Below are 57,536 nucleotides of genomic sequence, written 5' to 3' on the forward strand. Positions count from 1 at the left end.
CATGATATATCTCACCTCGTTGATGATAGGTTCCTTGCTTCAAACGCATTCTATCTGCTTGTTTTATCAAGCACAACGAGGTTTCCTACTTTTTTTGACGGTGGATTAGGGTCTGGCAGCACTGGCCTGTTGCCGCTGTCCTCAATCGTCAGCCATAAGATTGGCGCCCTCACTGCTGCTCTTCGCACCTGCCACCTCGAGGGCTTCTCCCAGGGTCATTTTACCCGAGTAAAGAGCTCGGCCTATGATGACTCCAACAACGCCGTCTTTTTCTATCGTACGCAATTTGCGGATATCTTCTATGCTTCCCACACCGCCTGAAGCAATAACCGGGACGTTTATGGCTCGAGCCAGCTCTCTGGTAGCGTCGATATTCGGACCGCTCTCCATGCCATCCCTGAGTATATCAGTATAAACAATGGCAGCAAGCTCCAGAGACTCGAATCTCCGGGCCAAGCTGATAGGATCAATGGATGTGGTTTCGCTCCAACCCTCAACTGCAACGCGTCCCTGGCGGCTGTCAATACCAAGGACAATTCGTCCTGGGAAGTGTTGACAGGCCTTCTCCAGAAGCTTGGGATTCTTATGGGCCGCAGTAGCCAGGATTACCCTGGCAACACCGAGATCCATGTAAGCTGCCACCGTGTCGAGTGTTCTGATGCCCCCACCCACCTGCACTGGAATGTTAATCTGACGCACTATGGCACTTAATGCATCACGGTTTCTGGGGTTCTTCTCGAAAGCTCCGTCCAGATCCACCAGGTGGAGCAATTCTGCTCCCTGTTGTTGCCAGCGAACCGCTGTCCGCACCGGATCGTCGGAGTAAACAGTGGCAGTGGCCATATCTCCCTGGGCCAGACGTACGCATTGGCCGTTTTTGAGATCGATAGCAGGAATTATCTTCATTTCACACCAGCCGCCTGTCGCCTGCTGTCATCTTCTTCGAGGATGCTCAACAGCTCACGCAAAAATTCTGGGGGTCTATATACCTTGCCATCGTCGTCTGTGCAGACGTGTACCGTGTAGCCTTCTGCCAGAAGCTTATGGTCACTCTTGCGGTATATCCGATAGTCGAAGCGCAGCCTTGCCTTGCCCTGGAAGCTGAAGTCAGTTTCTATGCAGATAATATCATCGTAGCGTGCAGGCTGATGATAACGGCAGTAAGCCTCGTAAACCGGCAGAAAGCATCCCTGTTCTTCAAGCTGTCGATAGCTGCTGCCACAACGGCGGAAGAATTCTGTACGGCCGATTTCGAACCATTTTAAATAGTTGGCATAGTAGGCTATCCCCATGGCATCCGTATCGCCATAGAGCACCCGCTGTTCTGCTCGAAAATAGTCACTGGACGCCGCCGCTTCGGAGTGACCCACGAATAAACGCCTCCATTAGAGAAAAGCCGGGCTTGACTAGCATATTGCTGTGGCGGCCGCTGCGCTCACAAAAGCTCCTGCTACATTGCTGTTCTCCAAGAGGTAGATCAGCAATCACGAAAGGCACCAGACCCCTGGCATGAGTTCTGCTCCGAATCGGCGTAAGATGATCCGTGATCAGCAGCAGCCGCAGGGGCTGAATCTGGCCGCCCGCCTCAAGAAGTGGGCCTACTACCTGCTCATCGAAGGCTTCAATTGCCTGCAGCTTCAAATCGAGTCTGCCTTCGTGCGAGACCTCATCTGGCGCCTCCACATGCAAGAAAACCAGATCCTTTTCTGCCAGAGCCTTCTTGGCAGCATCAACCTTGCCCTGGTAGTTGGTATCCAGATAGCCAGTAGCGCCCTCCACCGCCACCTTTTGCAGACCGGCACAGGTTCCCAACCCCATAATTAGATCCACAGCAGATATGGCCACCCCGGTGATGCCATATAGTTCTTGCAGGGTGGGCATCTCAGGTCTGCGTCCCTGGCCCCACAACCAGATGGCATTGGCCGGAGCCAGACCCTGCGCCTGTCTCTGTCTGTTGATGGGATGCTGCGCAAGGATACCCATGGCTTCCTGCACCAGCGACTTCAACAGCGGCACTTCATCGTACACTCTCCAGTACTGCGCCACCGTCTCTCCAGTCACATCATGCGGTGGAGTGATTTTGACGTCACTCTCACCCCTGTGCCACACCATGAGGTGTCTATAACTCACACCAGCATAGAAGCAGACCTCCCTGTTGCCCAGATTTTCCTGAAGAGTCCGCACCAGTTGTCGACTCTCCTCAGAGGTAATATGGCCGGCTGAGTAGTCGGCCAGCACGTATTCCCCTGCAGTCTCTTCTCTGAGAGTCACCAGATTGCAACGGTAGGCAACGTCCTCAGGGCCGAGCTTTACATCCATGCTGGCCGCCTCCAGTGGAGCGCGACCCGTGTGGAACTTTTTCGGGTCGTAACCCAGGATAGTCATATTGGCCACATCACTGCCTGGTTCCTGGTCGGCAGCAATAGTCTCGGTCATACCCAGCAATCCACAGCTGGCCAGCCTGTCCATGTTGGGAGTATGGGCAGCTTCTAGAGGCGTTTTGCCATCCAGTACCTCCTGCGGCTCATCCCCCATACCATCTCCCACCAGTATGAGATATTTCTGCTTCGTCTCTGTCATTGCCGCCTCTCAGGCATGAGCCTAGAGGATAGATCTTTCTAGCCAGCAAAACCTTTACAAACGGCTTCAGCCAACACTATCCTCAATGAGATGGTGTTTCAAGCATGTTTTCCTCGGCAACCCCGCCATTTTCCACCCGAATGAGTCTGGTGGGAGCTGTCACTACCTTGAGTTTGTCGATTTCTGCCAGGGCGAGCCTGACATCCTTTTCTCGAGCCTCATGGGTCATCATCACCAGGGGTACGGAACCTTTTGCCCGGCGTCCCTTTTGAATAACTGAGGCAATACTGATGTCGTGTTTGCCAAGAATCCCGGCTATCTTGGACAGGACCCCCGGCCGATCGACTGCTGAGAAGCGAAAGTAATAATTGATGACAAGCTCCTCCATGGGCTTGAGGACTCGAGGCTGCGCCGTGTTGTTATCACAGCTCAGTGGAGGCAGCCGCACAGTGCCGCCAGCGAGTAAACTGCGGCTGACGTCCACAAGATCACTCACCACAGCACTGCCAGTGGGCATCATTCCTGCACCGAGGCCATAGAGCATTATGTCGCCTACCGCATCTCCTGATATGTGGACGGCATTATAAACTCCATCCACTTTGGCGAGCATGTGTTCACAGGGAAGCATGGTGGGATGAACCCGCACCTCCACCCTGCCGTCGTCACAGCGAGAAATGGCCAGGAGCTTGATCTGATAGCCAAAATCACCGGCAAACTGTATGTCGAGGGGTTCAATTTGACTGATGCCCTCGATGTACACTTCCCGGAAGTCCACTTCGCAACAGTAAGCGAGCGAGCTCAGAATTGCAATTTTGTGAGCCGCATCAATACCTTCGACGTCAAGGGTCGGGTCTGCCTCGGCAAAACCGTGTGCCTTGGCTTCATCGAGTGCTTCGCTGAATGTTGTGCCGGCTCGGCTCATGCGGGTGAGTATATAGTTGACCGTGCCATTGAGAATGCCGTAAATGCGGTTGATCCGATTGGCTACCAGGCCTTCCCGAACAGATCGTATGAGCGGAATGCCGCCCCCGACTGCTGCCTCAAAAGCCAGGGTTACCCCCTGTGCTCTCGCTACTGCGAACAGCTCGCTGCCATGAATAGCAAGTAGCGCCTTGTTCGCAGTAACCACATGCTTGCCCCGTTTCATGGCTTCAATGAGAAAGGTTCTCGCAGGCTCCATGCCGCCGATCAATTCCACCACTATCTGGATGCTGTCATCTGTGAAGATGTCTTCCACCCTGGTGGAGAGAACCTCAGCCGGCAGATTGACCGGGCGAGGCCGTTCTACGTCAATGTCAACCACTCTCTTGAGGTGCAGGAACGCTCCCACCCTCTCCGCCAGTACTTCCCTGTTTTCCTGAAGGATCTTGGCAAGACCACAGCCAACTGTTCCCCAGCCAATCAAACCTACCTGAATCTCCTTCATGGCAAGAACTCTCAGCAAAGTGTCAGCAATTCACACCGTCCACAATTCCTCGCCTCGAATTGCCTCTCTCAGCGACTCCCCCGGCAGTTCTGCAGCCATCTTCACTGCATCATCAGCAGGCATAATGTGGCAGAACAACACGCCAGCCTTGTCCAACCTCGTCTCACAACAAAAAGACACCAGATAGCGAGCCCTCCCACTGCCCTGGTGTCTGTCCAGTGACCGGTCAATATTTCTCAAGCACACAAAGCAAATATATGCAACACCATTTCGGCTGCTTGCCCAGAGAAATTTGTGGCAGATGCGTCCTCAGGTCCTCAGCATTCAAAACAAGGGCTGTCAACGCAGTACCCGCCTGATACCTCGAATTGCCTGCCGGGTACGCTCTTCATTCTCCACGAGAGCGAACCGCACATAATCGTCGCCATATTCACCGAAACCTCTCCCTGGCGATACGGCAACTTTAGCCTCCTTTATAAGGAACTTGGAAAATTCCAGGGACCCCATGTGTCTGTATTGTTCGGGGATGCGGCCCCAGACAAACATGGTGGCTTTTGGTTTATCAATGGCCCAGCCTATGCGGTTAAGGCCGTCCACCAGCACATCTCGCCTGGAGCGATATATATTGACTATTTCCCTTACACAACTCTGATCCGAGTTGAGGGCAATTATAGAGGCTATCTGGATGGGCTGGAAAATACCGTAGTCGAGATAACTCTTCAACCTCGTCAGTGCAGCAATAACTCCAGAATTGCCTACACAAAAACCCACGCGCCAGCCAGGCATGGAATAGCTTTTCGACATGGAAAAAAGCTCAACGCCAATCTCTTTGGCACCTTCCACCTGGAGAAAGCTGGGAGCCATCTCGGAGTCGAAGACCAGATCGGCATAGGCAAAATCATGGACTACAAGCATGCTATGTTCTCGGGCAAAATCACAAATTTTCTGGAAAAATTCCAGATCGACCACCTCAGTGGTGGGATTGTGTGGAAAAGAAATGATCAACATTTTCGGATGCGGCCACGTTTGCTTGGCAGCAATTTTGAGATCCTCGAAAAAGTCTCGATCTTTGCTGATTGGAATGCTGCGCAAGTCGCCACCGGCAATGATGACCGAGTAGGGATGAATGGGGTACGTCGGGTTTGGAGCAAACACCACATCACCCGGGCTTATCAGGGCCAGCACTAAATGCGACAATCCCTCTTTGGCGCCGATGGTTACCACCGCTTCTGTCTCCGGGTCGATGTCCACATCGTACCTTCTCTTGTACCAGCCCGAGATAGCCTCTCTGAGCTTGGTGATACCTCGCGAGGCGGAATAGCGGTGATTGTGGCTTTTCTGAGCAGCCTGCAGCAACTTGTCCACTATGTGCGCAGGAGTAGGTATGTCCGGATTGCCCATGCCCAGGTCAACAATGTCTTCTCCCGCCCGTCTGAGCTTCATCTTCAGTTCATTGACTTGGGCAAATACATAAGGAGGCAGTCGCCTCATTCTGCTGAATTGTACGAGTTCTTCTGTCATGATTCCCATCCTGATATGTATCGAGATTTTGCAAAGATACCTTAACCTTTTTCGCTTGTCAAAAATTTTCTCTGCGGTGAAAGCATTTGACAGCTGCAGCCACCACTTTTACAATGGCAAAGAGTATATTCACTTGTTAGCAGATCAAGCCGCTGCCTCGGTCATGTTGCTTCTGTATCCGCTGGATTCTCACGACTCCTCCGGGTGCCACGGCGCATTCGACGTCGCCAGGTCTCTGTGGCGAGTTGCGGTTGTGGGCATGGCAAGGTGTGTGGTACCCTCGCTAATGATGCACGCCGCCACCTTTAGCCTACGCGGTCAGGTGCCACATGCTCCACAGCTATTTCCAATGAGTACTCGTACTACCCAGCAAGATCGAATTTACTGGAGGATGCATGTCTACCGAGCATTATAAGGAGGCAGGTGTAAACCTCGACGCCGCCAACGAACTGGTATCGAGAATCAGTCCTTTGCTGAGAGCAACTTTTCACGCCAGTGTTATCACCAACATCGGCCAGTTTGGTGGGCTCTATTCTCTCGGCAGCATGGAGTACGAGCAGCCAGTGCTGGTAAGCTCCACTGACGGCGTAGGCACCAAGCTCAAGATAGCCTTTATGGCCAATCGCCACGATACTGTTGGCATTGACCTGGTGGCCATGAGTGTCAATGACATTCTTGTCCAGGGAGCTCGACCTCTCTTTTTTCTTGACTACTTTGCTGTGGGCCGTCTCGACCTCGACCTGGTGAGCACGGTAATTGCCGGCATTGCCGATGGATGTCGGCAGGCGAAGTGCTCGCTCATCGGCGGTGAGACCGCCGAGATGCCCGATTTTTACAGAGAAAATGAATACGACCTTGCTGGCTTTGCAGTAGGAATAGCTGAAAAGGAGCACATAGTTGACGGCTCCGATATCCGGGTGGGAAATCAGATTGTTGGACTCGCCTCCAGCGGACTCCACAGCAATGGCTACACTCTGGTGCGCAAGATTATTTTTGAAGAACTGGGTCTCGGTGTCAGTGATTTTCTTCCAGAATGCGGCTGTACCGTTGCTGAGGAGCTGCTCAGACCGACGCGCATCTACGCCGAAGCCGTGCAGGTTATATTGCGCGACTACCAGATCAGCGGCATGGCGCACATTACGGGGGGCGGTTTGCTGGACAACCTCGAACGCATTCTGCCGCGCGCCTGCCAGGCCCGCATCCGGGAAGGCAGTTGGCCGGTGCCTGCCATTTTCTCCATTCTCAAACAACACGGCAGATTGTCGGACAGTGAAATGCGCCGCGTCTTCAATAATGGCATAGGATATGTCCTGGTGGTGCGGACCGAAGAGCTCACAGACGTGCTAGAATTACTGCATGGTTTGGGTCAGCCCTCCTATCACATCGGTGAGATTCAGGCTCGCGAGGAGGGAGAACCTGCGGTGATCATCGTCTGATTGTCCATTTTCTCCCCAGTCTTTCATCCTGTCTGCGACTGCAGCTCATGGCAATAGGGCCTGGTTGGGTTGTCGGTGATCGGTAATTGGTTGGAGGGAAATGCCCTGTCAATATGAGGGAAGCTTCTGTTTGCGTATTTTCGCTTGCCAATGGCCTGACGATATGGTAGATGAAGCGCCTGCAGTCAGCGAGGTTCGTGGATAGCTCTCTCCCTGCCAGCTGAACAGCTGCAGCAGACAACAATCTCGTCACGGGTATGTGGAGGATAGTGGCAATGGCAAAAGTATGTGAAATTTGTGGGAAACGCCCACAGGTGGGCAACAACGTCAGTCACGCCAATAATAAGACGAAACGGCGCTGGTATCCGAACCTCCAGCGGGTAAGGGCTCAGCAGCAAGGTTCCATCCGCTATATCAGGGTCTGCACTAGATGTCTACGATCAGGTCGGGTACTGAAGCCGGCATAGTTCCAGGGGAAATTTCACAGCCCCCAGATGATATCCCCTGAAGCTGTGCGAAAGATTCTTTCTTGATGGCAGGTGAATTTTGAACGCCGGGCAGGCCGCATATTTCAACGAAAGCACTAATGGACTTCGAGAGTAGTGGATCTGTGAACTTCGACGACATTGTCAATTTTTCTTACTGCGGCCAGGGCGCGGCTCAGATGATCGATATCCCTGACCTCCAGAACAAATTTTATCTCTGCCAGATTATCGACCCGTGTGCGGACATTCGCTTCAACAATGTTAATGTCGAGGTTGCTCAGGGTGCCGCTGATTGCGGCCAGCATACCCTTGACGTTTGCACAGAGAATTACCAAACCCACCGGATGAACAGCATCCTCTGCCTGGTGCCATTCCACATCAATCCGCCGCTCGAAGCCGCTGCTTAGCAAATTGGGGCAGTCAGCTTTATGAACTGAGACGCCCCGTCCTCTCGTGATGAAGCCAACAATCTGATCCCCGGGCAAAGGATTGCAACACTTGGCAAATCTCACCAGGATGTCGTCCACACCCTTTACCAGCACTCCCCCGCGCTCAGGTGCCTGCGGTTTGCCTTCAATGCGCTCAACCGGAATCTCCTCCGGTCTTTCAGTGGCATCAATAATACTGGCAAGCTTCCCCACGGCCTGCAGCGCTGAAATCTTCCCGTAGCCGATGCTTGCCAGAAGATCTTCAACCTTTTGCAGGGAGAATACCCTGGCAACTTTCTCGAGCTCCTCCGAATTGAGATATTTCTGGAAATTAAGACCATGCTTGCGAAACTCGCGCTCGCAAATTTCTCGTCCCAGGACAATGCTCCGCTCCCTCTCCTCGGTCTTGATCCAGTGACGGATCCGAGTTCGAGCTCGAGACGTCTTGACAATCTTCAGCCAATCCTTGCTCGGCACGTGTTTGGGTGAAGTGATGATCTCTACAATGTCACCGTTGCGCAGCTGGTATTTCAGTGAAACTAATTTGCCGTTTACTTTTGCTCCCGTGCAGCGATGCCCCACCTCGCTGTGAATACTATAGGCGAAATCGATGGGAGTTGCGCCTCTGGGAAATGCTTTCACTTCCCCGCGGGGAGTAAAAACGTAGACTTCATCCGGAAAGAGATCCACCCGGACTGTTTCCAGAAACTCTCTGGGATCTTTGAGGTCCTGCTGCCACTCCAGAAGCTGCCGGAGCCAGGCGAAGCGTTTACTGTCACCTTCCGGCACACTCCTTCCCTCCTTGTACACCCAGTGGGCCGCAATACCTTCGTTGGCGATCTTGTGCATTTTTTCAGTGCGGATCTGCACCTCCATTCGCTCCCCATAAGGGCCCACCACCGTGGTGTGCAGGGACTGATACATATTTGCTTTCGGCATGCCGATGTAATCTTTGAAGCGGCCGGGAATAGGCTTCCATAAAGAGTGGATCATACCAAGAGTTTCATAACATTCACGAATGCTTCCCAGAATGATCCGAAAGGCAATAATGTCATAGATGTGTTCCAGGTCGAGATTCTGGGCAACCATCTTCTTGTAGATGCTGTAGATGTGTTTGGGGCGGCCGCTTACAGTGCCGGAAAGGTTGAACTCGGCAAGTTTTTCCTGGAGGACGGTTCTCACCTTTTCGATATAGCGCTGCCGTTCTTCTTCCGTGTTTTTCAGACCCGAAACAATCTCTTCATAGATTTCCGGGTGGAGAAATGAAAAGGCCAGATCTTCCAGCTCTTTCTTGATCCAGTCGATCCCCAACCTGCCGGCCAGGGGAGCATAAATATCCATAGTTTCCTGAGCAATGAGGCGCTGTTTGGCTGGGGCGTGATACATCAGGGTGCGCATGTTGTGCAGTCTATCAGCCAGTTTGATAAGAATGACCCGGATGTCATTGGCCATGGCCAAAATCATTTTACGGACGTTTTCAGCCTGCCGTTCTTCATAGCTGCTGAACTCAAAACGCCCTATTTTGGTCACACCATCTACCAGACGATAGACCTCATCGCCAAACAGGCGGCGCAGATCGTCTGCCGAAGTATTGGTATCTTCCAGGGTGTCGTGCAGGAGTCCGGAGGCCACCGTAAAGACATCCAGCTTCATTCTGACAAGAATGCCCGCAACTTCCAGAGGATGCATGAGGTAGGGTTCACCTGAAAGGCGCACTTGCCCTTCATGGGCCTTGCCGGAATAGACGTAGGCCTTTTCGATCAAGCGGATATCCGCATCCGGATGATAAGAGATAACGCCATCAATTATATCGTTTAGACGAATCATGGCACCAGTGAGAACCTGAGTACATGGTGGCGGTTCAGCAGCGCTGCAGTGTATGTTGCTCCCTGCAAAAACTGGACAATCTCAAAGCCAGCACAGCTTGCAGCTGCAGGCTGAAGGTCACTCAGACCGGTTCCCTGCTCCGCTCATGTTGCCATTACAAGAACAACAATCAATACGCCTTGGCAAAATAGACCCGTTGCTCAGCACTTTTGCCGCAAAACACACAGGGCCCTGGCTCCTGCTTTTTCTCGTCAATGGGAATACATCTTATGCTCGCCATAGTGTCTTCTTTGATTCTCGTCTCACATTCTACTGAACCGCACCAGTGGCTGACGAGAAAACCTCCCTGCTCTGCAACTATTTCTTTGAAACTATTATAATTATCCACCATATGGGTGTTTTGATCAAGAAAACCGAGAGCACGGGCGTACAGGGAATTCTGAATCTCTTCCAGCAGCACCGGCAATTGCTCAGCAAGCTCGCTGCCTGCAAGCGTCTTCTTTTCCCCTGTGTCTCTCCTGACCACAACTACCTGCTGCTGTTTGAGATCACGTGGGCCCACTTCAATCCGCACCGGGACCCCGGCCCGCTCCCACTCATTGAATTTCCATCCTGGAGTATATTCCTCCCTGGCATCAACCCGATGGGAGATGCTGTCTCCAATAGCCGCTGACAACCGATCAATATAAGTTAGAAGTTCACTGTGGCCTTCTTTGCCCTTGAAAATGGGTACAAAAACCGCTGCCAGGGGCGCCAGTCTGGGGGGCAGCACCAGGCCTCTATCGTCACCGTGGGTCATGATTAGAGCACCTATCATCCGGGTGCTCATTCCCCAGCTTGTAGCCCAGACAAGTTCCACTTTTCCTTCCTGATTTTGAAAGGTTACATCAAAAGCCTTGGCAAAATTTTGGCCCAGGTTGTGTGAAGTACCTGCCTGCAGAGCCTTGCCGTCCTGCATCAATGCCTCAATAGTGTAGGTATGGAGAGCACCGGCGAATTTTTCTTTTTCCGACTTCTTGCCGGCTATAACGGGCATGGCAACATAGTCTTCAGCAAAGGTCTTGTACACGCCAAGCATGCGCAAGGCCTCCTCCTCGGCTTCTTCGGCTGTGGCGTGCGCAGTATGGCCCTCCTGCCAGAGGAATTCAGTCGTCCGCAGAAACAATCTCGTGCGCAGCTCCCAGCGAAGCACATTGCACCACTGGTTTATAAGAAGAGGCAGGTCACGGTAGGACATGATCCATTTCTTGTACATACTCCATATGATGGTTTCCGATGTGGGCCTGATAACCAGCGGTTCCTCCAGCTCTTTTCCTCCTCCGTGCGTCACTACAGCGCATTCAGGAGCAAAACCTTCCACGTGCTCCGCCTCCTTGTGGAGAAAACTTTCCGGAATGAGCAGAGGGAAGTAAGCATTTTCATGTCCCGTCTCTTTGAACATTCTATCAAGGCTGGCTTGCATGCGCTCCCAGAGGGCGAAGCCATAAGGGCGAATTACCATGCAGCCCTTCACCGGAGCATAATCTGCCAACCTGGCCGAAAGGATTACATCAGTGTACCATCTGGAAAAATCTTCCTCGCGCGGAGTAATACCTCTCTTCATGTCGCAGCCTCACTCTATCTTCATGTATGAATGTCCAGGGATTAACCGATTGTCAGTGGAATACCATACGCCTCCTGTATGGCATGTGGTCATAGCTGCCATTCTTTCCGAGCCCTCTTGATTGCCACAATCAGTGTAGCTACACCTCTTCTCCAGTCATGGAATGGATCTCCTGCAGCAAGCGAGACATCAGGTGCTGTTCGGGAATTTTCTCCACTACCTTGCCCTTCTTGAAAAGAATGCCCTGGCCTCGGCCGGCAGCAATGCCCACATCGGCCTCTTTCGCCTCACCGGGGCCGTTTACCACGCAACCCATGATAGCAACCTTCAATGGAGTCTTGACTTGCAGTACTTTCTTCTCTACTGCCTCGGTGAGGTTTATGAGATCGATCTCGCACCGCCCGCAAGTTGGACAGGAAACAAGTTCTATGCCTCTCTGTCTGAGGCCCAGGCTCCGGAGAATCTCATAACCCAGTCGAACCTCATTCACCGGGTCGCTGGTCAGTGATACTCGAATGGTATCACCAATTCCCTCGGCCAGCAAAAAGCCGATCCCCAGAGTCGACTTCACTGCGCCGACAAGCAGCGGTCCTGCTTCTGTCACTCCCAGATGAAAGGGATAGTCCACCTTATCAGCAAGAAGGCGGTAGGCGGCGATCATGGTTGCCACATCCGAGGATTTGAGGGAGATCTTGATTTCATGAAAATGGAGAGACTCCAGGAGGTCTACCTGCCTCAGGCTGCTTTCCACCATTGCCTCAGGTGTAGGACCGCCAAATCGCTCCAGGAGATCTTTGTCCAGCGAACCAGCATTGACGCCAATGCGGATAGGTACGCGCCGTTCCTTGGCAGCGTGGACCACAGCAGTCACAGCCCGGGGGCCGCCAATGTTGCCGGGGTTTATCCGCAGGCCGTCAACTCCTGCAGCAAGAGCTCCAAGGGCCAGTCGATGATCAAAATGAATGTCAGCCACAATCGGCACAGAGGCTTCTTTCTTTATCTGGGACAGGGCCTGAACCGCCTCCTGATCGAGCACTGCAACCCGAACGATCTCGCAGCCAACCTCGGTGAGACTACGAATCTGCCTCAAGGTGGCTGCCACATCCCGGGTGTCAGTGTTGCACATGGACTGCACCACAACAGGGGCCTCACCCCCTATGGCTACACTGCCTACTGCTATCTGCCTGCTTTTTCGCCTTTGCCTGCCTGCAATAACCATTGTCCACCCGATAGCCAAAAGCGCGGGGGAGTAGGTAACACTCCATACCCGCGCCTTTTGCTTAGAGTCAATTTTGGCAATCAGGAACAGTACCTTTACAGGTCATCCACATCGATCCGCCGGATGAATGCCTTGACCGAATCCATCCACTGCTGCAGATTGCACTCCTTGCTGTCAGGATCACAAAACTTCACTGCCGTACCCTCGACACACTCCACCCGGACAACATTGCCAGCCTCATCCTGCACCTCTCGACTGAAGGGGCATTCATCAAGTTCTACCGTGCCTTCACCATGGAGAACACCGTCCTTTTCAACCACGTCATTGCTGTCGGCCCTGAACTTGATCTTTTTCTTGGTCCAGCTTCCCATATTTTCTCCTCGGTGTTGCCCGCAGTAAGATATTACCCAAGAGTGTCACAGGAACGCAAGAAATTTTTCCGCAATTTCCATCCCCTATCTCGAGCCAGCGAGTAACTCACTTTCGCCGCTAGACGCAGTTTTATTGTAGCAGACAATGAGCAGTAGGTGCTGTGCAGGAGGCAGTAAGCACTAGGAACGTAGTAATTGGACGGGGTTATGCAGTTCCTGAAAACCGATAACTGATAACTCTGACTGGCAAACGCAGGCTAAAGCCTGCGCCTACCGACTCATTGCCCTACAGCCTATACCCCGCGGCTCCCCGATAACCAATACCGGTTAACCGATCTCCCTCACCCCAACCAGGGAGGCTCCTCCCTCTTGATATCCACTTGCAGGCGCTCTGCTGGAATCCCCATTTCCAGGAAATCTACAACCCGCCGCAGATCCCTGGCCATTCGGACAAATCCCTCGTATGAGACTGTTACCGCTGCAGGCGCCTGGGCAGAATCAGAGTAGGTGGAACGAAAAAGGCGGCTGCCCTCCTCGAGCAGCTCGAGAGCAGCTTTGTACAATCCCATTCTCACCAGTACGCCGGCCTTATTGGCCAGAAGTCCCATGCGAACCACTGGTCCAGAGCCCTGTATGGCAAGACCTCGATCAAGGAGAGCAAGCGCTTTGTCGCCCGCCCCTTCCTGGGCATAGACATAGGCCAGGTCCCGGCAGACCAGGGCAACCTCTTGCTGCAATCGTTGTCTGCCGGCGTACTCCAGGGCGCGGTGAAAGTAATCAAGGGCCCTGGGAATTCGTCGTTTGGCATACGCCCCATATCCCTGCAGCAGGTAAAGTCTTACTTGCTGGTCTGCCTCCTCCAGGAACACTCGAGAATCTCCTGCTGGCAATATGGGGCGGTGTTTTGAGGACGATGAGGCATGTGAAAATGAATCGCTTTCCCAGACAGCGCGAACAGTGCCAGCTTCGCTCCAACCCCTCTAGTGAACCGTAACCGGTCCTTCAGGCTCGTTTGCCTGCTTTTCTTCTTCTTTCTCTCTCTGTTCCAGAGCCAGCAGGTAGCGATCAATCTCTTTCTCTGTGTGCTGAGCCAGCTCCTCCAGTTCCTCCAGATTTAACTTGAGGTGCAGCACCTTGCTGAGCACTTGCAGCACTGCCATGGAAGCTTTTGGATTCTCAATTTCTGTGGTGTAGAAAGGTATCTCCCCGAGAAAACAGGCCCCCCTCATACCCTGTTGTTTGGCCACTCCCAGCAGGAGGCCATTCATGCCTGACACATGGCCCTCGTTCAACACCCGGTGACAATAGGGCGACAGCTGATTCAACAAATCTGTTTCAGTGGCAGTGACCCACACTCTTGACTCCTGGTAATGGTTGATGGATGAAGGCATGGCAGCCGCAGTAAACACCTCCTCCACACCATAGCTGCGGGAAAATGCCAGTAAAGCCTTGGCAAGTTCATACTCCTTGCCAGGCACCGGCTGCTGGTCTCCGATAAATAGAAGGAGGTCTCCCGTGGGGGAAGGCCCCTTTCTCTTCCAGTAGTAAAAACCGCTGCGTGGTGGCAGGGTAGCTTGAATCACGCCATTCTGAATGGTCACCCCTGCCACCTGAAAGAATTCTGGCCGTTCCAGAACAGCCAGATCCTGGGCTCTCAGTGCTTCATGGAGAAACAAGAGGATCTTCAGAGCCACGTGCCCCATCCCAGGCCAGCCTGCCAGTAAAACGGGTTTATTGAGTTCTGTCTTGCCAACAACTTTGAGCAGCTTAGCCAAAAGCTTCTACCTCCGTAGTATTGACTTTTTCAAGTCTTAAAATAATTCAATCACCCCTACTATTCAAGTGCCGGGGCCTTTCAACGGTGCGACACTTGCAAGTTCTGCCCGCAGCAAACCTGCATTGCTGCCTCAACCGCAAAATCCACAATTCGTCTCAGCTCGCACTTGACAACAGAGATGCAGCAAGGCCACTGCAACGGCCTGCTTCTTCTGAGTGGCTGTACCCCACAAGGGCCAGCGGTGCATGGCTACAAGAGCCTGCCGAAGCCCATCTTCAAAAAGAGATGCCCTTTCAAATTCGCCATAGGCCCTGCCGCTAAGTGGGTCATGTGTGGGAAACCACACAGGCACCCAGCCTGCGATATTCTCGTCGAAGCTCTGCCAGGCATCGTGAAGCGTAACACCCGCAGGGACCGTTTCCCAACAGATGTCCGGCAGAGGCAGACTGTCATCCAGAAACTCCCCAAGCAATGGGCTGGCTGTTCTCTTCATGATGATCTTTCCATCCCTTCTGCAACTACTCCTGCCAGAACCTCTCACACAGCCGCCATTTTTCTCATTCCATGTTTCAGTCATCTGCAGGTAGAGGAACCCTGTAGACCCCCAAGTCTTCACCCACCTCAACAGTTGAAAATTCAGGGCTAACCGCAGCGGCAAGGAGTTCGTTCTCCTTCTTGCTATAACGAGGGCTGATGTGAACGAGGACAGTCCTGTGTACTCCCGCTCTCGAGGCCAGACGCACTGCTTCGCTTATAGTCAGATGGCCTTTTTTCTCTGCCTCCTCAGCGTGCTCTGGCAAAAACATGCCCTCTAAAAAAGCGATATCAGCATTGGCACAGAGTCGATATATTGACTGCACCGGTCGGGTATCGACCACATAAGCCACACTGCGACCTCGCCGTGGAGGTCCAAGTACCTGCGCTGGAGTGATGGTTCTGCCATCCGTCAAGGCAACTGGCTCTCCCTTCTGAAGTCTGCCCCAGAGCAATCCTCTTGGAACTCCCAGAGAGGCAGCGCGACCTGGATTGAATCTTCCGGGCCTTTCTTTTTCTTCCAACCGGTAGCCCAGACAGAGGGTGCTGTGTTTCAAGGGCCGCCAGAGGATTTTCACTTCACCGTCTTCGTATGCCAGCTCATGGGCTTGCTCCGACCATTCCACAAAACGAATGGGGTAGTTGAGATAAAAAGCAAGGCATTGGTGATTCAGCTCCACAAACTGTTGAATCCCTGGAGGTCCAAGCACAACTAGAGGATCAGGATTAGCCAGCTGGGCTCTCAACATCAGCAGCCCGGGAATGCCAAGACAGTGATCAGCATGAAGATGACTGACTGCCAGTACATCCAGGCCCCGGACTCCTATTTTAGTCTTTTTCAAGCCAAGCTGGGCGCCTTCTCCGGCATCGAACAGAAAAATCTTGCCGTTTATCCGAACTGCCAGTGAGGTGAGCAGACGGTCCGGCATGGGCATCATACCGCCGCTGCCAAGAAGTATACATTCCATCTGTAGTCAACTGTCCTCGTCTGCCTATATTGCTGCCGTGATCCAGCAAACCATCACACCGCTCGCTCAGCTGTCAGTCAGAGTCCTGTCGAGCAACAGCGAGCTCAGCTTTGGCCTCTTTCTGGCGCCAGCGGCCATGGGTGTAAAGGTGCACATCTCTTTGTGGGTAAGGAATCTCGATGCCAGCCTTATTGAGAGCCTTGTAGATCTCACAATTCAACTGGTGCATCACTTTGCCCTTTTCTCGGGGATCTTCCACCCAGCAGAGCAGTTCAAAATCGAGAGAGGAGTCGCCAAAGGTGCGAAACCTGACTCTCGGCTCTGGATGGCGCACCAGGAGGGAGTTCTGCCGAGCCACCCCGAGGAGCACCTCTTCCACTTCCTCCACATCAGATCCATAGGCTACGCCCACCTTGAGCCGCACCCTGAAGCGAGGCTGTGGGGCGCTTTCATTGACAACCTTGGTGTTGGCGATAATCGAGTTGGGAATGGATATCTGAACATCGTCTCTGGTAAGAATCCTGGTGCTTCGCAGCCCTATTTCCACAACTTCGCCCCGTTCACCTGAATCGAGAATAATGTAGTCGCCCATCCTGAAAGGCTGATCCAGAAAGACGCTGACGCCGCCGAAGAAATTGGCAAGCGTTTCCTTGGCAGCCAGAGCCACTGCCACGCCGGCGATTCCAGCGGATGCCAGCAGCGGGGTCACATTTATCTGCCATATGGAAAGCAGCCAGAAGGCTGCCCCGGCCAAGACCAGTACCTTGGCAAGGTTCTCACCCAGGCGGATAATCTCGATCCCCTGCCTGCCAGCCTGTTGCCAGTGGTGCACCCAATCAACACTTATGCGGTGGAACACCCTGTTGACGGCCAGCGCCCACATCAATACCATTATGCTTTTCAGCAGACCCACCAGAATAAATTCGAAAGGCGGCCGGGGGCCGAGCCAGCGCACAGAAGCAAGAGCACCAAGGAGGACGATAGTCAGCCAGGTAGGGCGATGTACTGCCTTCAAGATTGCATCATCAAGACGAATCTTTGACCTGCGCACCAGTGAAAACAGCACCCGCTGAGTGAACAAATCCACCAGCTTTGCAAGAAAAAGGGCTGCAGCCATTATGATCGCGGCACCTGTTACCTTAGACTTGCTTACTAAGGCCCAGACGTCAGGCAGCCACTTGTGCACACTATCCACAATTTTCTCAAACATAATACCCTCGAGCCTTGAAGAGAAACCTCCGCCTCAAAAAAACCAGTTCTAAGCCTGCTCCTGTAGACTGAGACTGGACCATCATACTCGAAAGCGAGAGACAAAGAAAGCTCCGGGAAAAAGCAAGGAGACTTGCGTCAAGTTGCTGTGCGGCGGCAATGCAGATTTGCGGTATCACTGAGCAAAAGAAAGTATTACAAAGACTCCCCATGCAAATCAGTAGCGGCCGGGGGGTGTTTCTGGTACAATTTTATTCAACATCGAAAAGCTGGTCCTCAGGACCAGTCCGAGAGCAGGCCAGGCCATTACTCCGCCACACCATCACTCCAGCAGATTGCCCCAGGGGGAAAAGACCACTGAAGCCCCCTCAGGGGGGGAGCCCAGAGCCGGGTTATCTGGACCGGGCGGGATTCTTTACAATCTCCAGATCTTTTCCACGTTGAGACTTATGGCTCCTTCTTCTTCTGTGACTCGCCCTTTAAGGAGATACGCCCTGTTCATGTCGATGATTTGACAGTAGCGTCGATAGGCTGCCGGGAAAAAAGTCGCCTCGAATATGCCTGTCTCATCCTCGAATGAGACGAACTCCATGGCCTCCCCCGCCCGTGTCAGTATCTCCTTGCCGGTTATGGACCAGGCAGCCACGGTCACCCGGCGGCCAACATGACGACTGAGCTGCTTGGCAGGAACAACTTGCCGGCCAGAGGCGGCAATCTTTTTTTTTGCATAGCATCTCAGAGGATGTACAGACAGGATAAACCCCATGGTTTCCTGCTGGTGTCGCAACTTGGTCAGGCAGTCATAATCTGCTATTGCTGGACAACCAGACGAGGGCGTCATTCTGGGAAACAGGAGAACAGAGCCGACCGCCAGCCGCGGCTGGCGGTGGCCATAAAACCACCAGAGCATCTGTGGTCGGTTGAGGTTGCCAGCTATAGAGTCCAGGGAGCCGCTTTGCACCAGAAGGCGGCAGGCAGCCGGCTCCGGATTCACTCTCTGGCGAAAATCCACCAGGGAACAAAAGGGACCGCCCTGCTGCCGTTTCTCTCTGATTTTTTCCTGCAGCTGCCGGGAAAGCCCCTGAAGCTGCTTCAACCCTACGCGCAGGGTTCGATTTTTGCCCACATAGTCAAGCTCGCTTTTGTTGATGTCCGGCCCACGCACCTCGAGTCCCAGGCGCCTTGCTTCAGAAATATAGGCAAAGGTTGAATAATAGCCTCCACCGTTGGATATTACTGCTGCCATGAACTCGGCCGGATAGTGCGCTTTGAGGTATGCCGACTTGAAGCTCACCAGGGCATAGCTGGCAGAGTGGGGTTTGCAGAAGCTGTAGCCTCCAAAAGACTCCATCATCTGCCATACTGCATCGATCACTCTCTGAGGAACACCACGGCGGCGGCATCCTCGATAAAATCGCTGGCGGTAATCCGGCAGCTGCTGCCGACTCTTTTTGGTCAGGGTCTTGCGCAAACAGTCAGCTTCGGCTGCATCGAAACCGGCCAACTCCATGGCCACCCTGGAGACGTCTTCCTGGTAAACCATGATGCCGTAAGTCTCCTCGAGAACCCTGTCGAGCAGCGGATGGATACTCTTGTAGGGAATCCCTTTGAGCCGACGTACGTACTCCAGGACGTACCGGTTGGCAGCGGGTCTGATAATGGAAGAGTGGATGACGAGATGCTGGTAGTCTCCCCGACCGGTCATCTGTTGCAGACGCCGCATGGCCGGCGATTCAACGTAAAAGACTCCCATGGTCTCTCCTCTAGCCAGCAGCCTCTGCGTTGCCGGGTCGTCCAGAGGGTTGAGTTCAGCATAAGAGATTCTTCGACCACTGTTGGCATGAATGGCGGCAAGGGTGTCCCTTATTACTGCGAGGGACCGATTTCCCAGCAGGTCGATTTTCACCAGGCCAGCAGCTTCTGTCTGTTCTTTTTCCCACTGAATCACCCGCACCCCCTTGGGCGCCAGCTGAACCGGCACATGGGAAGAGACCTTTTCCGGAACGATGACTGTGCCGCCACAGTGCACCGAGATATGCCGTGGAATGCCTTCCAGGCGGGCAGCCAGTCTGAAGATCTCGGGCCAGGGCGGCTCCAGCCGAACCCCCTGGAACTTAGGGTGGGAGGCCAGCCGCTGTGATATTTTGCCTGGCGCGCTGAAAGAGGAGAGACGCCGGGTTACCCGGGCGATCTCGGCTGCCGGGATGCCATACACCTTGGCCACCTCCCGCACCGCGGCTCTGGCTCGAAAACCCACATGATTGGCCACCATGGCGAGGCGCTCTCTGCCATAAGTCTTTTCCACGAAATCCAGGACTTCATCTCGTTCGTCCCAGGGGAAGTCCACATCGATGTCGGGAAGATCCCGGCGGTTCGGACTGAGAAAGCGGCCGAAGTAGAGCTGGTGTCGCACAGGATCAACGTGAGTGATGCCAAGCAGGTAGCTCACCAGGCTGGCAGCAGCACTGCCCCGGCCGCAGGTGATTGGGGCCCGGCGGACAATGTCGGCTACTATCAGGAAATAGTCAGTAAATCCTTTGTCCCTGATCAGAGCAAGCTCCTCCTGCAGGCGCTCCTTTACCGCAGGATTCATGGCGCCATACCGCTGTTCCACCCCCTGGAGACATTTACGCTGCAGCAATTCGAAGTGGTCATGTTGTTGATCCCGGTAATGGGGAAAGATTCGCTGGGCAAATTGCCAATCTGTGTGGCAGTGTTGCGCCAGCCGCGCTGCCCCTGCCATTGCCTCTGGACAATGGGGAAAGTGGCAGGCCATATCCTTCTCTCCCTTCAACCATTGCTCAGGGCTGGCAACTTCTCCCGGGGGCAAGTTGGCAAGCGTGGTATTGAGATCAATGGCGCGCAACAGGCAATGGAGCTCGTAGTCGTTTGCGTCAGCAAAATAGACCCGATTTGTGGCCACCAGCGGCAGGTCATGCTCCCGGGCAAAACGCAAAGGCATCTCCCCTTTCTGCCCCGGGCATATCTCCACATGGAGCTCGGCCTTGCCTTCCAGGACGGAAAGTAATTCCAGGTCTGCACTCAGCACGGCCACGCCCGGCAATCCAGTAGCCAGAGCAGCTCTGAGTGAGAAGGCATCCTCCAGGTGACAGCGGCTTACCAGCTCACTCAGGCAGGGATAACTCTCCGGGGTTTTCGCCAGCAGCAGGGCCTGTCCATCCCGGGCTGTCAGCTCTACTCCCACAACAGGGGCAATGCCTTCTCTCCTCGCTGCTTCGAGGAAAAAAGGCAAGCCGTAGAAACCATTGGTGTCGGTGAGGGCCAGATGGCTTATGCCCCGGTCACGGGCTGCTGCCACCAGGGCGTCCACGTGGCTCGCGCCATGCATAAAGGAATAACAGGAATGCACGTGTAGATGGCTGAACATGGCTGCAAAGAGGAATTATTAGCTACCTTTGAAGCGGCAAGCCGGCGCCGCCAACCTTGCCGTAATAGATTGCCCCGGCACCATAACGTTGGCGGATATGATCCAGGGCTCTGACAAGCTGCTCTTCTCTCCGACAACAATGGTCATCCCAGGAAAACAACGAAAGTTGACCAATGGGATGGTGCAGCTGAGTAGCAGTCAACACCAGCCCTCGGACACGCACACGACGTTGTCCAGCCCGGGCAAAAAGTCGAGAGGCAGTCTGGAAAAGGACGCTGTCCAGGAAAAACTCACTGCCGGCAGCTGCACATGTACTCCAGGCTCGAGTCTGCACCCCGTCGGCATAGATTACAGTGAGATCCAGGGCTCCCGGACATCGGTTGCCGGCTCGCAGCTGCCGGCCCAGCTCTTCCACCAGGCCGTAGAGGTGTCCGAGCAGTCTGGAGCGCCGATTTTCATCTTCTCTGAGCTGCATCCTCTTCCGAAGCAGAGGAGCCGCTTCCGGGACTGTTACCGGAGAAAAATCCTCTCCCAGAGCCATCCGCCGCAACCGCTGGCCTGTCCTGCCGAAAACCGTCTCGAGAAGCCCCGACGGTGCTGCTGCCAGATCCCCGATTACAGAGAGATTGAGATCCGCCAGCAGTCTTTTGGCTGTGACGTCTCCCACCCCGGGAAGCGCCTGCACTCCAAGAGGCGCTAAAAAAGCAGCTTCTCCTCCGGGAAACACATCATATAGCTCCTGCACCCGAATCACCCGGGCCGCTACTTTGCTCACCAGCTTATTGCTGGCCAGACCAACCGCGCTGTCCAGCTGCATCTTCTGCAACAGCAATTTCTGCATTCGGTCCGCCACCTCGAGAGTAGCTCCCCACAACCGGCGAGTCCCAGTGACATCCACAAAAAAGTGCCCCCAGCCAGCCGATTCCACCAGGGGTGAAAAAGTGGCAAGAGCCTGCCACACCTCCCTCTGGACCTGACGGTAAAAGGAAAAATCCGGCGGCAGGATGGTGAGCCGCCGACAATGCTGCCGCGCTCGGGACACTACCATGCCCGGCTTGATGCCTTCCTGCGCAGCTGCAGCGGAAGCTGCCAGAACTGGGGTTCGCCCCTGCCCAGGAGCGATGACCAGGGGCCGCTGCTTCAATTCCGGCCGCCGCTGCTGCTCCAGAGCAATACAAAAGTTGCGAATATCGAGATGAAGAATATTGCGTAACATTTCCGCATTCCGCATTATCTTTTATAGTGCCTCATCAAGCCAATCACCACCCCGATGATCTCCACCTGAGCAGCTGCCACTTTCAAGGACTGCATCTGCTCATTCGCTGGTCGGAGCTCCACCTGGTCTCCCTGCTGGTAAAACTTCTTTACCGTTGCTTCACCGTTGATCTGCGCCACTACAGTCTGCCCATTTTCCGCATGATTCTGTTTGCGGATTATGAGCACATCGCCATGGCGAATGCCTTCGTCCACCATGGAGTCTCCCTCTACCTGAAGGGCAAAATTATTGCCGCCGGCAAGCAAACTCTCGGGAACTTCGACGGTTTCGGGCACTTCAATCATCTCGAGGGGAACGCCGGCAGCCACCCGGCCAAGGAAGGGTACAGTCGCTGCAGTGGTGCGCAGGGGACGCAGCTGCAAGGCCCGTTTCTGATTATCCCAGGGGCTTTCGAGGTATCCTTTGCGTTCGAGCTGCTTGAGGTGCTTTACCACCGAATTGAGGGAGCGAAAACCAAAATGATCCCTGATCTCCGTATATGAGGGCGGACAACCCCTGCGGCGAATATATCCCTCCAGATAGCGGTAGACACTCTTCTGTTTTTCTGTCAATTGCAAGGCAATCCTCCCGGAATTCACTACAGACTAGTTGAATCAGCTTGCAGCCACGGTGTACGGACGAAGATGTCAGTCGTTTATTCATCGCAGCGAGACGCTGCGATAGGCAGGTATCAGCGGCCAGCACCGCCAAACCCGCAACAATGGATATACAAATTATAAGGTGAAAGAAAGGTGAAAGTCAAGAGAGAAAAATATCGAGGCCATCGAAAAAAGCACAAGGTATAAGATAATGGCAAAGCGAAATGGTAAAAAAGTGAAAAGCCGTAATTGGCAGCTACGGCCTGCGACCAGTTCAGTCGACACCCGCCCCACAGTGGAAGGCAACTCGCAACTCGCGGTCCCCGGTCTATTTTATTGGATCGCGGCTAGAGAACCGCTTCTACCAGGTCGTTCGCGACAAGCAATAACCGGCAAACCCGTTTTCAGTTAACCCCTACTGCTCCTCCTTCCTTTTCGAGCCCGAGCTCCTGCAGCTTTTCTCTAGTAGGAATACCCTGGCCGTTCCAGCCCCGGTGTTTGTAGTAGTCCTCACGCAATTGCTCCATAGCTGGCAGCCGCGTCTCCCAGCCTTCCGCCTGCTTCGGCAGCTCGAGAATCCGTCGAGATATGTTGTCTGCTGTGCTCGGCTCGAGGCCGCACCCCAGGTTGAAAAGCCGCTTGAGATTAAAAATCCTCTCTCCTGTCAGCATAAAGGTAGCCAATGTCATGGTCTCTCCAACGATCTTTTCATACCAGTCCAACATGTGGGTGAGGTTCAGGCCGCCGAAAAGCATGAATTTGCAGACTTTGAGTGAATCGAGCATCCCCATGACATTCTGACCGGTGGCAGCAAGTTTGCCCTTGTCTGTAGGATCGAGGCGGTCCGGAAGCTCGGCGAGGCCAATCTCCGGCAAAGTGAGGGCCCTCTCAAATGCATGCGACAGGCTGGCCAGATGGCAGGCGCCCCTTGCTGAGGTGGCATAGGACAGGGCCAGACTGCCATAAGCGCGAGGATCGTGCATGGGAAGCTCCAGGCCATTGCCGTGCACCGCAAATTCCTCAGCCTCGCCGCCGATGATTGCTGCAGCCTGCCGAACTCCTTTGGCGAGTATCTCGCCGAGGCCGCGATTCTCACAAATCATTTCGAGCACAGCCACCATGGCCCTGCCATTACCCCAGGTGAGCTCCAACCCGCCGGTGTCTTTCGAACTGATGAGTCCTCTTTCGAATGCTTCCATGGCAAAGGCCACCAGGGCACCTGCAGAAATTGTGTCAACACCATAGCGGTTGCAGAGATCGTTCCCAGCAATCACTGCCTCGAGGTCGCTCACCAGGCAAAGGGATCCCAGGGAAGCGAGGGTTTCGTATTCAGGGCCCGCTCCTTCGATGTCACCGTAGGTGCTGCTGTGGAGCCGAACCTCGCGGCCGCAGCGCACCACGCAGCCCTCACAGCCGTAGGTGCCCGTGCCAAAACGTTCGGCCATGGCAGCGCCGTTGATTTGCAAGGCCTCTTGTTCCCAGCGCTGCGATCCCTTCCAATTCTGCAAGGGCAGTGAGCCCAATCTTTCAAAAGAAGACACATTGCCTGCTGTGCCAAACTTCGTCATGCCGGCCAGATTCTTCTTGATGCCGGAAGCCAACTGCTGCAAAGAGCGAAGCAGTCCTTTCCTGTCAGCCAGCTCAGTTTCTTGCTTGCCATATACAGTAATTGCTTTGAGCTTTTTTGCTCCCATCACTGCCCCGAGGCCGCAGCGCCCCGCTGCTCGCGCCGCTCGGCCATCATTCAAGATTGCTGCCAGGCGCACCAGTTTTTCCCCGGCCGGTCCTATGCAGGCTGATACCGCTCTGTCAGTGGTCTCAGCTCGCAGAGCCTCATCAGTGGCAAAGGTGTCTTTGCCCCACACATGAGCCGCATCCCTGATTTCCACCCTGCCGTCATAAACCCAGAGATACACCGGCCTATCCGACTCCCCCACAATGACCATGCCGTCAAAGCCTGCCCGCTTCAGTGACGCCCCCCAGGTACCGCCGGCATCTGACTCGGCAAAAATGCCTGTAAGCGGCGAGCGGGCCACAACTGCATGTCTCCCAGAAGTCAAGGCAGGAGTGTTGGCGAAAGGTCCTGTCATAAAAATCAGGGGATTTCCACCAGCCAGTGGCTGCACCCTGTATGCCTTCTCATCCCACAGCATCTTTGCTGCCAGACCGCTGCCGCCAATAAATTCTCTGAGGGTCTCCTCTGCTGGCTGCACAACTTTCACAGAGGGAGCGCCAAGGTCGACATAGGCAATCTTGTGCATGTAGCCCTTCATGCAAAACCTCCTTTTCTTTGACCTCAAAAGGATGTGACAAGAAATGGCAGATGGCGTATCAGTGTTTGCCCTTGAAACGGAGAGACAGTTGATTGGGAGGAACGCTGCTCGACTCCAGTGGCGCAGCAGGCGCTGGTTTGAGGCCAGCATGCCTCAGGATGCGACTCACCATTCTGCCATCCACCTGGATCGGACAACGCTGCGAAACCCGGCGAGCAATTTCACTATCGCTGATGCCCGGTTCGTTCACATACTCTTTGATAACCTCCATTTTGCTCAAATGATCCACCTTCCAGGGCCCTTTGGGGCCGGGTTTGTCATCCATCACAGCGCGCAAGCCTCGTTCCTGACTGCGGATGAGATATCTCTCCAGGGTTTCGCGGTCAAGGCCAAAGCCAGCACAAAGTTCTCTGAAGCTGGCCACACCGATGCGAGCAAGTTGAATGACCACCGCTTTGCGAAACTCGCGATCATTTTCTGCATAGACCGCGTACAGGTCTCCATCCTTGTAAACTTTTACCTGGCCATCTTCCTTGCGGATTACCAGCCGGGAATTGATGCGGCGTTCATTGTTGTCCAGTTCCAGTTTGAAAAACCTGTACATTTCTTCACCTGTTTTCGAGGAGGCCACAACGACCATATAGCGAAACAAGTGTTATTCTCGTGGAAAAAGTGAAATAACCTTCCCCTTCTCTTTGGGCGCCTCTGGTTGTCCCTTTCTCTCGGCAGTTCCCTTTTCCCCCTCTTCAGGAACCATTACTTGCTGGTTGGGAGATACCACCTTCTCGAGCACCACCTTTTTGCCGCCCATGGTAAAGGCCGTGCCGTCAATATATTCCTGCCGCAGGATCCAGGTGATCTGTATGAGCGGCACCTGCAATACCAGCAGTCCAACCTGAAACCACTGTGGCTTCACGTCCGGCTCTATGCTTTCGATCCTGGCAAAGAACGTTGGTTTGTCCTCCACATGAACCAGGACCACATCTCCTTCTTGAGCCATGTATTGCTCCCTATGAAAGGATATTTTCAGGTCAACACCGGCAGCCCTGTGGGGGCAACCGTGGTAAGCAACTGCAACTCGAACTGAAAGGGACTTAGCCCGGGCACTTCATGAATCGCTCCAGGGGGTGATTGCAAAAGTGAATGTTCTATAAAAGGCAGTCCTTCTCATGCTCCTGCAGAGCCAATTCAACCGAGGCCTGAACTGGAAGAAGCAGGCGCCTCTTCAGGGCTCGGACAGGCGCGCGCTCCTGATCTCAAGTCTAGCTGCGAAACTTCTCTGGTAAGCAAGTGTTTATGTAAAGGTGGATTCAATATAACACGAAGGAAGATGGCCAAGCAAGCCCACCACCAGTTCAAGCAGACATGCTGGCACCCTGGCATGCGACAAAAAATTATCAAGGGAAAAGTTTTGCTTGACAAAACCACATTCCTTTCATTATCTAAAAATAGAAAAATATCGTGCAGATATCATATTGACTTCCCGAAACCTTCATGTCTGGAGATGTTCCTTGTCCAAAAACAACCATCTTTACCAGAAAGAGTTTTCCATAGCCGCCAAGTCCAAGGCCAAGATTGAGCTGCTAGAAAGAGACCAGGGCCTTTTTGTCCAAATGCAGACCCTCGAGAACAGGGAAGCAGGCGTTGAATCGAAAGTCATAATTCCAGCTGCGCTTCTTCCGGAGCTCAAAAGGGCCATAACTGAGATGGAAAAAGTTCTCTCCGACAAGGGTGAACTGGAAGACTACGACAATGCCAGATCCTATCAACAAAGCCGCAGGGTGATGTTCGCCAACGACAGCGAGTTGGAGTTCGCCCGTATTCTGGACTTTTACCAGATCCGCTGGGAATACGAACCCACCACTTTCCCCATCGCCTGGGACGAGGATGGCTATGTGCGGGAATCTTTCACCCCGGATTTTTATCTACCAGACTATGGCCTCTTCATAGAGCTAACCACAATGAAGCAGTCGCTGGTCACCAAGAAAAACAGAAAAGTGCGCCTGTTCAAGGAGCACTATCCAAACATTCCCATCAAGCTTTTTTATGGAAAGGATTACAAGGCCCTGCTTATCAAGTTTGGCATTCACCCCGAGCACAGGGAAGGCAACGAAGGCAAACATGAGAGCCACCGCCCTTCGGCAAACGGCGGGCAACGAGAACAGACTCCCACGAACCGCACGCATAACACCAGTTAAGGCTGAAACGTGCAATCTGAATTGTTAGGAAAAGTATATCTGAGTGCTGCTGAAATCCAGGGGCGAGTCAGGGAACTCGGCAAGCAGGTTTCTGACGATTATCGTGGCAAAGAGCTGGTGCTCGTTGGTATTCTACGGGCCTCTTTCGTATTTATGGCGGATCTGGTCAGAGCAATCGACATTCCCCTGTCGCTCGACTTCATGGCAATATCGAGTTACGAGGCTGAAGAGGGTTCCTCAGGGGCTGTGAAAATACTGAAAGATCTGGACGAACCCATTACAGATAAACACATTCTCATAGTTGAAGATATAATCGACACCGGTCTCACCCTCGGCTATCTCATTCGCCACCTGCAGGCAAGAAATCCGGCGAGCGTCAAGATATGCACCCTTCTCGACCGGACAATCCGCCGCATCGTGCCGCTGCCAATCACCTATAAAGGATTCGAAATTCCCGATATCTTCGTGGTTGGCTATGGCATGGATTATCAACAACTTTACCGCAACCTGCCCTCACTGCACCTCTGTGAGGTCAAGATATGAAGCCGCTCTCTGCAAGCAAAGCCAGGTTCTGCCCAGGACCATTTTGCGGCTTCAGCCCCTCCAGGTCTACTTTTCACGACAAGGAGATGCGGCCCCAGGGCTTCCCCAGCCCTCATCTTTGACTCTGTGACCAGCATAAACAAATGTCTCACTGCTGGCATCCGGGTAGTGATCCTCTCTGTACCTGATATTGTATACCCCGGTCCTCTGTGTTAAGTTAGTTGACTTCAAGATATTCTTATAGAAAGCAGGAGAGAGGAACTTCTCATGAGTGGGCCTTCTTCTTCCAAGCTATTGCACATCCCCCTGTATCGCTGCCTGTTTGTCGCCTGGACCCTGGTGTTGCTGGGAAGCATGGCTGTTTTGGCTCAACAAAGACCACCAGCTGCTCCTGTCAAGGTGGCTCGGGTGACGTCCGTCAAGATGAGACCGCAGGTGACTCTCATCGGCAATGCAGAACCCAGCGTCACCAGTGTTGTAGCAGCAGAGGTCGAAGGCCTGGTAAAGCAGTTCAGCGCCGAAGAAGGTACTTTTTTACAAAAGGGAGACGTCATTGCCAGGCTGGAAGCTACCCTTCTACTCAAGGATCTCCAGGCAGCAAGGGCGAACAGGACTGAAGTAGAAGCCCGACTCAACAATGCCCGGGCCGAGCTTCGGCGTTCGGCTAAACTCCTTGCTACCAAAGCAATAGCCGACAAAAAGTATACCGACGATCTCGCAGAAGTGGAAACTCTAGAAGCACGGATGATGAGAATGCAGGCCGAAATAGGACGTCTCCAGGATGAGATCGCCAAGAAGACCATAGAGGCGCCGTTCAGCGGCTTTGTTGTCGAAGAGCACGCCCAGGTGGGAGAATGGCTGAGCAAAGGTGGGCCTGTTATAACTCTTGCCGATTTGAAAAACATCGAGGTGCTGGTGGATGTACCTGAGCGCTACATCTCGCGAGTCCGGGTGGGAGATCCCGTCAGGGTGACAGTGGATGCTCTGAATCCTGGAACCTTTCAGGGAAAAGTCATCGCTGTGATTCCTGTAGGAGACACTGCCGCTCGGACTTTTCCAGTCAAGGTCGCCGTGCACAATCCCGATGCCCGCATCATGGGTGCCATGCTCTGCAGGGTCAGTCTGCCATTGGGCGAGGAACAAGCCGTCCTTGCTGTTCCCAAGGACGCAGTGGTGAACAGGGGTGCTCGTTACCTGCTGTTTACTGTAGAAAATGGCAAAGCCCGCCCGATTCCTGTAGGTCTGGGAAGGGCAGCCAACAGCATGATCGAGGTAAAAGGCCCTGTCAAGGAGGGAATGGTGGTGGTGGTGCGCGGCAATGAAAGGCTCAGGCCTGGACAACCGGTGCAGGTCATACCCTAGAGGATCTCAGTCTCAAAGACATTGCACGGGGACTCCTAGAGTCCTTCCTATATGCAAGAATCTGTTGGAGTAATGGAGCAGTGGAGGATTGGAGTGATGCTGAGGACTAACCGATTCGAGATTGGGGCCTGACTTTTTCCAACACTCCAGTATTCCAAAACCCCAGTACTCCAAGACAGTTTGGACAACTCATATCGGCAAGACCACGCTAATTTGATCTGGCCCAAAATATCAGGCCTCCAGGATCACAATGAAAGTTGTTGATGCTTCCATAAAAAACCCGATCACAGTGGCGGTGGGAGTTATTCTGCTGGTCATGTTTGGCCTGATTGCCCTCTTTCGCATCCCGGTCCAGCTGACACCAAACGTGGACAAGGCAGAAATCACCGTGAACACCATGTGGCCCGGCGCCAGTCCCCAGGAGGTGGAACGCGAGATAATCGACGAGCAGGAGGATGTGCTCAAGAGCGTCGAAGGCCTGGTTGAAATGAAAAGTGAGAGTTTTCTCGGCCGAGGCAGAGTCACCTTGCAATTTCAGGTGGGCACGGACCCGGATGCTGCTCTCCTCAAGGTTTCCAACAGCCTCAACCAGGTCCCTCAATACCCTGATGAGGCTCAAGAACCTGTGCTGGTGTCTTCCGGCAGCGAACAGAACGCCATTGCCTGGATCGTGCTCGAACGCCTCAGCGGCGATCACAGCAACATTGCCACCGAATACCAGTTTGTCAAGGATTACATTAAACCGCGTTTCGAAAGGATTCCCGGTGTAGCCGAATCCGAGATCTTTGGCGGCATAGAGCCGGAAATGCAGGTCATATTCGACCCTGACGCCCTGGCGGCCCATTATATAACTCTCGCCGAAGTGGCAGCCTCACTGAGTCAGGAAAACGAGAATATCAGCGCTGGAGACTTCGACGAAGGCAAGCGGCGCTTCATTACCAGGACAGTAGGACAGTTCCGCAGCCCAGCTGATGTGGCCAACGTGGTAATCAAATATGTAAACGGCGCTCCCATTTACGTCCGGGACGTGGCCGCTGTGAGGTTGGGATATGCCAAGGAAACAGCGGCAGTATATGAGAAAGACAGGCAGACTATTGCCATCAACTGCAAACGTCAGACCGGCGCCAATGTCCTGCTGGTAATGCAGGGCATCCGCCAGGCCATCAAGGAAATGAACAGCGGCCTTCTGCGACAACGGGGTTTGCGCCTCCGCCAGGTCTACGATGAGACTGAATATATTGACAGCGCTATCGAGCTGGTCCGCCAGAACCTTGTTCTCGGCGGCAGTCTGGCTGTGCTGGTGCTTCTTCTTTTCCTGCGATCACTCACCAGTACCCTGATCATTGCTACCGCTATTCCCATCAGCATAGTGGGAACTTTCTTGTTGATGTCCTTTTTCGGACGCAACATCAACGTCATCAGCCTGGCAGGTCTCGCCTTTGCCGTAGGCATGGTTGTTGATGCCGCCATTGTTGTCCTGGAAAACATAGACCGCCACCGTGGACTTGGTGAAGACCGTCTGCAGGCGGCTTCTGCCGGCACCATCGAGGTCTGGGGAGCTGTACTGGCAAGCACTCTTACCACCATGGCGGTTTTCATCCCGGTGGTTTTTGTAAAGGAAGAAGCAGGACAGCTTTTCCGGGACATTGCCATTGCCATCAGTTGTGCCGTGGCCCTCAGCCTGACGGTCTCCATTACCGTAATCCCCTCGCTTGCTGCAAAGATTCTCGGAATTTTCCGGGATCGGCGGTTGGCAAGAGCCCCCTATCCCGAACCCGGCAAAGCGCAATTGTCGCCAGTAAATCCCCGACAAAATCCCGGCCATACTCCAGGGAGGGAAAAGCCTGCAGGTTTTCTCAGCTCCCTATTGCGCCCTGTGGATGTATTCGCTCACTGGTTTACCGAGGGCATCGCCTCTCTCAATTACCACATAACCGGTTCGCTGGGTGCTCGCCTTTTTGTGGTAGTGATTCTCACGGTCTTCTCTCTCGCCATGGCCTTTTTCCTGGCACCCAAGACTGAATATCTTCCTGAAGGAAATCGCAACTTCGTCTTCAGCATTCTTCTGCCGCCGCCCGGGTACAATCTGGATGAACTCAGCAAAGTGGGCGAAGAGATTGTCGACCATCTTCGACCCTACTGGCAGGGAGAAGAAAAGCCTGACGGTTCCAGACAGTTCAAGGAGCCACGCATCCGGAATCTCTTTTATGTGGCCCTTGGTCGCCTCATGTTTGCCGGCGCCTCCACGAAAGATCCTTTGAAGGCCAGAAGTCTCGTACCTGTTTTTATGCGCAAACTTCGCAAACTGCCAGGATTTTATGCCACCTCCTATCAGACAAGCCTGTTCGGCCGCGGCATAAGCTCCGGCAGGACAATCGACCTGGACATCACCGGTCCTGACCTGGAGCGTCTCATCGAATTGGGGGCACGGGTCTTCTTTCAGGCAATGCAGCTGTTGCCCGGCTCCCAGATTCGCCCCATTCCGAGCCTTGATCTTGCCAGTCCTGAAATCCGCATCATTCCCGACCGCGTCCGGGCCAGCAGCCTGGGGCTTTCGGCCAGAGATATTGGCCTAATAGTGGACAGCATACTGGACGGCCGCAAGGTGAGCGACTACCAGTATGAAGGCAGGGAAATAGATCTGACCCTCATGGGCAGGAAGGCTGCCATCCAGAGAACTCAGGATTTCCAGGATCTGCTCCTGCGAGCTCCGGACGGCCGTCTGGTAACCCTTGGCTCTGTGGCCCACATACGCTGGGTTGCGGGGCCTACTCAGATAAACCACATCGAACGGCAGCGGGCCATTACCATCCAGGTTCGTCCACCTCGAGAGATTCCCCTAGAGGAAGCCATGGACACCCTGAAGACCAGGGTGATAGGCCCGCTCCAGAAAAGCGGTGAACTCGGCGGTCTTTACAACATCAACCTCTCGGGTACGGCAGACGACCTGGTGGTTACCCGCAGGGCGCTGCAGTGGAACTTTGTCCTGGCCCTGATAATTACCTATCTATTGATGGCAGCCCTCTTTGCAAGTTTTCTCTATCCTTTTGTCATCATGCTCAGCGTTCCCCTGGCAGCAGCCGGCGGCTTCGCCGGTCTCTGGCTCGTGAGCCACTTCATCGAGTATCAGGCTCTCGATGTGCTCACCATGCTCGGCTTCGTCATCCTCGTGGGCACAGTGGTAAACAACGCCATTCTCATTGTACACCAGAGTCTGAATCACATCCGCCATGAAGGCATGGAAAGGCGGGCCGCCATACGCGAGGCGGTGCGCAACCGTATTCGGCCTATCTTTATGAGTACAACCACCAGCGTCTTCGGCATGCTGCCCCTGGTGCTCTTTCGCGGTGCCGGCTCTGAACTATACCGCGGCCTGGGCAGCGTGGTGGTGGGTGGCCTGGTGCTCTCCACCATATTTACCCTTTTCTTGATTCCGGCTCTTTTCAGTCTTGTTCTGGACGCCCGGGTGAAGATAGCCGGCAAGATTTCCTGATGGCCCCTTCGTTGATGACAGCAAAGGTTGTCAGGTTAGACTTCTCACCGCGAAGAGACCATATCTGACATGAAAACAACAGAACTGGACATTGCTGCAAACGGCCTTGTGCTCAAGGGCAGCCTCTGCACACCTGAAGCCGCTTCCTGGCCGCTGGTGGTCATGTGTCACGGCCTTCTGAGCCACAGAAACAGCTCAAAATACCGGTTCCTTGCTCAAACCCTTGCGGCCAGGAACATCGCCAGCCTCCGCTTCGACTTCAGGGGATGCGGTGAAAGCGAGGGTGAGCTGCAGGAAAGCACTGTATCGGCAAGGTGGCATGACCTGCGCTGCGTCATTGCTGCGGCAAGACGGTTGCGTGGCTTCGACGGCTGCCTCGGCCTGTTGGGCAGCAGTCTTGGAGGCTTTCTGGTGCTGCTGGAGTTGAGCCGCAGCAGTTCGCCGTATCCTGCAGCAGCCTGGGCAACGCCCTCGTCTCTGCTGGAGCTGGAAAGTCGCCTCGAATCCTCTCCCCTGCCCCTGGGTCCTGCCTTCATCCAGGACTTGCGGCAATATGAGATACTGCCCGCGCTGGCGACGGTCAGCCGCACCCTGCTGATCCACGGACTTGATGACACCCTGGTTCCGGCAAGGCATGCCCGGCTCCTGTACGAAGCACTGGCCCCGCCCAAGTGCCTTCATCTGCTGCCCGGCGCTGACCACAGAATAAGCCAGCCGGAGTGGCGGCAGCGAGCAGCCGCCCTCACCGTAGATTGGTTTGCCAACTATTTCTTTATTCCATCATATCTTCTTTTACAATCTCCTCAGACTGTGTTCACCCGTTTCCATTTGATCACCACACCCTCTACTTACAAAGCCGACATCTTCTTGGCAGAAGCTTCAGGAGTGCCTATACTCAGGGTCGCAAAAAAATTCTTGCAACTGCAGCGTTGGCTATAATATAGTAATTTTATAGTCAACGAACTTACGAAGTGGTAACTTTCCATTATCAAACAACCTGGCTGTCCCTCTGAAGATATTTACGCTCATTTCTTATTATGGCTGCATAGTGACACTGAGTTCGGTAATTCCAGCTACCAATTTGCCCGTGGTGTGAAGAATAGAGTTGCTATTTTCGCCGCTGAAAGAAGGGAGCGATCAGCCATTGCACCAGAGTTCGGTCGCGAGGGAGTTTCCACTAGGGTGTTTGATCAAGAAGACTTTTCCTTCTCAACTATAGAGAACAAAAAAGCGTGTGTAAAACATCGCACTCGACAAAGGAGGAAGGTATGAAATGGTCACATGTCCTCGTTCAGATTTTCTACAAGGCAAGGCGCACGGCAATTTTCTGCCCGGCAATTTTCTTTCTGTTTGCTTCTGGGGTGGGTTTATCCGCAACCTTTATAGTGGATACAACGCTGGACGACCCCACCAAAACGGACTGTACCCTGACTTCTAAAGATTGCAGCCTGAGAGGCGCCATCAGTGCGGCAAACGCGACGCCGGGAAAGGATTTAATCCAGGTTCCCGCGGGCACTTACACCCTGACCAATTTGGGAACAGGGGATGATTTGAATGCCACCGGCGATCTGGACATCACGGACTCCCTCACCATCGAGGGGGCAGGCTACGTAGAGACTGTTATTGACGGCGGCGCCAGGGACCGAATCATCCATATTCCCACCGGCACCGGAATAGGCGTGATTCTCTACGGCCTTACCCTGCAAAACGGCTCGGCTCCCTATGGCGGCGGGATCGCCAACATGGGAGGGGATCTAACGATCAAGGACTGCATCGTCCAGGAAAACACGGCTGTCGGAAGTAGCATTGGTACGATTGGAGGCGGGATCCTGCTTGACAATGATGGCATGTTGACTATTACCAACTCCTTTATACTAAACAACCGGTCAGGCAGTGCTGGTGGAGGGATCTTCGTCAATCAGGGCATGCTGAATGGTACGGATATCAATATTATGGGAAACGAGGCCTCCCAGGACGGGGGCGGGATCTATATGTCCAATGGGGTGATGACCTTACTGCGAAGCACTATAGCCCTGAATACCGCCTCGTCGGGTGCAGGGGGAGGCATCCTGACCTTTTATCCCACATATGAAGGGGTGACTTCCCTTGTGAATTGCACGGTCAACCTCAATCAGGCGAAAGACGGAGGCGGACTCTATCTGTCGACATCTGTCCCACCGGGAATGGAGATTAGAAACTGCAGTATTTACGGAAATGAGGCCTCCCAGGACGGGGGCGGGATTTACTACTACAACAACGCCGCGGGCGAGCTCATAGTCGTGAACTCCACGATTGGCCTGAACAAGGCTGACCGCCGCGGGGGCGGGTTCTACAACAAGGAAGGTATCGCAAAGATGCTTTTCACGACGGTGACGGCCAACCGAGCCGATGATGACGACGACGCAACAGGGGACGGAGGAGGGTTCTTTCGCGAGGGCGGCATTACACAGATCAAATATACCATTCTGGCCGAAAACCAGGATCGCGGCGGGGAGGCGCCAAACTGCAGTGGGAGCTTGGTCATCGTGGGAAATAATCTGGTGGATGACCCTTCAGGGTGTACTTTTGCGGGAACCGGCTATGTTATCACCGGCCTGTCTCCTCAGTTGGGCACGTACGGACTGCACGGCAATATCACCGGCTACTACCCTCTGGCCAGAACCAGCCCTGCTGTCAACGCCTGCATCGACTGCCTGGACTTCTTTCTGGCTACAGTTAGGCAGGACCAGCGAGGCAAGCTGCGTCCCCAGGCGGGTCGCTGCGATCTGGGTGCTTACGAGGTGGCTCACAGCATGGTCCCAATCCTGATTCCGCTGTTACTCTCTTACTGAGACCTGGAGTGAGCGATTTTCAAGACCTCAAGCCGGGCATATCTGACAAGAGTGGAAAACTTCTCAGAATAGCAAAGCACCCAGGCAACAGAGCACGATCCTGAACTGGACGCACAAAGACGGCTAACATGTGTTCCTCGACACTGCTGTCAATGTTGGATTGCTACCGGTACAGCACATGTTCATGTCGCCCCCCAGAGTTCCTCTGATATTTCCTGACCAGAACAATAAGCATGGCGTGACACCAAGCACACCTTTGTTGACACAACAGACCAGGAACACCGGCCTACGCGCTAACCCGCAACCGGCAACTCACAAGCCGCAACATCTCAAACCTCCACCTGCAAGCCGTCGTATGCCACGGTGACCGCAACCTGCAGACCATGGTCGCCAAACACCTGCTCCACCACCTGCTGCCACTCCTGCTGACAGGTGGGCACAGGATAGGGCGTATTGCTGCCAGGCGGACAGAGTGGCTGCGCCGGTGGTACTTTCTTGAGGTACACATTGGCAGGGTCACCGGGCACCTGGTCGGCGTCTGATATATGGACGAGATAGACGTGTTCCCTCGGCTGCCATTTCCGAATAAGGGGCAAGGCCCGCTGCAGACTCAGGTGTGAGGGACGGTTTTTCTGCGGCTCGTTCAGCCAGTGAGATTGTATGATCAGAACGTCAGGTCGCTGCAAAACCTCGGCTTCAGAGTCAAGATTCAGGAGATCTGAAGTGTAAACTATTCTCTTGCCGTTGTCTTCGATCATGTATCCAACCGAGCCTGCGGCTACAGGGCCATGATAGGTCTTGAACGGTACAATGCTGGTCCGCAGATCCGCAACCCTTTCACCCGGGGTCACCATTTTCTTTGCCAGCGTCTTTTCCAGCAAATAGCCGAAGCGCTGTTCAATGGCCTGCCATGTTCTTTCGGTAGCGTAGACGGGGATCGACTGCCAGTTGCTGGGATCAGCAGAGCGCCTGAGGGCCACCAGTTCGTCCAGGCCCAGGTAATGGTCGCCATGCTCGTGGGTAATCAGCACCGCGTCAACACCTTCCAAACCGTTGTCATGCCACTGCTGACGAATGTCAGGACCGCAGTCGATGAGGATTTTTTCCTGCGCCTCCAGGTAGATGGCGGTGCGCCGGCGTGCTTCGCCCCGGCGCTGCATCTCGCGGCAGATGCGGCAATCACAGCCTATTTCAGGAAGCGCCCAGGCCGCCCCTGTTCCTAAGAAGATAATTCTCATTGTCAGGCATATCCAGCAATAACCATTTCGGCATCACAATAATAGCTGACCGTCCATAATGTAGCTTGCCATGGAGGAGGGTGCCATTCCTAGAAAAGCAGGAGGTACATGGCAGAGACCGGAACTGCTGCTATCCGAGCAGGTCCGATGAAATTTCCGAAGGCATGGGGATAATCGCCAACGTCTACAGTAGCAGTCACCTTATTGGAAGCCGTATCTATAACTGATACAGTGTCACTGTAGTAGTTTGTTATGTAAGCGAAAGGGGCTCCCAAAGAAACGCTTGCAGAAAACAAAAAAACAACAGCCAGCATTACCGTGGTTGATACCCTGATCCTCATTTTACTGTCATCACCTTGGCAATTTGCCTTTACACATAGCTGAATCATTTAGCCGTCTATCTATCTGCCAGTGCAATATAATTACCTCCAGTTTCCATGCGAACCAACTGTTAGCTTCAAACGGGGAGGCTCAGGAGTTATCAATCTAACACAAGTATGTGAATCAGATCAAAGGGGAATGAAATTCACCACCCAACTTGACACGCGAAGATGTTTGCTGCTATAAAAAAATTATCAAAAGTAAATTTTCATCAAATACCAAATAAATATCCGCGCGCTCATGCTAATATGTACTCAATTGGCCGCAATTTTGGGGTGACCGGGGGTTGATCGAAGCCTTTTTTTGGTGGATTGTGCCCCTATCAGAAATTTACTTCGACTATTGAGGAACTGCATCTCCTACCTTCGTCTCCCCACCAAACGTTTCAGAAAGATCCGAGCAGTCGCCTCTTGCGCTCAGCTTCTCTAGAAGGAGAGGCCGGTGTGTAGAGGAAGGCCCAACAGGCCAAAAAGTTATCTTCTCACTGAAATGGTCCTGACTGTAATCGAGGATCAACCATATAGCAGTTCAGTAAAGACAAAGCAGACCATGGAGATTCATTGGCCTTTAGTTTACAGAGAACAGAAGGCGTAGGAGATACTTATGAAGAAGGTTCTTGCTGGATTTTGTGTATTTGTACTTCCCTTCTTGATAAGCCAGATATTTTTTGCGGACACGGCAGACGCAGGCTACCAGATTACCGCGTCGGTGTTTTCTAGCGGGGGTGTTCCAATGAGCTCCTTGAGTTTTGCTGTAACTTCCACTATCGGTCAACATTCACCCTTGCTGGACCAGGAAGATCCGCCCTTTTCGACCACCTATGATCTGTACACCGGCTTCTGGTACATCCTGGATTATGTTGGCAGAAGATCTGGGGCCGGGTTTCTTCCTGCCATACTCTTACTACTGGAGGATTGACTGGGAAAATATTCATTAAGGAGGAGCCGCTATGAACCGGACAAGAGCCTTTGTGTGGAGTTTGATATTCCTGGCAGGTGTATTGTTCAGCGGGATATCTTGGGCCGTACCTGAACTGATAGGTTACCAGGGAAAGCTCACTGATGATGTTGGAACTCCTCTGGAGGGGACCTACCGTGTCCGTTTCTACCTCTATAATGCCCCGACTGAGGGCATAGTGCTGTGGCACGAAGAACAGAGCGTTATGGTCTCCCGAGGGATCTACAATGTGCTCCTTGGTTCTGTGAATCCACTGCACCAAAATATTTTCACAACAGGAGACAGTGTCTATTTGAAGGTGGCCATTTTCAACCCGGACACATCCGCCTGGGAAAAACTTTCCCCGAGGCAGAGGCTTGTTTCGACGGCCTTTGCCTTCCAGGCGGAAAATGCCCAAACCCTAAATGGCTTTGAATGGGGCTATTTTGCCCCTGCAGTACATGATCATTCAGGGACGGATATCTGGGGTCCTCTGGAACTTAGCGCCAAGCTCTCCACAAGTGGCTACAAAGGCACCATCTCCGGGACCAATACAGGCCAGAGCGGGGTCCGGCGTATATGGAAACGCCAGTGATAAAATCGGCACCACCTACGGGGTCTATGGAACGAGTGCCTCCACCTCCGGCCGGGGCGTCTGCGGAACCGCCACTGCGACCTCGGGTGTTACCTATGGCGTCCGCGGCATCACAAACTCGAGCTCAGGCCGGAGCATCTATGGGTGGGCCACCTCCGCCACGGGAAAGACCTATGGTGTCCGGGGAAAGAGCTCTTCTACCTCCGGCACAGGAGTCTCCGGGTACGCATCGGCTGGCACGGGCACCACCTATGGTGTACACGGCCTGAGCAACTCCAATGCTGGCTACGGGGTCTACGGACACGCCAACGCCTGGGGTGGCACGACCTACGGCGTCTACGGCAGGAGTGATTCCCCGGACGGCTACGGGGTCTCCGGAATCGCCACAAACGATGGTAAAGGAGTATCCTACGGAGGATACTTCGAATCCCGCACCAGAAACGGCTCTGCAGCATATTGTTATGCTACCGGCAAGAACGCTAAGGGCCTGGTTGTAAAATCCAAGAATGGCATCGGGGTTTGGGCCTCTGGAGATAACCTTGGCGCTTCTTTTATCGGTCTTAACGGAGACGGGATACACGTCGAATCAAAGAATTCAGGAGATAATAACTTCAAAGGCGGAACCGCGATCTACGCCGCAGCCTCGGGTAATTCTGATTATGCGGCATATTTCGCTGGAGGGAATGTTTTCGTGCTCAGCCACCTCATTGTAAGCGGATCCAAAGACTTTGTACAGCCCCATCCCACGGATCCATCCAAGGAGATCATGTATGCAAGCCTCGAGGGTGGAGAAAACGGGGTATATGTGCGCGGCACCGCGGCCCTGAAAGACGGTGTTGCGGAGATCAACCTTCCCGAGCATTTCGCCCTCGTGGCATCCGAGGAGGGCGTAACAGTGCAGGTTACCCCGCTGGAGAGCTGCCATGGACTCTTCGTGGCGGAAAAGAGCCCTCAAAGAATTGTGGTCATGGAGAGCCAGGGCGGAACCGGAGATATCTCTTTCGATTACCTGGTCATGGGAGTAAGGCGGGGGTTTGAGGAGCACGAGGTCGTACGGGAAAACAGGCACATCAAGCCGCCACCCAGCATGAGCCAGGAGCGATACGAGGCCTGGGTGGCGCTACCCGAGAATCGCGGCCGAAGGGCCCTCCTCATCGAGAACGGAACCCTCACCAGGGAAGGACGGATCAACGAGGGAACCGCATCGAGGCTTGGATGGAAGCTCGGGCCAAGAACGGAGGCCGAACGGGTGCAAAACCTGCTGCCTAGAAGGAGACCGGTACGTCCATAAGGTTATGAATCCCTCCCCCCTACAAACACAGCACGGGCATGGAGCGCCGAAATAAAATCCCAATATCCCCTCGCCTATGCTGACGCTTTCTGTGTGGCCACCGCCCAGCGTGTTAATGGCCGCATACTCACCAGTGACCTCGAATTCAAAGCAATTGAACATTTGGTAGCTGTGACATGGTTGACTGAACCACCCACTGAATGTCAATAAGACGAGAACGGTACAGTCGCGATAGACTACACAGAAGCCGTTGCCATAAGAAAATCACAGCTTCTTGGCATGATGTCGACAGGTCCAGGTTTTATCAACCTGCGTTGGTCATGTGGAGACCGATGTGGCAATACAATTATTGCCATTGGCATTGCATTGTAGGCCGTTCAAGCGCAAACTCGAGATTGAGCCAACCGAAAGGAAAAAAAACGATGCGATTAGACAAAATAGGATTCCTTCTGCTAGTGATCTTCGTCTCAATATCATTCCAGAGCCTGGCCGCCGCCGATGTCTTCAGGGCAACCAGACGAACTACCACTAACTATTCTAAGCTTCTTCCTCAGTTGCAGGTCGTGGGGCAAAAGATATTCTACTTGTGGCAGGAACAGGATGCGGAGTCAAAATGGCAGATCTGGACTGCTGTTATGAATACCGACGGCACCGACTGGCATGCTGTCAAGCGAACGTCTGGAGCCTTTGATAAGCAGACGCCTCAATTTCAAGTGGTTGGAAGCAAGATCTATTTTGGCTGGAGCGAGGATGATGGGGATAACTGTCAAATCTGGACTGCGGTGATGAACACGGATGGTACCGGCTGGACCTCCACGAAAAGGACCTCTACCGCTTATGATAAAGACTATCCCCAACTTCAGGTTGTGGGCAGCACTATCTATTTCGTGTGGTCTGAATTGAATGTTCCTAATTCTCAGATTTGGACGGCCGAAATGAGCATCAGCGGTACTGGCTGGTCCGCGACTCGGAGAACCTCCACCACATCCTTCAAATTTATACCTCAATTGCATGTAGATTTGGACAAGATATATTATGTGTGGTCTGAAGATGATGGTTCTCATTCACAGATATGGACCGCTGTCATGAACACCAACGGTACAGGCTGGGCTGCCACTCAAAGAACCTTCAGCAGCTACGACAAGAGAGTGCCCCAACTGCAGGTATACGATAGCAAAATCTATTATGTATGGCAGGAAAATGATGGCACTTATAAGCAGCTGTGTCTGGCTCGAATGAATACGGATTGCACCGGATGGGAAAATCTCGGCATGTCGGAGAGTGCTCATGACAAATCAAGCCCTCAGATGCAAGTTGTCGATAATAAAATATTCCTTGTCTGGAGCGAGGATGAGGTAAGTTACAGTCAGATCTATACGGCCACGATTGATTTCAGTGTAGCAAAAAGCAGGGCAAATGTGAGGAAAAGAACATCCAGTCATTTTCACAAGGCCTTTCCGCAGTTGCAGTTATCTGACCGCAGGATATATTATGTATGGTCCGAAGATGACGGATCTAACTACCAGATCTGGACCGCCGTCAGCTCCCCATTCACCCCTGGCGCCACCAACCTTTTGCTGCTGAATGATTGATATGGTTTTTTTGAGGCTCATCCAAAAGCAGCAATGAGTTCAATAAGAAGTAGCACGGCGTGCATTATTCAATCAAGAAACTGACCTGGCGGACAAAGCTCTTGAGATCATCCAGATCCGGCCCGGTAATCGTTCTGTATAATCGGGAGTAGTCTATTTCCCAGTACCGGTGTACCAGGAGGGTCCGAAAGCGGGCCATTCTGGCGAGTCGGCATGCAAGTTCCGGCTCAATCAGCCCGTGATCAGCCGGCAACTGAAAGCAGGACGCGTATTCTTCCGTCACTTTCTTCAACTTCCTGGCTGAAATATGCAGGCAGAGATCGATGGCGGCTTTTGTAGCTACAATGAGCCTGAAACTGGCTGCTGCCCGTCGCGGTCCTCCAGAAATGCCTCTAGTGCGACCCTTCTAAATGCCTGCAGTTGTTCTATGGACTCAGTGATATCCCTGAACTTGGCATAGACCTTCTCGAGGTTGAGTGTCACCAAGAGTTCATCCAGTGCCATTTTCCCCCTTTTTGACTTTTCATCGGGCACCTCAGATTCACGAAAAAGCAGTCCCAAATATTAACTTATAACCCAAATTATGTGATTCTTCCCCTTTTCAAAGGAGGAGTTCAAAACGCCGCTCCCACTACTATTCTCTCATCCGTAGTATCGACTCCAAGCGTCGGTTAACTGAGGAATAAAATAGTATTCTGATAATTTTCACACTTTTTTCACAAACTTCAGATGGTGAGGAAGTATGTCTCCATTCAAGGCAAACCTTTATAAGTAACCGGACTCCATGCCTTGAATCAGGGCGGTCAGCACCTCATTGACCGGTGAAGCCATACCTTGGCAGGCTGCTATGCGTACCACGGCACCGTTGATCTGATCGATTTCAGTCTTTTTCTGCCGTCTTACATCCTGTAGCATGGAAGAAATATTGCCGGCGGTGGAGCGGCATATGGCCCGGACCCTCTCGATCTCCTCCGGCAAATTCAGAATGATGCCGCAACCACGTGCCACCTGGACAGCTTCCGCTACTGCACCATCCATAACTTTCCGGCATGCAGGAATCTTGAGGAGTTCGCCATTCGGCATCCCCAGAATGGCGCTAAGGGCGTTAATAGCCACATTTAGCACCAGCTTACGCCACAAAATGGATTGGATATCATCAACCACTTGAGCCGCCAAACCTGCCCCGTTCAAAGTAGCCACCAGATTCCGGAGTTTAGACCTAGCCTTCAGATCTGAGCTGGCTCCACCCACCCCCCCGAGCCATATCTCCCCGTAGCCGGCATGACGCACCTGCCCTACCCTAAGCAAGGTGGCACCATGGGAGGTAACTCCGGCAAGAATCCGATCGCTATCGAAAAATTCACCAAGCGTCTCAATATTGCCCAGGCCATTTTGTAAAGTCAGGAGGTGGCTCTCAGGAGCAATGGTGTCCTTCAGCCTAGCAACGGCAGCTACAGTATCACAGGCCTTGACGCAAAGGATCAGTACCTCTGCCGATCCGATTTCGGTAGGATCCGCAGTAACCGTAATTGGGGTATGGAATCTCCCTCTTGCTCCATCAACAGCAATTCCTCTGTCCTCAAGCAGAGCGGCCCGTTCGGGCCGATGATCTAACAGGTAGACCTCTTCTCCAGCCCTGGCCAGATAAGCTGCGACTAAACATCCGATAGCTCCCGGTCCGATTACTGTAATAGTCATGTGCTAAATATCCATCTTTTCCTTATTTCTTTTCCCAGCGCAACAATTCCGTTACCTTGCTCAAGGTGCTCCCCTCTTTAATCTCTTCCCGGATGCGATTTTCCTTCTCAAGCACGTCCATGCCCCGGTTAGCGTACTCCACCGCTATGGCCCGCGGCAGCACAACCACTCCATCTCCATCTCCCAGCAGCCAATCACCCGTCTCCACACGCATATCGCCAATCGTCACCGGCACACCAATCTCGCCGAACCCTTTTGGCTCACCGGCATTGGGCACAACCAACCTGCTAAAGGCCGGAAATTTCATGTCGACAATCTCGTCACTGTCCCGTAAGGCGCCGTCGATGACTACCCCAGCCAAGCTCTTTTGTATAGCCGAATGAGTGGCCAGTTCGCCCCATATGGCAGGACCCACCCCGCCAGCATCTATAACAATCACGTCTCCAGGCTCGGCCACGTCGATAGCCTGAACGGGTTTGGCCCAATCGCCTGGATAGGTTCTCACAGTGATCGCCCGCCCAACCATGCGGATGCCAGGAAAAAGCGGGCGAATTCCATGCACAACTCCACCCCGATGGAGGGCGTCTGACAGATTAGCTGTCGAGACAAGTTCCAGGATTTCCCGGATCTCAGGCTCGCATTTCCTCTTAAACAGGGTAGTGCTAATGCTCATGCCTGTGTCAAGCGCTCGGCGAATATCGCTGGCCGCCAGCTCAGGGTTGAGTGCCTTGCTGATAGCGCCACCGACAATAACAATACTGGCTCCTGCCGCTACTGCCTCAGCAGCGGTTTCAGAATTTATACCACCAGCCACTCCCACCGGGATGGTCAATGTCCGACTCACCTGGCGTAAGATCGCAAAGGGATCCTTCCCCTCCATCTGTTCGTCAACAGCACAATGGACAGTCACATAATCGGCGCCAAGTTTCTCGACAAACTGAGCCCTCATCAGCACATCTTTTACCGCTATCATATCGACTACGATCTTAGCGCCATAGTTTTTACCCGCTTGGATGCACTCCCGGATGGTGGCATCGCTGGCTGCGCCGAGCACATCGACAATTTCCGCCCCTGCCTTTGCTGCGGCCTCAACTTCCACCCTCCCAGTGTCCATAATCTTCATATCCGCTACGATCGTCCTTTGAGGAAAGAGCCGGTGTAGCTCACGGACAGCATTGAGTCCTTCGCTCTTGATAAGAGGAGTTCCAGCTTCAAGCCAGTCAACACCACCGGCGATCCCCGCTTGCGCATTTTTTAGCGCTCGTTGCAAATCAACAAAGTCCAGTGCTAGCTGTAAAATCGGCTTCATAATATCTCCCTTGTACAGATCCCGCAGAACACTCTACACCGTGGGCGGCGCCTAGTTTACTACTCGATAACCGCGTGCAGCTGTGAGACGTCACCAATCGCTTCTACCCTTTGCTGACAAATAACAACAACAACAGCCTCCAAGAATATAAAAGCAGCCTGTTCAAAGAGGGAGCCGGCCAGTTGTAGAGAACCTGGTTCGCAATCACGGCATAGCTTAGTCGTACCTGGCAGACAAATGCTATGGTCTACAAGCGCAGCGATTCTTCCGTTCATATTGCCCAGGATGCCAAAGGTCATAGCTGATCGCCTTTTAGCGATCTGCACCGCCTCAAAGGTGGAGGGGGTTTCGCCAGAGCCGCTCAGGACCATGAGTAGGTCCCCTTTGCCAATAGCAGGGGTAATAGTTTCGCCGCAGAAGTATACCCGGTAGCCCAAATGCATTAAACGCATACAAAAACAGCGGAGTACAAAGCCCGATCTCCCCTGAGCTGAGAAAAAAATAGCATGGGCCTTGTCGATCCTTTGGATAAAATTCACCACGGCATCTTCACGAAGGCTTTGCAGCAAATGCCGATTCTCCCCTAAAATGCGGTCGATTTTTTCCTGGATTTGGAGTTTTTCCTGTCTTACACCAGTCCTTGGTTCAAGTCGCTGCATCGCAGATACCTCTCACAAGAGTAGACAAGCTAGAGTTTCACTGGGCTGACAACTCTCGGCCGGCGCCGGGAGTTGATTACCAAGTGCCTACTCTCTGCATCCATGAAATACCAGGCTGGCAACCGGAATGAAAAAGGCTGATAGGTCAAAGAAAGACTACGAAGCCGCAGAAATAAAAGCCCTCTCGACCAAGCCAAGAGGGCTGTCTCAGGATCTTCTTAGTGGAAAAAGCCTTCCCGTCTCAGTCCAGCACCATGGATCCAAGCGGTCTGACTCCCCAAAATGGGCAGTCTTATTCTTACAACACTTTTTTAATAGTATAGTCAGCAAGCTTTGTCAAATGATAAAAATGAAAACGAAAAATTGAGGGACAAACTTATGCTCTCTTGTCAAATAGAAAATGAATAAAGCCCTAATTGAGCGGTTCTTGAGACATTGACCCAAAAAGACTCTGTTTGTCTGATGCCCTGAGTTGATGGGCTTCACCCGAGTTGCAGTACAGGCCCTCGCGCCGCGATTCAGGTTAATGGTGGTAGCCGCAAGCTGCATCACGCCCCTACTCATGGAGGAGTACCGTTTCTCCTTCCAGTAACCATCATCTCGACTTCATCTTATATAGGGGTAGGGGTGGCGCAAACCAATGTGCCATCCTTACCCCTATCCGATTCTTGGGGCATGATACGTCGAGTTTCACCAAGCAAGAAGCAGTTAGGCTGTAAGCACAGCAGAACTCAAGTTCTTGCCAGAGCTTTCAGAATAGGTCTGACTGCGGCAAGATGCTGCTTGTAAAATCGGCTTCTTTTTATTCACTTTTGCGCTTGATGGCGTAGAGGGTGAAATTGTAGACTTCGTCTCCTGAGCGCATCTGCCGCTCTATCTTTTTAAACTTGAAGCGCTCCGTCAACAGATGGAAAAAATTAGAGGCGGGCAGGCTGGTGCTCTTGACCAGGAAAATGGTGCCGCCCGGCTTCAGGGCCCTGTCGAGAAAGGCGATCAGAGACTGGTAGGTGGGGCGATGGTAGATAACCTCGGAGCCCACGATCCAATCATACAGGGGTGCTGCCGGTTCGTCTCGCCAGTCCACTTTTACCACCGGCACATGAGCCAGATCATTCAGCAGCGCATTGGCCCGAGCAAAAAGAAGGATCTTTTCATCGTAGTCAGACAGGGTAATCTCATGACCACAGGCAGCAGCGAACAGACCACTCACTCCCATGCCGGCACCAATTTCCAGAATGCGCCGGCCAGGCACTACCGTCTGGGCTGTAAGATAGGCTGCCATGAAAATGCTCGCCTCCCATATCTTGCCCCAGAACGGCAGCTCCATGAGATCAGGATCAGCGGTTGTCAACTCTTTTACTATCAGTTCATCGAGTCCTTTCACCTGGAGAAATCGTAAAGTCCGGCCGGACACAGTAATAGGCACTGTTTCCGTCCGGTAGCTGCTCTCGATTTCCTCGACAATTTGTTCCCAAGTCTTGTCTTCCACAAGAGATCCCCCTGAATTGATCTTTGGAATCGACGGTGTACTTGCCTTTGTCCAGCCTACCCTATCATGAATTGCCCTGTTTTGGGGACTTTCCCCACCGTTTTCAAAAAAACCTCGCAGAGCAGGACAACTTGGCTGAAAGTATACAGCATCGAACAGCTCCAAACTACAAACTCATTATCCATCTATTGCACCGAATGACTTGAGCTCTCTGAATCGAGCCGATCTACATCCACAAATACAGCCTGTAACGAATGTCTTTTGATGCCGATAAATTTTCTAGCCTTTCTACCTGCTTTTCTCTAGGATATGAGGAGAGAATCTGAACTGAACAAATAGCATATATTGCTTGATGGCAAAATGAATGTGCACCCCTTCTCGCCGCACGTTCGGCAGTCGCAAACCTGCAAGTTCCGTCTGCGGCCAGTATCACAGTGGCGCCAGGGCACAATTGCTTCTCGAAATCGATATCAACGCATGGCAAGGCAGGCTGAAGCCTTCGGCTACCAATTCGTTGGCCATCCCTGCAATCCTCTGGCACGCCTTGTTAGCCGATACTAGTTATCAGAGTGCACTTTCATTTTGCTGCCATCGAGCAATATTCAAGAGACACGGGGGGAAAGCATACCATGGATTATAAAGTCATCATTGTCGGTGCAGGCCCTGCTGGTGTGTGTACAGCACTCACGCTGGCTGATCTCGGCGTGCCGGATGTATTGCTCCTGGAGCAGGGTAAAGATCTGGAACAGCGGCGGCACCATTCCGAAGATCTTCTTTGCGGTTGGGGTGGTGCCGGGGCTTACAGTGACGGCAAGCTGACCCTTTCTCCCGAAGTTGGCGGCTATCTGAACGAGTATGTCGACCAGCGTTCTCTTGCCGAATTGCTGCAGGCAGCAGACAATGTATACGTCAAGCATGGCGCTCCAGATCGCCTCTTCGGTGACATTTCACCTGAGGTTCAGGAGCTCGGGGATAGAGCTCGCCTGGCGGATCTGGAATTCATTCCCACCCGCATCCGCCACCTGGGCACGGAGAACTGTCTGGCAGTGCTGAAAAGAATGCAGCAGACCCTTGCCGCGCGGGTGGAAATGAGGACAAACTGCCGGGTTGCCAGGCTGCTGGCGGACAAAGGCGTCATTAGAGGCGTACAGCTGGATGACGGCACAGTCATCCACAGCAAAATTGTGGTAGCTGCCCCGGGCAGGAGCGGCGCCCAGTGGATGAAGGAGATGACCGCCCTTCTCAACCTCAGCACCAAGGCGAGTCCCGTGGATATCGGCGTCCGCGTGGAATTGCCCGCTACAGTTCTGAGGCAGATAACCGATGTCACCTATGAATGCAAACTTATCTTCTACTCCAAGACGTTTGACGATAAGGTGCGCACCTTCTGTATGAATCCGTACGGCGAGGTGGTGATTGAACAAAATTCCGGGGCCTTTACGGTGAACGGACACAGCTACGCCAGGAAAAAAAGTGAAAACACCAACTTTGCCATCCTGGTGAGCAGCACTTTCACTGAACCTTTTGATGATCCCATCGCCTACGGCCTCTATATAGCACGCCTCGCCAACCTACTTGGCGGGGGAGTCATTGTTCAGAGGCTGGGAGATCTCCTCGTGGGTCGGCGTTCTACCAGGTCTCGCATCGACCGCTGTCTTACCAGACCTACCCTGCCAAAGGCCACCCCAGGAGATCTGAGCTTCGTCTTCCCCTACCGCCATTTGCTGAGCATCATCGAGATGCTGCAAGCCCTGGACAAGATTGCTCCCGGGGTCAACTCCCGCCACACCCTCCTCTATGGCGTTGAAGTCAAATTTTACTCCAACCGGGTTGCCGTGTCTGCCGAAATGGAAACCGAAGTGAAAAACCTTTTTGCTGTGGGCGACGGTGCTGGCATCACCAGGGGCCTCCTGCAGGCATCGGCCAGCGGGATCATTGCCGGCCGTGCCATTGCCGAGCGGTTCAGCTAGTTGCTGGGAAAGGAGAATCCAAGGCTTCTACCTGCAGCCCCCTCTTGACACCAATGAGCGGCAGGGAAGATGCAGCAGCAGTAAGCCATAGATGACCAGGACCAAAAGTAAAGACAGTCCATGTTCAAGGAATCGGGCCGCTGATTGCGGACAGAGTCACGCTATTTTCATTGGCACGAACGTTGCTTCATTCTTTCACTGTCCTTGTTTTTCAGCCATAACGAACAGATCTCTTGCCAAGTGAGACTCATGAGAAAATTTTCTGCTTCTGAAGCATCAATTCAACCGACTGGGCCTCCATATGATATGCAGTTGATGACTTGTCTAGAGATCTGTAAAGCCCTGACTTCCACCTTCAATATGGACCAGATCCTCTTCATCATTATCAAGAGACTGAGTGAACTGTTGCGGGCAGACAACTGGACCCTTTTCCTGCTTGACTCGAAAAAGAAAGAACTCTACTTCGAAGTGGTGGTGGGACTGGACAAGGAAACACTCGAGGATGTCCGCATCAAGGTGGGTGAAGGAATCGCCGGCACTGTCGCCCGTACAGGCGAACCTGTCCTGGTTCCTGACGTCAGGCTGGACGACAGGTTCTGCAACCGAGTCGACAACCTCACTGGTTTCGTCACTCGTTCCTTGATCTGTCTGCCTCTGAAGATGCAGGGGTCGATTATCGGGGTCCTGGAAGTGGTAAACCCCGAAGATCAGACCCTGTTTCAGCCGGAGTTCATGCCTGTGCTGGCAATACTGGCCGACTACGTTGCCATTGCCATCAATAATGCGAGAAATTATAAACAGATCGAACTTCTCAGCATTACTGATGATGTTACCGGCTACTATAACAGCAGGTTCCTGCATCAGCACCTGGACTGGCTGCTGCAATCTTCCAAGGCCCGGACTAAACAAGTGTCATTAGTATTTCTCGATATCGACAATTTTAAGGAAGTAGTTGACACTCACGGTCACCTTCTTGGCAGCAGAGTCCTGAAAGAAGTGGCCAAGGTAATAGCCAGCAAACTCGACCATGAAGACAAGCTTGTACGCTATGGCGGGGACGAATACGTGATAGTGCTGCCAGATCAAGACAAGAAAGCAGCTCTCGACAAGGTGGTGGCTATCCGTAAATCACTGGCAGAAATGGTGTTCTTGCAGGACAAAGGTCTGAAAATTCACCTGACAGCAAGCTTTGGGGTGGCCAACTACCCGGACGACGCTTGCGATCAGCGAGAACTGCTCCATATCGCCGACAACTCCATGTATCGCAGCAAGGAACTGGGAAAGAACTCCATCACCCTCGCCTGAGCAGCAAGTCCGCAACAGGGCAACTCACCAGCAAGTATCGAAGGCAAAAAGTAGATCCGCCGCAAGTGCTCAAACCCTACATGGTGCCAGGCAGTATAATTAACCCACTGTGGCGTCATGATATTCGCAACTTCAGCTGTCACTGCCAGGGCTCGCATGGGGCTGAGGACTACATCCTTTCTGTGCCTCATTCTGCGGTCCACCAGTGATCCCTACCCTCGAACCACCAGGAGGTGGAATCGGTTTCAATGATCTGAGTAGCTATCTTGCGAGCAAGATCCGTCTTCAACCGGCGGCAGGCGTGCTCGATCCATTTTTCAGCATAGCGATTGCCCAGATCCTGATGCTCCTTGAGCTCCAAGATAAGATCGAGCTGGTCTGCATCGCGCGCCAACATCGCCTCACGACTCTTGCCCTCATTGAATTCCTGTAACAGCAGCTCTATTTCGTCACCAAAAGGCAGGGTGTTGGCAAGATCTCGGACAGCTTTAGCTTCCCTCACCTGCACATACTGTTTATTGACGTAGTTCAAGTCGCCGGTGCGGGACTCGGGAAGATCGTGAAACAGACACATCCGCAACAGCCGAAAGGCATCGACATCCTTGGCCAGCCTGCCCAGAGTAAGACCGATCAAGGCAGTTCTAAACACATGCTCGGCCACAGACTCCCTGCCGGAGCCGAGGAATTGAAAACCGCTCCGCGGTGTTTTCTTGAGCATGCCCAGCTCAAAGAAGTAATTGACAATTGCTTTGAGATTATCTTTCATTGACGCAGCGCCTGAGTCACTGTTTTATCAAACTCCCTTCACCTGGAAATCTCTGTGAGCAGGCAGGCCGCCGATGCTCTGAGCATGAATAACTCCATTGATTACTGCCTCGGCCATAAGGTCAGCAGCCAGCGCCCCCACAACACTCACCTCCACACCCGTGTATTCCCCAGTACAGAGAGCGAACACGGTATCGCCATCGTAGAGAGTGTGGGCAGGCACCACCACACGAGATATGCCTGCCTGGGCCATCTGGGCTATCCTGGTCGCCCCGGCCTTGTCGAATCTCGCATTGGTGGCCACCACGCCCAAGACTGTATTGCCCGCTGCAAAGCCCCGAAGTACTTCGAGTTCGCGCAAACATTTGCCGGCGTCGGCAAAACCTTGTCCGTCTGGAGAACGAGCTCCGGCGAGCAACTGGCCGTTTGCTCGGGAGCGGACGTCGCCAAAGGCATTGACCACAGCAAGCGTCCAGATCTGCAGCCCTCTGCTATTTTCAAATGAGGAGAAGCCCTGCCCCCCCTTCATGGCCCGCTCGATGCCGAAAAGTTTTCCCACAGTGCTCCCGGTGCCGGCCCCAGCATTTCCCTGAGCAACTCTGTTGTCTACAGCTTGCTCACACGCTCTGTAGCCCATGCTGGCGTCTGGGAGGACCCTATGTCTGTTCAGGGCCAGATCAAACACCACAGCACCAACCACGATGGGCACAATGCCATATCCGGTTACAAATCCGCAGTTTCTTTCCCGCAAGTACTCCATCACACCCCTGACCGAGGCAAGGCCATAAGCACTGCCCCCGGTCAGCACCACTGCGTGCACCCGATCCACCAGGTTTTCAGGCCGCAGGGCATCGGTGCCGTGCGTACCAGGTGCACCGCCGCGCACATCCACTCCCGCAACAGCCCCAGCCTCAGCCAGTACTACGGTGCAACCGGTGCAGTGATCCTTGTCAGTAACCTGGCCGATCAGTAGCCCTGTTATGCTGTTATAGTGCTGCAAATTCACCGAAGATTCCATCGCCTGTTCAGAAGCATATCCCTGCTTATTCTATGCTCATCCAGAGCTTTATGGGCAGCCGCCCGAATTGAAGTACCCACCACCAGGAAACCCTCAATATTCCTTCATCTGCAAGATGTGGTGACCGCAGGCAAAGATACTATGTTTCAATCTTTGAGCTCTTCTACGTATTTCTGCAAGTATTGATAGATCTCCCTGCCGATGCGCACTCCCAGATCAATTATTTCAGGACCGTACTGCCGACCGATATTGGTCCTGAAACTGTCACGAATCCGCAAGATGCCGCTTACTCCCCAGGGAAACTTTTCCACGAGATCTACTACTTCAATATCGCGATAATCAGCCATATACCACACCGTGTGAGTGAAATTATCCGGACCCCAGCGAAACTTGTCAGCGTCATAAAGGGCGTCGCCCAACAGCTGCCCGGCCAGACTCTCACAGACCTGCCTGTCAGCAAAGGCTTCATGGTTGATAATGGCCTCGGCCACACAGTTCACTTCAGAAGGCTTCAATGGAAAGTCTCGCAAGAGATCTCTGGCAGCCTGGGCACCAGCCTCGGCATGACTCTCCTGGCCCCGTCTTATGTCGTGCAGCAGGCCTGCAAGCTGAACGAGCACGAGGGCCCGCTCCAACTCTTGCTGCACAGTAAAATATTTTTCCCCCTCCAGCAACAAAATGGTCCCGGCATCCAGGCTCACCTTTGTGGCGTGCTGCAGCCCGTGACCGAAATTATCCAGCAAGAAAGGGCGCACCAGTTCACGGCAGTGCTTCAAGATGGGATGCTGGAAAAAGGTGCGGCGGGATATGGCACGTGTAGGTCTGAAACGGGCATAGAATTCCGGCACCTTATAGCGCGAGGCAATGCGCCGGGATTCTGTCATCAAGCGATGATAGATCTCTTGCATGGCTTGCAGTATTTCTCCGAGCAAGCTGCAGCAGCAGCTCACTCACTCATTTCCGCGGGAAGGTGGATCTTCTCTCTTTTCTCGACTATTGCATTTAAAGGTAAAAAATACTAGCTACTCCATTACCCTGCAATCGACCAGTCCACGACCACAGGCCGATGTCAATGGAGATTGTACTTTTCGTTTAGGAGCCTGCGAAAGCGCGGCAGATAGATGAGGTCAAAGGTCTCTTCCTTGCCCGGAAAAAGACGCAGGGCCTGACTCCTGACTCCCTGCACCACGCTGCGTGCTTGCTCCAGCGGCATCTCAGTCTGGGCGATGAAGGCTAGAGAAAAGTCTACCAGGAAACGCAGCGTCTTTACTTTCCTGTTTTCCTCTTCTATTTCTCCCTTTGTTAGCTGCTGTTCAGGACGCACTGTCAAACCTGTCTCCTGTCTTCAGTCCCTGCTGCTCGGCAAACTCCGAGGCGGCCATCTTGCCGCCCTTTGCAGGTCGCACCTTGGCAACATGCAACTTCGCCCCATCCAGTGCAATGTGCAGGCCCGCAGCATCCACCTCGAGGATGGTTCCAGGAGCCGCTTCTGTTTGTGCAGAAGACATGCTGGCGCCATAGAAGCGGACCTTTTCACCCTGCCAGAAACCATAGGCCCCTGGCTGCGGATCACAACCGCGTATGAGATTGTAGACAGTCGCCGCAGGCTTGGCCCAGTCTATGCCCGCGACCTTGTCGTCACAGGGAGGCTCATAAGTTGCCTCCTCTTCCTTCTGAGGGATGCGCGGTGCTTTGCCCTCCTTGATCAGGTCAACGGCCTCCAGTATCGCCTCGATCCCCATCGGGAAAAGATGTTGGAAATAGAGAGAACCTGTGGTGTCATCTGGGCCGATCTCTATTTCCTTTTGCAGTAGAATGGGGCCTGTGTCGATGCCGCCATCCGGCCAGAAAATCGTTAGGCCGGTCCTGGTATCACCCATAATGACGGCCCAATTGATGGCACTAGCCCCTCTGTGCCGAGGAAGAATCGACGGATGGTAGCAAATGGCTCCCTGTTTGGGCAACTCAAAATAGCGTGCCGAGATTATGTCTGTCACAAAGGCTAGGATGGTCAATTCCGGCTCAAACTCAGCGTACTCCTGAAAAACCTGGTCATCCCGATAGGTCCGCGGCTGCACCACTGCAACTCCCCTGGACAGAGCCGCCTCTTTGAGAGGATCTAGGCGACCGCCTGGCCTGTCTACTGGACAGTAAACTGCAACCACCTGTTCACCTTTCTCCAATAATCTCTCGAACACCTTGGCTCCGAATGCTGCCTGGCCTATAACAATTATCCGCATACTTCACCTCCCGTCTATCTCATCCCCATCCTGGCAGCCGCAATAAATCCTCGGATTTTAACCTTTGTACTAATTTGCCTCTTTTGATGGGTAAATCGTATCACACCAGCCTACAAAGATAAATTCAGCCAGCCTCTTCACAGCCCGTCAAGCGAGGATAATGAAGCCATCTGCCCACTGGAAGCTCCTGAGCGGCCCTGCTCCTGACATCTGTACGGATATACCCTCCCGATGATGCCGGCGCTGCAATGATAGGGAAATTCTCGCAGAGTGGCAGTACTGTGAAATTGAACCCCTCCCAGGACAATAGCTAACTTCCACCCTCCTCCTTGCCATCATGCAAAGGCTCCGACGATTGAAAACCAATCAGACCCCTTTTGCCGAGTTCCCTGAGAAAGCTACTTACAGCAATCTCTGCTTCACGACGATTCAAATGATATTTGCGCGACAGAATTTCTATGATGTCTGCAACAGTGCGATTGCCATCAACAAGTTTCCAGGTGAGAGTCCCCATCTCGTCCAGCTGCAGTTTTCTGACAAGTGAGTCTCGTGCTCTCAAACCAGTGCGAACGGCCAAAGCCAGCAGCCAGGGTTTCAAAGCAAGTGGATAATTCAGCATCGCAAAGCCTTTGCTGTCCACACTCTCGGTCACCATCTGGTTCTTGACCGGTCGACATTCAAGAGCTCGAGAGCGGCTGAAATCTTCACTGCCTGGAAAGACTTCTGCTTTTTTTCTTCTAAATAACTTCATAGTTTCGACACATCTCGTCCAGAAACTCCAAATTCAGAGGTTGCAAACTTCGTCCTTCGACGCCAATTATCTGATTTTTGTTCAGCAGATGCCAGACTCTAACCCAGCGGTACAGGCTTGCCTTCTTGATCCTGGTGCGCAACCGTGCAAGCCATCCCGCGGCAGAAGCATGTTGCCATTGCAGGCATGGCGCCGACAAGAACTGCAGACTTTTTACATCATTTTTCTCAATATGGCGGCTGTCCTTTAAAGTGGAGACGAACCACTGCTGGAAATCATTGTCTCTGAGCAGGACGTTTGCCGGGCTCCAGCGGCTGAACAACAATTCCTCCCTGCCGCACCTGAAGTGCAGACAATAGTGTCCTGGCTGAAATTGATGGTCAAGCAGTTCAAAACATTCTGGAACTGACAGCCGGATCCCGTAAACAGCCCAGGGAACAAAGCTCTCTTGCCAGTGGTCACGAAATGAGGAAAGCACTCGATCCTTCCAGGCAAAGCCTCTGCTTCCTTGCCGTTCATAAAACTGCATGAGCGTCACTCTGCCACACGTTCCACAACTGACAATGACTCCCTGCCCTCTCAACTCTGCTTTCCGCCATACAAAAGCAGCTGCTTCGAATCCGGGCAAATTCGGATGGCGAGATCCTGGCAGTTCCTGTTGCTCAAAAGTTATGGCCCATGCTTTCTGCCACTGGCGCGCCAATTTTTTCAGATAGACCTCAGGCCCAGCAACCTCTGTTGGCTGCCACCATTTGAGTTCAAAGACCGGTCCATCCCCATCATCCAGTTGAAAGTAGCGGCGTCCCAGACGACTTACCTCCCAACTTCCTGGAACTTCTATTTCCATGCCATACCAGGCCACCCTGTGCCAGTATGTCTCAGCTTCCCTGCTCACTATGCCTCAACCAAGCAATGTTGCTCTATCATTAAAGCCAGCTGATCAGTACCACCGCGATAATCACCAGCAATAAGCCCGAGATCCGCAGCACCTGCTCATTTGTCGAAGCAAACCACCAATCCAGCAAACGGCTCCTGCGCTCAACCGACAGCACGGCAAAAATGATTGCCTTGGCCAGCGCCAGAATCCCGAGTATGCGCACAAAACCCGCACCCTGATGACTTGCCGGTGCTGCAAACAAAAGCAGCAGCCCTATCACTGCAGTTGCAACAGCCAACCACTTGCCAGGCACTCTCTGCAAAAGACTTTTTACCTGCAATCGGCTTTGCTGCGGGTAGATATTCAACCAGGTTCCAAGAGCAATCCAAGCCATGCCAATGATCAGAAGAATCCATTTCATCTCTCTGCTCCTTCTCCGCTGGGTGTGCTGCTCCTTATATTACAGGCAAGCGCCAAAAATGAAACATCCAAATGCACTTTTCGCCATAATGTCACAATGAAAAGGGCGTGGGGTTACCAGTTATCGGTTGACGGTTGTCAGAAACGGTCCGGCAGATGATGTTCTCTTGCGGCGGCCACCCATATCGGGGCTCGAGGCATTCTGTGCCTCATGCTTTATGCCGGGCCCCCAGGAAAGAGGCAAGCGGCCAGAGTAACGAAGCTCGGTCTCGCAAGCGGTTATGGCAGCTGTATTAAAAGAGCACCTTGTACTTCGAACCCTGTACCCGTCTGCGTCTTACAAATCCACTGCTGATATCGCATCAAACATAGCAAATGACTTTAGCTGGAGACACCGCTTTTTAGGCACCCTTTTTGCTAGCCTTCACTCTGAACAACCTTTCATGTCAAGAGGACGGGGCTGATGGCCAAAGAAATAATCTTTCCGGTGTCAAATGCATACAAGACCAGGTATCTCATTCTACCAACAATGAAGGATCGCCTCCACCGCATTGTTGTGGGCTGGTCTCCTGCTGGGCCGTGTGACCTCAGTGTCTTCTGGGCTGAATTACCCAACGGCTTTATCGACCTCCTTGTTACTGGTGGGGAAAAGGGGTTGCGCGTACTGGCCAACTCAGAAGAATCCGTACCCTTCAATCCAGAGGAGATCAACCTGCCACCCGGCTGGATGATCTCTCACCTGTCACTGGAACCTCGAGACCTGCCCCCTGATGTCCTCGAGGTTGTCAACACCTTCTTCTACGACGTGGGTGTCGATACCTCCAAAAAAGACAAGAAAGAAAAGGTGCGGCTGCTCTCTGAAATACACAAATCCAGTGAAGTCTGGCTCATTCTCAGCAGCGACCAGAAAAAACGGCGAGTCATAGGCTGGTCCAGAGAAGGCCCCACCCAGGTGAACATTTTCTGGGCCCGCTTTGCCGACGATCAGATATCAGTATGTGTTGCTGGCGGCAGCGAGGGAGTTCGCATCATCCCAGCAGATCAAGCGGAAGAAGGCAAGGCAGTTTACAACAAGAACATGCCCCCGGGCGTTGGCGCGCCATATCTGCGGATCAACTATGGAGCTCTGCCTGAAGATGTCAAACAGAGCATAGGTCCCCACCCCACCACAGATCAGGACCAGAAGAAGTCCACAGTAAAAGCACCTCCGGATCTGGACCTGGATTGAGTTGCTGCAACAGTTGGCTTTCTGAAACATCCTCTCGATAGATGCACTCCGGTGTGTCCCCCAATGCCCTGATTCTTGACAGCGAACATCTCGTTCTTAACGTTAGGGGAAAACTAGTTCGACATTGGCAGGCCACTGCTCTCGCTCCAACAGAAAAAGAACCTTCGAACATGCCAGAACACAACGAATATTTGGTCGTTTGCAGCCATTGTGGCGCCAAAAACAGGCTGTCACCTGGACGACTGGCTGATCTTCCCAGCTGCGGCAGATGCAAAGAGAAGCTCTTTTCAGAGGATTCTCCTGTCAGCAGCGGCTTCATCTTAATTCCCTGCAGTCATTGCCAGGCTCACAACCGGGTGCCGTTGAGAAAAATCGCTGCTCGGCCGCGCTGCGGTAAGTGTCGAACGCCACTAAATATCAACCTGACCAGCTCCAGTAGACCGCTCGC

The 57,536-nt window shown here is 53.2% G+C and carries 52 protein-coding genes; 15 read left to right on the top strand and 37 right to left on the bottom strand.

Annotated elements, in window-relative coordinates:
- Nucleotides 1-141: 141 nt before the first annotated feature.
- The 6 genes from hisA to JRI89_08505 form a co-directional block, all read right to left on the bottom strand.
- Nucleotides 142-906, bottom strand: a complete 765-nt coding sequence (gene hisA, locus JRI89_08480; GenBank protein MBW2071277.1) for a 1-(5-phosphoribosyl)-5-[(5-phosphoribosylamino)methylideneamino]imidazole-4-carboxamide isomerase — start codon at nucleotides 904-906, stop codon at nucleotides 142-144.
- Entirely contained in the window at nucleotides 903-1,292 is a 390-nt protein-coding gene (locus JRI89_08485) for an acyl-CoA thioesterase (protein MBW2071278.1), read from the bottom strand. The genes hisA and JRI89_08485 overlap by 4 nt, the downstream gene beginning before the upstream one ends.
- A 46-nt stretch (nucleotides 1,293-1,338) precedes the next feature.
- On the bottom strand, nucleotides 1,339-2,580 hold the full coding sequence (locus JRI89_08490) for a cofactor-independent phosphoglycerate mutase (GenBank protein ID MBW2071279.1): 1,242 nt from the start codon (nucleotides 2,578-2,580) through the stop codon (nucleotides 1,339-1,341).
- An 82-nt stretch (nucleotides 2,581-2,662) separates the two neighbouring features.
- Nucleotides 2,663-4,006: a homoserine dehydrogenase gene (locus JRI89_08495; GenBank protein ID MBW2071280.1), complete on the bottom strand. Its 1,344-nt coding sequence runs from the start codon at nucleotides 4,004-4,006 to the stop codon at nucleotides 2,663-2,665.
- 30 nt (nucleotides 4,007-4,036) lie between these two features.
- Nucleotides 4,037-4,186, bottom strand: a complete 150-nt coding sequence (locus tag JRI89_08500) for a hypothetical protein (protein ID MBW2071281.1) — start codon at nucleotides 4,184-4,186, stop codon at nucleotides 4,037-4,039.
- Nucleotides 4,187-4,345: 159 nt separating this feature from the next.
- Nucleotides 4,346-5,527, bottom strand: a complete 1,182-nt coding sequence (locus JRI89_08505) for an aminotransferase class I/II-fold pyridoxal phosphate-dependent enzyme (protein MBW2071282.1) — start codon at nucleotides 5,525-5,527, stop codon at nucleotides 4,346-4,348.
- Between the two features lie 395 nt (nucleotides 5,528-5,922).
- Between JRI89_08505 and JRI89_08510 the strand changes: the two genes are divergently transcribed.
- Both JRI89_08510 and JRI89_08515 read left to right on the top strand, forming a co-directional pair.
- Nucleotides 5,923-6,963 (top strand): phosphoribosylformylglycinamidine cyclo-ligase, encoded by a 1,041-nt coding sequence (locus JRI89_08510; GenBank protein MBW2071283.1) that lies wholly within the window; start codon nucleotides 5,923-5,925, stop codon nucleotides 6,961-6,963.
- A gap of 275 nt (nucleotides 6,964-7,238) precedes the next feature.
- Entirely contained in the window at nucleotides 7,239-7,430 is a 192-nt protein-coding gene (locus JRI89_08515; GenBank protein ID MBW2071284.1) for a 50S ribosomal protein L28, read from the top strand.
- A 116-nt stretch (nucleotides 7,431-7,546) separates the two neighbouring features.
- Here JRI89_08515 and JRI89_08520 read toward each other — a convergent pair whose 3' ends face one another.
- The 15 genes from JRI89_08520 to JRI89_08590 all read right to left on the bottom strand — a co-directional run bounded on the left by JRI89_08520 (nucleotide 7,547) and on the right by JRI89_08590 (nucleotide 25,899).
- Nucleotides 7,547-9,703, bottom strand: coding sequence for a bifunctional (p)ppGpp synthetase/guanosine-3',5'-bis(diphosphate) 3'-pyrophosphohydrolase (locus JRI89_08520; protein ID MBW2071285.1), 2,157 nt, complete (start codon nucleotides 9,701-9,703; stop codon nucleotides 7,547-7,549).
- A gap of 169 nt (nucleotides 9,704-9,872) precedes the next feature.
- Entirely contained in the window at nucleotides 9,873-11,306 is a 1,434-nt protein-coding gene (locus JRI89_08525; GenBank protein ID MBW2071286.1) for a proline--tRNA ligase, read from the bottom strand.
- A 139-nt stretch (nucleotides 11,307-11,445) separates the two neighbouring features.
- On the bottom strand, nucleotides 11,446-12,525 hold the full coding sequence (ispG, locus tag JRI89_08530; GenBank protein MBW2071287.1) for a flavodoxin-dependent (E)-4-hydroxy-3-methylbut-2-enyl-diphosphate synthase: 1,080 nt from the start codon (nucleotides 12,523-12,525) through the stop codon (nucleotides 11,446-11,448).
- Between the two features lie 95 nt (nucleotides 12,526-12,620).
- The gene (locus JRI89_08535) at nucleotides 12,621-12,896 is read right to left on the bottom strand and encodes a hypothetical protein (protein MBW2071288.1); all 276 of its coding nucleotides are present in this window, start codon (nucleotides 12,894-12,896) and stop codon (nucleotides 12,621-12,623) included.
- A 341-nt stretch (nucleotides 12,897-13,237) separates the two neighbouring features.
- Nucleotides 13,238-13,765: a hypothetical protein gene (locus JRI89_08540; protein MBW2071289.1), complete on the bottom strand. Its 528-nt coding sequence runs from the start codon at nucleotides 13,763-13,765 to the stop codon at nucleotides 13,238-13,240.
- 111 nt (nucleotides 13,766-13,876) lie between these two features.
- Nucleotides 13,877-14,671 carry a PAC2 family protein gene (locus JRI89_08545; GenBank protein MBW2071290.1) on the bottom strand — a complete coding sequence of 265 codons (795 nt, stop codon included), beginning with the start codon at nucleotides 14,669-14,671 and terminating at the stop codon, nucleotides 13,877-13,879.
- A gap of 132 nt (nucleotides 14,672-14,803) precedes the next feature.
- Nucleotides 14,804-15,166, bottom strand: a complete 363-nt coding sequence (locus JRI89_08550; GenBank protein ID MBW2071291.1) for a hypothetical protein — start codon at nucleotides 15,164-15,166, stop codon at nucleotides 14,804-14,806.
- 76 nt (nucleotides 15,167-15,242) lie between these two features.
- Nucleotides 15,243-16,175 (bottom strand): ribonuclease Z, encoded by a 933-nt coding sequence (rnz, locus tag JRI89_08555; protein ID MBW2071292.1) that lies wholly within the window; start codon nucleotides 16,173-16,175, stop codon nucleotides 15,243-15,245.
- Nucleotides 16,176-16,248: 73 nt separating this feature from the next.
- Complete coding sequence (locus JRI89_08560) at nucleotides 16,249-17,385, bottom strand: mechanosensitive ion channel family protein (GenBank protein MBW2071293.1); 1,137 nt, start codon at nucleotides 17,383-17,385, stop codon at nucleotides 16,249-16,251.
- A gap of 414 nt (nucleotides 17,386-17,799) precedes the next feature.
- Nucleotides 17,800-20,772 carry a DNA polymerase III subunit alpha gene (locus tag JRI89_08565; protein ID MBW2071294.1) on the bottom strand — a complete coding sequence of 991 codons (2,973 nt, stop codon included), beginning with the start codon at nucleotides 20,770-20,772 and terminating at the stop codon, nucleotides 17,800-17,802.
- Nucleotides 20,773-20,794: 22 nt separating this feature from the next.
- A complete protein-coding gene (locus JRI89_08570; protein ID MBW2071295.1) occupies nucleotides 20,795-21,988 on the bottom strand; it encodes a hypothetical protein in 1,194 nt (397 codons plus the stop codon).
- Nucleotides 21,989-22,002: 14 nt separating this feature from the next.
- On the bottom strand, nucleotides 22,003-22,605 hold the full coding sequence (gene lexA / locus JRI89_08575) for a transcriptional repressor LexA (protein ID MBW2071296.1): 603 nt from the start codon (nucleotides 22,603-22,605) through the stop codon (nucleotides 22,003-22,005).
- Between the two features lie 425 nt (nucleotides 22,606-23,030).
- A complete protein-coding gene (locus JRI89_08580; protein ID MBW2071297.1) occupies nucleotides 23,031-24,899 on the bottom strand; it encodes an aldehyde ferredoxin oxidoreductase family protein in 1,869 nt (622 codons plus the stop codon).
- Nucleotides 24,900-24,957: 58 nt separating this feature from the next.
- A complete protein-coding gene (locus JRI89_08585; protein ID MBW2071298.1) occupies nucleotides 24,958-25,503 on the bottom strand; it encodes a hypothetical protein in 546 nt (181 codons plus the stop codon).
- A 51-nt stretch (nucleotides 25,504-25,554) separates the two neighbouring features.
- Entirely contained in the window at nucleotides 25,555-25,899 is a 345-nt protein-coding gene (locus JRI89_08590; GenBank protein MBW2071299.1) for a hypothetical protein, read from the bottom strand.
- Between the two features lie 511 nt (nucleotides 25,900-26,410).
- On the opposite strand from JRI89_08590, the gene JRI89_08595 reads away from it, so the two are divergent.
- The 6 genes from JRI89_08595 to JRI89_08620 all read left to right on the top strand — a co-directional run bounded on the left by JRI89_08595 (nucleotide 26,411) and on the right by JRI89_08620 (nucleotide 35,326).
- A complete protein-coding gene (locus JRI89_08595; protein ID MBW2071300.1) occupies nucleotides 26,411-27,097 on the top strand; it encodes a hypothetical protein in 687 nt (228 codons plus the stop codon).
- Nucleotides 27,098-27,106: 9 nt separating this feature from the next.
- Nucleotides 27,107-27,640: a hypoxanthine phosphoribosyltransferase gene (hpt, locus tag JRI89_08600; GenBank protein MBW2071301.1), complete on the top strand. Its 534-nt coding sequence runs from the start codon at nucleotides 27,107-27,109 to the stop codon at nucleotides 27,638-27,640.
- A 267-nt stretch (nucleotides 27,641-27,907) separates the two neighbouring features.
- A complete protein-coding gene (locus tag JRI89_08605; GenBank protein ID MBW2071302.1) occupies nucleotides 27,908-29,002 on the top strand; it encodes an efflux RND transporter periplasmic adaptor subunit in 1,095 nt (364 codons plus the stop codon).
- A gap of 250 nt (nucleotides 29,003-29,252) precedes the next feature.
- Nucleotides 29,253-32,495 (top strand): efflux RND transporter permease subunit, encoded by a 3,243-nt coding sequence (locus JRI89_08610; GenBank protein MBW2071303.1) that lies wholly within the window; start codon nucleotides 29,253-29,255, stop codon nucleotides 32,493-32,495.
- A gap of 69 nt (nucleotides 32,496-32,564) precedes the next feature.
- The gene (locus JRI89_08615; GenBank protein ID MBW2071304.1) at nucleotides 32,565-33,434 is read left to right on the top strand and encodes an alpha/beta fold hydrolase; all 870 of its coding nucleotides are present in this window, start codon (nucleotides 32,565-32,567) and stop codon (nucleotides 33,432-33,434) included.
- Between the two features lie 329 nt (nucleotides 33,435-33,763).
- Nucleotides 33,764-35,326, top strand: a complete 1,563-nt coding sequence (locus tag JRI89_08620; protein MBW2071305.1) for a hypothetical protein — start codon at nucleotides 33,764-33,766, stop codon at nucleotides 35,324-35,326.
- A gap of 329 nt (nucleotides 35,327-35,655) precedes the next feature.
- Here the strand turns inward: JRI89_08620 and JRI89_08625 are convergent, their stop codons facing one another.
- On the bottom strand, nucleotides 35,656-36,564 hold the full coding sequence (locus JRI89_08625) for an MBL fold metallo-hydrolase (GenBank protein ID MBW2071306.1): 909 nt from the start codon (nucleotides 36,562-36,564) through the stop codon (nucleotides 35,656-35,658).
- Nucleotides 36,565-36,653: 89 nt separating this feature from the next.
- Nucleotides 36,654-36,905, bottom strand: a complete 252-nt coding sequence (locus tag JRI89_08630) for a hypothetical protein (GenBank protein MBW2071307.1) — start codon at nucleotides 36,903-36,905, stop codon at nucleotides 36,654-36,656.
- A gap of 643 nt (nucleotides 36,906-37,548) precedes the next feature.
- On the opposite strand from JRI89_08630, the gene JRI89_08635 reads away from it, so the two are divergent.
- The 4 genes from JRI89_08635 to JRI89_08650 all read left to right on the top strand — a co-directional run bounded on the left by JRI89_08635 (nucleotide 37,549) and on the right by JRI89_08650 (nucleotide 41,359).
- Entirely contained in the window at nucleotides 37,549-37,863 is a 315-nt protein-coding gene (locus tag JRI89_08635; GenBank protein MBW2071308.1) for a hypothetical protein, read from the top strand.
- A gap of 31 nt (nucleotides 37,864-37,894) precedes the next feature.
- On the top strand, nucleotides 37,895-38,476 hold the full coding sequence (locus JRI89_08640) for a hypothetical protein (GenBank protein ID MBW2071309.1): 582 nt from the start codon (nucleotides 37,895-37,897) through the stop codon (nucleotides 38,474-38,476).
- A gap of 691 nt (nucleotides 38,477-39,167) precedes the next feature.
- Nucleotides 39,168-39,767: a hypothetical protein gene (locus JRI89_08645; protein MBW2071310.1), complete on the top strand. Its 600-nt coding sequence runs from the start codon at nucleotides 39,168-39,170 to the stop codon at nucleotides 39,765-39,767.
- 395 nt (nucleotides 39,768-40,162) lie between these two features.
- Nucleotides 40,163-41,359 carry a hypothetical protein gene (locus JRI89_08650; GenBank protein ID MBW2071311.1) on the top strand — a complete coding sequence of 399 codons (1,197 nt, stop codon included), beginning with the start codon at nucleotides 40,163-40,165 and terminating at the stop codon, nucleotides 41,357-41,359.
- 64 nt (nucleotides 41,360-41,423) lie between these two features.
- Here JRI89_08650 and JRI89_08655 read toward each other — a convergent pair whose 3' ends face one another.
- From JRI89_08655 to JRI89_08680, 6 genes are all read right to left on the bottom strand, one after another.
- Complete coding sequence (locus JRI89_08655; protein MBW2071312.1) at nucleotides 41,424-41,747, bottom strand: DUF86 domain-containing protein; 324 nt, start codon at nucleotides 41,745-41,747, stop codon at nucleotides 41,424-41,426.
- Nucleotides 41,699-41,863 carry a hypothetical protein gene (locus JRI89_08660; GenBank protein ID MBW2071313.1) on the bottom strand — a complete coding sequence of 55 codons (165 nt, stop codon included), beginning with the start codon at nucleotides 41,861-41,863 and terminating at the stop codon, nucleotides 41,699-41,701. The genes JRI89_08655 and JRI89_08660 overlap by 49 nt, the downstream gene beginning before the upstream one ends.
- Nucleotides 41,864-42,124: 261 nt before the next feature.
- Nucleotides 42,125-43,057, bottom strand: coding sequence for a 2-dehydropantoate 2-reductase (locus JRI89_08665; GenBank protein MBW2071314.1), 933 nt, complete (start codon nucleotides 43,055-43,057; stop codon nucleotides 42,125-42,127).
- A 22-nt stretch (nucleotides 43,058-43,079) separates the two neighbouring features.
- Nucleotides 43,080-44,366 (bottom strand): orotidine 5'-phosphate decarboxylase, encoded by a 1,287-nt coding sequence (locus JRI89_08670; protein ID MBW2071315.1) that lies wholly within the window; start codon nucleotides 44,364-44,366, stop codon nucleotides 43,080-43,082.
- Between the two features lie 59 nt (nucleotides 44,367-44,425).
- Nucleotides 44,426-45,025 (bottom strand): SIS domain-containing protein, encoded by a 600-nt coding sequence (locus tag JRI89_08675; protein MBW2071316.1) that lies wholly within the window; start codon nucleotides 45,023-45,025, stop codon nucleotides 44,426-44,428.
- A gap of 802 nt (nucleotides 45,026-45,827) precedes the next feature.
- A complete protein-coding gene (locus JRI89_08680; protein MBW2071317.1) occupies nucleotides 45,828-46,514 on the bottom strand; it encodes a methyltransferase in 687 nt (228 codons plus the stop codon).
- A gap of 629 nt (nucleotides 46,515-47,143) precedes the next feature.
- Here JRI89_08680 and JRI89_08685 point away from each other — a divergent pair.
- Nucleotides 47,144-48,484 (top strand): FAD-dependent oxidoreductase, encoded by a 1,341-nt coding sequence (locus tag JRI89_08685; GenBank protein ID MBW2071318.1) that lies wholly within the window; start codon nucleotides 47,144-47,146, stop codon nucleotides 48,482-48,484.
- A gap of 315 nt (nucleotides 48,485-48,799) precedes the next feature.
- Nucleotides 48,800-49,789, top strand: a complete 990-nt coding sequence (locus JRI89_08690; protein ID MBW2071319.1) for a sensor domain-containing diguanylate cyclase — start codon at nucleotides 48,800-48,802, stop codon at nucleotides 49,787-49,789.
- Between the two features lie 187 nt (nucleotides 49,790-49,976).
- Here the strand turns inward: JRI89_08690 and JRI89_08695 are convergent, their stop codons facing one another.
- The 8 genes from JRI89_08695 to JRI89_08730 all read right to left on the bottom strand — a co-directional run bounded on the left by JRI89_08695 (nucleotide 49,977) and on the right by JRI89_08730 (nucleotide 55,861).
- Nucleotides 49,977-50,555, bottom strand: a complete 579-nt coding sequence (locus JRI89_08695) for an HD domain-containing protein (protein MBW2071320.1) — start codon at nucleotides 50,553-50,555, stop codon at nucleotides 49,977-49,979.
- A 27-nt stretch (nucleotides 50,556-50,582) separates the two neighbouring features.
- Nucleotides 50,583-51,572, bottom strand: a complete 990-nt coding sequence (locus tag JRI89_08700) for a P1 family peptidase (protein MBW2071321.1) — start codon at nucleotides 51,570-51,572, stop codon at nucleotides 50,583-50,585.
- 146 nt (nucleotides 51,573-51,718) lie between these two features.
- Nucleotides 51,719-52,480, bottom strand: a complete 762-nt coding sequence (locus JRI89_08705) for an HD domain-containing protein (protein MBW2071322.1) — start codon at nucleotides 52,478-52,480, stop codon at nucleotides 51,719-51,721.
- 161 nt (nucleotides 52,481-52,641) lie between these two features.
- Nucleotides 52,642-52,896 carry a hypothetical protein gene (locus tag JRI89_08710; protein ID MBW2071323.1) on the bottom strand — a complete coding sequence of 85 codons (255 nt, stop codon included), beginning with the start codon at nucleotides 52,894-52,896 and terminating at the stop codon, nucleotides 52,642-52,644.
- Nucleotides 52,886-53,812 (bottom strand): methionyl-tRNA formyltransferase, encoded by a 927-nt coding sequence (locus JRI89_08715; GenBank protein MBW2071324.1) that lies wholly within the window; start codon nucleotides 53,810-53,812, stop codon nucleotides 52,886-52,888. Before JRI89_08715 ends, JRI89_08710 begins: the two co-directional genes overlap by 11 nt.
- 310 nt (nucleotides 53,813-54,122) lie before the next feature.
- Complete coding sequence (locus JRI89_08720) at nucleotides 54,123-54,563, bottom strand: PqqD family protein (GenBank protein MBW2071325.1); 441 nt, start codon at nucleotides 54,561-54,563, stop codon at nucleotides 54,123-54,125.
- The gene (locus tag JRI89_08725) at nucleotides 54,550-55,458 is read right to left on the bottom strand and encodes a hypothetical protein (protein ID MBW2071326.1); all 909 of its coding nucleotides are present in this window, start codon (nucleotides 55,456-55,458) and stop codon (nucleotides 54,550-54,552) included. The genes JRI89_08720 and JRI89_08725 overlap by 14 nt, the downstream gene beginning before the upstream one ends.
- 31 nt (nucleotides 55,459-55,489) lie before the next feature.
- The gene (locus tag JRI89_08730) at nucleotides 55,490-55,861 is read right to left on the bottom strand and encodes a hypothetical protein (protein ID MBW2071327.1); all 372 of its coding nucleotides are present in this window, start codon (nucleotides 55,859-55,861) and stop codon (nucleotides 55,490-55,492) included.
- Nucleotides 55,862-56,323: 462 nt separating this feature from the next.
- Between JRI89_08730 and JRI89_08735 the strand changes: the two genes are divergently transcribed.
- Nucleotides 56,324-57,088 carry a hypothetical protein gene (locus JRI89_08735; protein ID MBW2071328.1) on the top strand — a complete coding sequence of 255 codons (765 nt, stop codon included), beginning with the start codon at nucleotides 56,324-56,326 and terminating at the stop codon, nucleotides 57,086-57,088.
- Nucleotides 57,089-57,536 lie beyond the last annotated feature (448 nt).

Source organism: Deltaproteobacteria bacterium (assembly GCA_019309045.1).
Taxonomy (GTDB): domain Bacteria; phylum Desulfobacterota; class Syntrophobacteria; order BM002; family BM002; genus JAFDGZ01.

Coding starts and splice junctions, on each gene's coding strand:
- JRI89_08615 (MBW2071304.1), top strand. CDS start 32,565: ATGAAAACAACAGAACTGGACATTGCTGCAAACGGCCTTGTGCTCAAG.
- JRI89_08610 (MBW2071303.1), top strand. CDS start 29,253: ATGAAAGTTGTTGATGCTTCCATAAAAAACCCGATCACAGTGGCGGTG.
- JRI89_08550 (MBW2071291.1), bottom strand. CDS start 15,166: ATGAAGAGAACAGCCAGCCCATTGCTTGGGGAGTTTCTGGATGACAGT.
- JRI89_08590 (MBW2071299.1), bottom strand. CDS start 25,899: ATGGCTCAAGAAGGAGATGTGGTCCTGGTTCATGTGGAGGACAAACCA.
- JRI89_08690 (MBW2071319.1), top strand. CDS start 48,800: ATGACTTGTCTAGAGATCTGTAAAGCCCTGACTTCCACCTTCAATATG.
- JRI89_08525 (MBW2071286.1), bottom strand. CDS start 11,306: ATGAAGAGAGGTATTACTCCGCGCGAGGAAGATTTTTCCAGATGGTAC.
- JRI89_08505 (MBW2071282.1), bottom strand. CDS start 5,527: ATGACAGAAGAACTCGTACAATTCAGCAGAATGAGGCGACTGCCTCCT.
- JRI89_08580 (MBW2071297.1), bottom strand. CDS start 24,899: ATGAAGGGCTACATGCACAAGATTGCCTATGTCGACCTTGGCGCTCCC.
- JRI89_08520 (MBW2071285.1), bottom strand. CDS start 9,703: ATGATTCGTCTAAACGATATAATTGATGGCGTTATCTCTTATCATCCG.
- JRI89_08560 (MBW2071293.1), bottom strand. CDS start 17,385: ATGTTTGAGAAAATTGTGGATAGTGTGCACAAGTGGCTGCCTGACGTC.
- JRI89_08625 (MBW2071306.1), bottom strand. CDS start 36,564: ATGAGAATTATCTTCTTAGGAACAGGGGCGGCCTGGGCGCTTCCTGAA.
- JRI89_08535 (MBW2071288.1), bottom strand. CDS start 12,896: ATGGGAAGCTGGACCAAGAAAAAGATCAAGTTCAGGGCCGACAGCAAT.
- JRI89_08620 (MBW2071305.1), top strand. CDS start 33,764: ATGAAATGGTCACATGTCCTCGTTCAGATTTTCTACAAGGCAAGGCGC.
- ispG (MBW2071287.1), bottom strand. CDS start 12,525: ATGGTTATTGCAGGCAGGCAAAGGCGAAAAAGCAGGCAGATAGCAGTA.
- JRI89_08670 (MBW2071315.1), bottom strand. CDS start 44,366: ATGAAGCCGATTTTACAGCTAGCACTGGACTTTGTTGATTTGCAACGA.
- JRI89_08585 (MBW2071298.1), bottom strand. CDS start 25,503: ATGTACAGGTTTTTCAAACTGGAACTGGACAACAATGAACGCCGCATC.
- JRI89_08570 (MBW2071295.1), bottom strand. CDS start 21,988: ATGTTACGCAATATTCTTCATCTCGATATTCGCAACTTTTGTATTGCT.
- rnz (MBW2071292.1), bottom strand. CDS start 16,175: ATGGAATGTATACTTCTTGGCAGCGGCGGTATGATGCCCATGCCGGAC.
- JRI89_08660 (MBW2071313.1), bottom strand. CDS start 41,863: ATGGCACTGGATGAACTCTTGGTGACACTCAACCTCGAGAAGGTCTAT.
- JRI89_08515 (MBW2071284.1), top strand. CDS start 7,239: ATGGCAAAAGTATGTGAAATTTGTGGGAAACGCCCACAGGTGGGCAAC.
- hisA (MBW2071277.1), bottom strand. CDS start 906: ATGAAGATAATTCCTGCTATCGATCTCAAAAACGGCCAATGCGTACGT.
- JRI89_08695 (MBW2071320.1), bottom strand. CDS start 50,555: ATGAAAGATAATCTCAAAGCAATTGTCAATTACTTCTTTGAGCTGGGC.
- JRI89_08675 (MBW2071316.1), bottom strand. CDS start 45,025: ATGCAGCGACTTGAACCAAGGACTGGTGTAAGACAGGAAAAACTCCAA.
- JRI89_08605 (MBW2071302.1), top strand. CDS start 27,908: ATGAGTGGGCCTTCTTCTTCCAAGCTATTGCACATCCCCCTGTATCGC.
- JRI89_08640 (MBW2071309.1), top strand. CDS start 37,895: ATGAACCGGACAAGAGCCTTTGTGTGGAGTTTGATATTCCTGGCAGGT.
- JRI89_08730 (MBW2071327.1), bottom strand. CDS start 55,861: ATGAAATGGATTCTTCTGATCATTGGCATGGCTTGGATTGCTCTTGGA.
- JRI89_08495 (MBW2071280.1), bottom strand. CDS start 4,006: ATGAAGGAGATTCAGGTAGGTTTGATTGGCTGGGGAACAGTTGGCTGT.
- JRI89_08685 (MBW2071318.1), top strand. CDS start 47,144: ATGGATTATAAAGTCATCATTGTCGGTGCAGGCCCTGCTGGTGTGTGT.
- JRI89_08715 (MBW2071324.1), bottom strand. CDS start 53,812: ATGCGGATAATTGTTATAGGCCAGGCAGCATTCGGAGCCAAGGTGTTC.
- JRI89_08705 (MBW2071322.1), bottom strand. CDS start 52,480: ATGCAAGAGATCTATCATCGCTTGATGACAGAATCCCGGCGCATTGCC.
- JRI89_08700 (MBW2071321.1), bottom strand. CDS start 51,572: ATGGAATCTTCGGTGAATTTGCAGCACTATAACAGCATAACAGGGCTA.
- JRI89_08510 (MBW2071283.1), top strand. CDS start 5,923: ATGTCTACCGAGCATTATAAGGAGGCAGGTGTAAACCTCGACGCCGCC.
- JRI89_08485 (MBW2071278.1), bottom strand. CDS start 1,292: ATGGGGATAGCCTACTATGCCAACTATTTAAAATGGTTCGAAATCGGC.
- JRI89_08735 (MBW2071328.1), top strand. CDS start 56,324: ATGGCCAAAGAAATAATCTTTCCGGTGTCAAATGCATACAAGACCAGG.
- JRI89_08630 (MBW2071307.1), bottom strand. CDS start 36,905: ATGAGGATCAGGGTATCAACCACGGTAATGCTGGCTGTTGTTTTTTTG.
- JRI89_08720 (MBW2071325.1), bottom strand. CDS start 54,563: ATGAAGTTATTTAGAAGAAAAAAAGCAGAAGTCTTTCCAGGCAGTGAA.
- JRI89_08565 (MBW2071294.1), bottom strand. CDS start 20,772: ATGTTCAGCCATCTACACGTGCATTCCTGTTATTCCTTTATGCATGGC.
- JRI89_08665 (MBW2071314.1), bottom strand. CDS start 43,057: ATGACTATTACAGTAATCGGACCGGGAGCTATCGGATGTTTAGTCGCA.
- JRI89_08635 (MBW2071308.1), top strand. CDS start 37,549: ATGAAGAAGGTTCTTGCTGGATTTTGTGTATTTGTACTTCCCTTCTTG.
- JRI89_08490 (MBW2071279.1), bottom strand. CDS start 2,580: ATGACAGAGACGAAGCAGAAATATCTCATACTGGTGGGAGATGGTATG.